The 56,443-nt window shown below is 68.9% G+C and carries 54 protein-coding genes, 2 tRNA genes and 2 pseudogenes (2 of these 58 cut by a window edge); 36 read left to right on the top strand and 22 right to left on the bottom strand.

Annotated elements, in window-relative coordinates; translation table 11 throughout:
- The 3 genes and pseudogenes from ACFY2X_RS11380 to ACFY2X_RS11390 form a co-directional block, all read right to left on the bottom strand.
- On the bottom strand, positions 1-63 hold the 5' portion of the coding sequence (locus ACFY2X_RS11380) for a DUF3598 family protein (protein WP_389935968.1). It extends 390 nt beyond the left edge of the window; only the first 63 of its 453 coding nucleotides appear in the window; the start codon lies at positions 61-63; its stop codon lies beyond the left edge, outside the window.
- Positions 64-226: 163 nt separating this feature from the next.
- Positions 227-460: pseudogene (locus tag ACFY2X_RS11385) on the bottom strand (VIT1/CCC1 transporter family protein); the annotation flags it as partial.
- A gap of 510 nt (positions 461-970) precedes the next feature.
- Entirely contained in the window at positions 971-1,486 is a 516-nt protein-coding gene (locus ACFY2X_RS11390; protein WP_389935971.1) for a hypothetical protein, read from the bottom strand.
- Between the two features lie 270 nt (positions 1,487-1,756).
- On the opposite strand from ACFY2X_RS11390, the gene ACFY2X_RS11395 reads away from it, so the two are divergent.
- Both ACFY2X_RS11395 and ACFY2X_RS11400 read left to right on the top strand, forming a co-directional pair.
- Positions 1,757-2,089, top strand: a complete 333-nt coding sequence (locus tag ACFY2X_RS11395) for a hypothetical protein (protein WP_389935974.1) — start codon at positions 1,757-1,759, stop codon at positions 2,087-2,089.
- A gap of 329 nt (positions 2,090-2,418) precedes the next feature.
- Positions 2,419-2,754, top strand: coding sequence for a hypothetical protein (locus tag ACFY2X_RS11400; RefSeq protein ID WP_389935976.1), 336 nt, complete (start codon positions 2,419-2,421; stop codon positions 2,752-2,754).
- 195 nt (positions 2,755-2,949) lie between these two features.
- Here the strand turns inward: ACFY2X_RS11400 and ACFY2X_RS11405 are convergent, their stop codons facing one another.
- On the bottom strand, positions 2,950-3,402 hold the full coding sequence (locus tag ACFY2X_RS11405) for an NUDIX hydrolase (RefSeq protein ID WP_389935979.1): 453 nt from the start codon (positions 3,400-3,402) through the stop codon (positions 2,950-2,952).
- A 72-nt stretch (positions 3,403-3,474) separates the two neighbouring features.
- Here ACFY2X_RS11405 and ACFY2X_RS11410 point away from each other — a divergent pair, with 72 nt between their 5' ends.
- From ACFY2X_RS11410 to ACFY2X_RS11460, 11 genes are all read left to right on the top strand, one after another.
- Positions 3,475-4,260 carry a GntR family transcriptional regulator gene (locus tag ACFY2X_RS11410; protein WP_389935982.1) on the top strand — a complete coding sequence of 262 codons (786 nt, stop codon included), beginning with the start codon at positions 3,475-3,477 and terminating at the stop codon, positions 4,258-4,260.
- A 292-nt stretch (positions 4,261-4,552) separates the two neighbouring features.
- On the top strand, positions 4,553-4,870 hold the full coding sequence (locus tag ACFY2X_RS11415; RefSeq protein ID WP_389935984.1) for a hypothetical protein: 318 nt from the start codon (positions 4,553-4,555) through the stop codon (positions 4,868-4,870).
- An 8-nt stretch (positions 4,871-4,878) separates the two neighbouring features.
- A complete protein-coding gene (locus ACFY2X_RS11420) occupies positions 4,879-5,166 on the top strand; it encodes a hypothetical protein (RefSeq protein ID WP_389935986.1) in 288 nt (95 codons plus the stop codon).
- 36 nt (positions 5,167-5,202) lie between these two features.
- Positions 5,203-6,057 carry a GntR family transcriptional regulator gene (locus ACFY2X_RS11425; protein WP_389935988.1) on the top strand — a complete coding sequence of 285 codons (855 nt, stop codon included), beginning with the start codon at positions 5,203-5,205 and terminating at the stop codon, positions 6,055-6,057.
- 112 nt (positions 6,058-6,169) lie between these two features.
- Entirely contained in the window at positions 6,170-6,598 is a 429-nt protein-coding gene (locus ACFY2X_RS11430; protein WP_389935992.1) for a plasmid replication, integration and excision activator, read from the top strand.
- Entirely contained in the window at positions 6,595-6,915 is a 321-nt protein-coding gene (locus ACFY2X_RS11435) for a hypothetical protein (protein ID WP_389935995.1), read from the top strand. Before ACFY2X_RS11430 ends, ACFY2X_RS11435 begins: the two co-directional genes overlap by 4 nt.
- An 85-nt stretch (positions 6,916-7,000) precedes the next feature.
- Entirely contained in the window at positions 7,001-8,446 is a 1,446-nt protein-coding gene (locus ACFY2X_RS11440; protein ID WP_389935998.1) for an FtsK/SpoIIIE domain-containing protein, read from the top strand.
- Positions 8,446-8,640 carry a hypothetical protein gene (locus ACFY2X_RS11445; protein WP_389936001.1) on the top strand — a complete coding sequence of 65 codons (195 nt, stop codon included), beginning with the start codon at positions 8,446-8,448 and terminating at the stop codon, positions 8,638-8,640. The genes ACFY2X_RS11440 and ACFY2X_RS11445 overlap by 1 nt, the downstream gene beginning before the upstream one ends.
- The gene (locus ACFY2X_RS11450) at positions 8,637-10,367 is read left to right on the top strand and encodes a replication initiator (protein ID WP_389936004.1); all 1,731 of its coding nucleotides are present in this window, start codon (positions 8,637-8,639) and stop codon (positions 10,365-10,367) included. Before ACFY2X_RS11445 ends, ACFY2X_RS11450 begins: the two co-directional genes overlap by 4 nt.
- A complete protein-coding gene (locus tag ACFY2X_RS11455; protein WP_389936007.1) occupies positions 10,364-10,555 on the top strand; it encodes a helix-turn-helix transcriptional regulator in 192 nt (63 codons plus the stop codon). The genes ACFY2X_RS11450 and ACFY2X_RS11455 overlap by 4 nt, the downstream gene beginning before the upstream one ends.
- Complete coding sequence (locus ACFY2X_RS11460) at positions 10,552-11,934, top strand: tyrosine-type recombinase/integrase (RefSeq protein WP_389936010.1); 1,383 nt, start codon at positions 10,552-10,554, stop codon at positions 11,932-11,934. The genes ACFY2X_RS11455 and ACFY2X_RS11460 overlap by 4 nt, the downstream gene beginning before the upstream one ends.
- A gap of 258 nt (positions 11,935-12,192) precedes the next feature.
- On the opposite strand, the gene ACFY2X_RS11465 is transcribed toward ACFY2X_RS11460, so the two are convergent.
- The 7 genes from ACFY2X_RS11465 to ACFY2X_RS11495 all read right to left on the bottom strand — a co-directional run bounded on the left by ACFY2X_RS11465 (position 12,193) and on the right by ACFY2X_RS11495 (position 18,712).
- Positions 12,193-12,269 (bottom strand) — tRNA-Ile (locus ACFY2X_RS11465).
- Positions 12,270-12,348: 79 nt separating this feature from the next.
- Positions 12,349-13,266, bottom strand: coding sequence for a sulfotransferase (locus tag ACFY2X_RS11470; RefSeq protein WP_389936012.1), 918 nt, complete (start codon positions 13,264-13,266; stop codon positions 12,349-12,351).
- Positions 13,263-14,558 carry a lipopolysaccharide biosynthesis protein gene (locus ACFY2X_RS11475; protein WP_389936015.1) on the bottom strand — a complete coding sequence of 432 codons (1,296 nt, stop codon included), beginning with the start codon at positions 14,556-14,558 and terminating at the stop codon, positions 13,263-13,265. The genes ACFY2X_RS11470 and ACFY2X_RS11475 overlap by 4 nt, the downstream gene beginning before the upstream one ends.
- A 40-nt stretch (positions 14,559-14,598) precedes the next feature.
- Positions 14,599-15,453 (bottom strand): sulfotransferase family protein, encoded by an 855-nt coding sequence (locus ACFY2X_RS11480; RefSeq protein ID WP_389936018.1) that lies wholly within the window; start codon positions 15,451-15,453, stop codon positions 14,599-14,601.
- Complete coding sequence (locus tag ACFY2X_RS11485) at positions 15,450-16,349, bottom strand: hypothetical protein (protein WP_389936021.1); 900 nt, start codon at positions 16,347-16,349, stop codon at positions 15,450-15,452. Before ACFY2X_RS11485 ends, ACFY2X_RS11480 begins: the two co-directional genes overlap by 4 nt.
- Positions 16,346-17,638 (bottom strand): hypothetical protein, encoded by a 1,293-nt coding sequence (locus ACFY2X_RS11490; RefSeq protein ID WP_389936023.1) that lies wholly within the window; start codon positions 17,636-17,638, stop codon positions 16,346-16,348. Before ACFY2X_RS11490 ends, ACFY2X_RS11485 begins: the two co-directional genes overlap by 4 nt.
- A gap of 30 nt (positions 17,639-17,668) precedes the next feature.
- Positions 17,669-18,712, bottom strand: coding sequence for a YveK family protein (locus ACFY2X_RS11495; RefSeq protein WP_389936026.1), 1,044 nt, complete (start codon positions 18,710-18,712; stop codon positions 17,669-17,671).
- Between the two features lie 380 nt (positions 18,713-19,092).
- On the opposite strand from ACFY2X_RS11495, the gene ACFY2X_RS11500 reads away from it, so the two are divergent.
- Positions 19,093-20,106 (top strand): glycoside hydrolase family 26 protein, encoded by a 1,014-nt coding sequence (locus tag ACFY2X_RS11500; protein WP_389936029.1) that lies wholly within the window; start codon positions 19,093-19,095, stop codon positions 20,104-20,106.
- Here the strand turns inward: ACFY2X_RS11500 and ACFY2X_RS11505 are convergent.
- The 3 genes from ACFY2X_RS11505 to ACFY2X_RS11515 all read right to left on the bottom strand — a co-directional run bounded on the left by ACFY2X_RS11505 (position 19,990) and on the right by ACFY2X_RS11515 (position 23,025).
- Complete coding sequence (locus ACFY2X_RS11505; protein ID WP_389936032.1) at positions 19,990-20,991, bottom strand: sulfite exporter TauE/SafE family protein; 1,002 nt, start codon at positions 20,989-20,991, stop codon at positions 19,990-19,992. The genes ACFY2X_RS11500 and ACFY2X_RS11505 overlap by 117 nt on opposite strands.
- A complete protein-coding gene (cysC, locus tag ACFY2X_RS11510; protein ID WP_389936034.1) occupies positions 20,988-22,217 on the bottom strand; it encodes an adenylyl-sulfate kinase in 1,230 nt (409 codons plus the stop codon). The genes ACFY2X_RS11505 and cysC overlap by 4 nt, the downstream gene beginning before the upstream one ends.
- Positions 22,218-22,296: 79 nt before the next feature.
- Positions 22,297-23,025: a class I SAM-dependent methyltransferase gene (locus tag ACFY2X_RS11515; RefSeq protein ID WP_389936036.1), complete on the bottom strand. Its 729-nt coding sequence runs from the start codon at positions 23,023-23,025 to the stop codon at positions 22,297-22,299.
- 157 nt (positions 23,026-23,182) lie between these two features.
- Between ACFY2X_RS11515 and mfd the strand changes: the two genes are divergently transcribed.
- The 3 genes from mfd to ACFY2X_RS11530 are packed head-to-tail and all read left to right on the top strand — an operon-like array spanning position 23,183 to position 28,348.
- A complete protein-coding gene (gene mfd / locus ACFY2X_RS11520) occupies positions 23,183-26,716 on the top strand; it encodes a transcription-repair coupling factor (protein ID WP_389936039.1) in 3,534 nt (1,177 codons plus the stop codon).
- A gap of 26 nt (positions 26,717-26,742) precedes the next feature.
- On the top strand, positions 26,743-27,363 hold the full coding sequence (locus tag ACFY2X_RS11525) for a SurA N-terminal domain-containing protein (protein ID WP_389936042.1): 621 nt from the start codon (positions 26,743-26,745) through the stop codon (positions 27,361-27,363).
- Between the two features lie 10 nt (positions 27,364-27,373).
- A complete protein-coding gene (locus tag ACFY2X_RS11530; RefSeq protein WP_389936044.1) occupies positions 27,374-28,348 on the top strand; it encodes a MazG family protein in 975 nt (324 codons plus the stop codon).
- Positions 28,349-28,428: 80 nt separating this feature from the next.
- On the opposite strand, the gene ACFY2X_RS11535 is transcribed toward ACFY2X_RS11530, so the two are convergent.
- Positions 28,429-29,175, bottom strand: coding sequence for a methyltransferase domain-containing protein (locus ACFY2X_RS11535; protein WP_389936047.1), 747 nt, complete (start codon positions 29,173-29,175; stop codon positions 28,429-28,431).
- 144 nt (positions 29,176-29,319) lie between these two features.
- Here ACFY2X_RS11535 and eno point away from each other — a divergent pair, with 144 nt between their 5' ends.
- The 11 genes from eno (at position 29,320) to ACFY2X_RS11590 (ending at position 39,038) form a co-directional block, all read left to right on the top strand.
- Positions 29,320-30,597, top strand: a complete 1,278-nt coding sequence (eno, locus tag ACFY2X_RS11540; protein ID WP_389936050.1) for a phosphopyruvate hydratase — start codon at positions 29,320-29,322, stop codon at positions 30,595-30,597.
- Positions 30,598-30,674: 77 nt separating this feature from the next.
- The gene (locus tag ACFY2X_RS11545; RefSeq protein WP_389936053.1) at positions 30,675-31,085 is read left to right on the top strand and encodes a septum formation initiator family protein; all 411 of its coding nucleotides are present in this window, start codon (positions 30,675-30,677) and stop codon (positions 31,083-31,085) included.
- Positions 31,086-31,140: 55 nt separating this feature from the next.
- On the top strand, positions 31,141-31,767 hold the full coding sequence (locus ACFY2X_RS11550) for a DUF501 domain-containing protein (RefSeq protein WP_389936056.1): 627 nt from the start codon (positions 31,141-31,143) through the stop codon (positions 31,765-31,767).
- A complete protein-coding gene (locus tag ACFY2X_RS11555) occupies positions 31,764-32,726 on the top strand; it encodes an exopolyphosphatase (RefSeq protein ID WP_389936059.1) in 963 nt (320 codons plus the stop codon). Before ACFY2X_RS11550 ends, ACFY2X_RS11555 begins: the two co-directional genes overlap by 4 nt.
- 227 nt (positions 32,727-32,953) lie before the next feature.
- The gene (locus tag ACFY2X_RS11560) at positions 32,954-34,276 is read left to right on the top strand and encodes a hypothetical protein (protein ID WP_389936062.1); all 1,323 of its coding nucleotides are present in this window, start codon (positions 32,954-32,956) and stop codon (positions 34,274-34,276) included.
- Between the two features lie 157 nt (positions 34,277-34,433).
- The gene (locus ACFY2X_RS11565; protein ID WP_389936065.1) at positions 34,434-35,231 is read left to right on the top strand and encodes a uracil-DNA glycosylase; all 798 of its coding nucleotides are present in this window, start codon (positions 34,434-34,436) and stop codon (positions 35,229-35,231) included.
- Between the two features lie 170 nt (positions 35,232-35,401).
- Positions 35,402-36,718, top strand: a complete 1,317-nt coding sequence (locus ACFY2X_RS11570) for an NAD(P)/FAD-dependent oxidoreductase (RefSeq protein WP_389936067.1) — start codon at positions 35,402-35,404, stop codon at positions 36,716-36,718.
- Positions 36,719-36,903: 185 nt separating this feature from the next.
- Positions 36,904-36,976: transfer RNA gene (locus tag ACFY2X_RS11575), tRNA-Leu, on the top strand.
- A gap of 385 nt (positions 36,977-37,361) precedes the next feature.
- Complete coding sequence (locus ACFY2X_RS11580; protein WP_389936070.1) at positions 37,362-38,141, top strand: Bax inhibitor-1/YccA family protein; 780 nt, start codon at positions 37,362-37,364, stop codon at positions 38,139-38,141.
- A gap of 187 nt (positions 38,142-38,328) precedes the next feature.
- The gene (locus tag ACFY2X_RS11585) at positions 38,329-38,556 is read left to right on the top strand and encodes a DUF4287 domain-containing protein (RefSeq protein ID WP_389936827.1); all 228 of its coding nucleotides are present in this window, start codon (positions 38,329-38,331) and stop codon (positions 38,554-38,556) included.
- A 71-nt stretch (positions 38,557-38,627) separates the two neighbouring features.
- Complete coding sequence (locus tag ACFY2X_RS11590) at positions 38,628-39,038, top strand: PPOX class F420-dependent oxidoreductase (protein WP_389936073.1); 411 nt, start codon at positions 38,628-38,630, stop codon at positions 39,036-39,038.
- Here the strand turns inward: ACFY2X_RS11590 and ACFY2X_RS11595 are convergent, their stop codons facing one another.
- The 3 genes from ACFY2X_RS11595 to ACFY2X_RS11605 all read right to left on the bottom strand — a co-directional run bounded on the left by ACFY2X_RS11595 (position 39,039) and on the right by ACFY2X_RS11605 (position 42,777).
- Positions 39,039-40,259 (bottom strand): acetyl-CoA C-acetyltransferase, encoded by a 1,221-nt coding sequence (locus ACFY2X_RS11595; protein ID WP_389936076.1) that lies wholly within the window; start codon positions 40,257-40,259, stop codon positions 39,039-39,041. It lies immediately after the preceding gene.
- Between the two features lie 140 nt (positions 40,260-40,399).
- Positions 40,400-41,749, bottom strand: a complete 1,350-nt coding sequence (locus ACFY2X_RS11600; protein WP_389936078.1) for a PQQ-binding-like beta-propeller repeat protein — start codon at positions 41,747-41,749, stop codon at positions 40,400-40,402.
- 53 nt (positions 41,750-41,802) lie between these two features.
- The gene (locus ACFY2X_RS11605) at positions 41,803-42,777 is read right to left on the bottom strand and encodes an SGNH/GDSL hydrolase family protein (protein WP_389936081.1); all 975 of its coding nucleotides are present in this window, start codon (positions 42,775-42,777) and stop codon (positions 41,803-41,805) included.
- Between the two features lie 135 nt (positions 42,778-42,912).
- Here ACFY2X_RS11605 and ACFY2X_RS11610 point away from each other — a divergent pair, with 135 nt between their 5' ends.
- From ACFY2X_RS11610 to tnpB, 3 genes and pseudogenes are all read left to right on the top strand, one after another.
- Complete coding sequence (locus ACFY2X_RS11610) at positions 42,913-44,280, top strand: cystathionine beta-synthase (RefSeq protein WP_389936084.1); 1,368 nt, start codon at positions 42,913-42,915, stop codon at positions 44,278-44,280.
- A gap of 205 nt (positions 44,281-44,485) precedes the next feature.
- Positions 44,486-44,749, top strand: a pseudogene (locus ACFY2X_RS11615) (recombinase family protein); the annotation flags it as partial.
- A 31-nt stretch (positions 44,750-44,780) separates the two neighbouring features.
- Entirely contained in the window at positions 44,781-46,082 is a 1,302-nt protein-coding gene (tnpB, locus tag ACFY2X_RS11620; protein ID WP_389936087.1) for an IS607 family element RNA-guided endonuclease TnpB, read from the top strand.
- A gap of 73 nt (positions 46,083-46,155) precedes the next feature.
- Here tnpB and ACFY2X_RS11625 read toward each other — a convergent pair whose 3' ends face one another.
- Complete coding sequence (locus tag ACFY2X_RS11625) at positions 46,156-47,400, bottom strand: sensor histidine kinase (RefSeq protein ID WP_389936090.1); 1,245 nt, start codon at positions 47,398-47,400, stop codon at positions 46,156-46,158.
- A gap of 137 nt (positions 47,401-47,537) precedes the next feature.
- Between ACFY2X_RS11625 and ACFY2X_RS11630 the strand changes: the two genes are divergently transcribed.
- On the top strand, positions 47,538-47,750 hold the full coding sequence (locus tag ACFY2X_RS11630) for a hypothetical protein (RefSeq protein ID WP_389936093.1): 213 nt from the start codon (positions 47,538-47,540) through the stop codon (positions 47,748-47,750).
- Between the two features lie 308 nt (positions 47,751-48,058).
- Complete coding sequence (locus ACFY2X_RS11635; protein WP_389936096.1) at positions 48,059-49,198, top strand: cystathionine gamma-synthase; 1,140 nt, start codon at positions 48,059-48,061, stop codon at positions 49,196-49,198.
- A gap of 111 nt (positions 49,199-49,309) precedes the next feature.
- On the opposite strand, the gene ACFY2X_RS11640 is transcribed toward ACFY2X_RS11635, so the two are convergent.
- Complete coding sequence (locus tag ACFY2X_RS11640) at positions 49,310-49,738, bottom strand: hypothetical protein (protein WP_389936099.1); 429 nt, start codon at positions 49,736-49,738, stop codon at positions 49,310-49,312.
- Between the two features lie 583 nt (positions 49,739-50,321).
- Between ACFY2X_RS11640 and ACFY2X_RS11645 the strand changes: the two genes are divergently transcribed.
- Entirely contained in the window at positions 50,322-50,732 is a 411-nt protein-coding gene (locus ACFY2X_RS11645; protein WP_389936830.1) for a DUF6292 family protein, read from the top strand.
- A gap of 129 nt (positions 50,733-50,861) precedes the next feature.
- Here ACFY2X_RS11645 and ACFY2X_RS11650 read toward each other — a convergent pair whose 3' ends face one another.
- The gene (locus ACFY2X_RS11650) at positions 50,862-52,808 is read right to left on the bottom strand and encodes a hypothetical protein (protein WP_389936102.1); all 1,947 of its coding nucleotides are present in this window, start codon (positions 52,806-52,808) and stop codon (positions 50,862-50,864) included.
- A 9-nt stretch (positions 52,809-52,817) separates the two neighbouring features.
- On the bottom strand, positions 52,818-54,215 hold the full coding sequence (locus ACFY2X_RS11655) for a sigma 54-interacting transcriptional regulator (protein ID WP_389936105.1): 1,398 nt from the start codon (positions 54,213-54,215) through the stop codon (positions 52,818-52,820).
- A gap of 191 nt (positions 54,216-54,406) precedes the next feature.
- Between ACFY2X_RS11655 and ACFY2X_RS11660 the strand changes: the two genes are divergently transcribed.
- Together ACFY2X_RS11660 and ACFY2X_RS11665 are read left to right on the top strand one after the other, a co-directional pair.
- A complete protein-coding gene (locus ACFY2X_RS11660) occupies positions 54,407-55,552 on the top strand; it encodes an FIST N-terminal domain-containing protein (RefSeq protein WP_389936108.1) in 1,146 nt (381 codons plus the stop codon).
- Between the two features lie 15 nt (positions 55,553-55,567).
- On the top strand, positions 55,568-56,443 hold the 5' portion of the coding sequence (locus tag ACFY2X_RS11665) for an ROK family protein (protein ID WP_389936111.1). Its footprint extends 171 nt past the window's final position; 876 of the gene's 1,047 nt are visible here — the first part of the coding sequence; its start codon is at positions 55,568-55,570; its stop codon lies off the right edge, out of view.

Raw genomic sequence — 56,443 nt, forward strand, 5'->3', positions numbered from 1 at the left:
GTAGGTGCCTTCCCACTCGCCTTCGTGTCGGGCGAGCAGCGGCATCTCTTCCCTGATTCCCATGGGTTGCTGTTCCTCTCAGGTGAGCCCGGCTCCCACCAGGCTTCCGATTCCGAAGGTGGTTGCGGCGGCGAGCCCGCCGAGCGCCAGTTGGCGCAGAGCGCCGGCCCACCAGGGGCGCGGTGAGCCGGGCGACGATGCCTCCAGCGACAAGCAGTCCGAAGACGCTGACAACGGCCGCCACGAGCAGGCCCGAGGTGCCGAAGATGAACGGTAGCACCGGGATGATCACACCGGCGGCGAAGGCGGTGAAGGAGGAGAGGGCCACCACGTACGGGGAGGGGAGATCGTCAGGGTCGACGCCCAGCTCTTCGCGGACGTGGACCCGCCACGCGAGTTCCGGCTGCGCGCTGATCTGCGCCGTGGCCTTCTCGGCCGTCTCCGCGTCCAGGCCGTCCATCGCGGTTCCTGGTCAAGCGTGGTAGGGCGGGCGGGACTTGAACCCGCGACCGACGGATTATGAGTGGACGGCCTCTTTTGGCCTCTGCGGTGCTCTCACCTGGCACTTTGGTCGGTGTGTCGTCCGGGGCTCATGAAGGCAATCCGCGTATGTTCCGGATCTTGAGATCCGACGCTTTGTGAGGGCTCTCGGCAATCGGGCTTGGTCCGGCACCGTCAGAGTATCCCTCTTGTCGCTATGAGACCCGGTGAGCCGGTGCTGAGGGACGAAGCACCGGATCGTCGATCGCCCCCAACCACTGCATGTCATCAGCCACTTACAGGCGATCGTGATACAGGACTACACGACTGACACCCTGCTTGCAAATCGGTCCGATCTCGGACCGTACAGGCCGTGAGCTGGGCGGAAGGCTTCCCACGAGTGACCATGACTGCCCCCTGTTGACCGCCCTTAATGGCCCGCTAATGGCCCGACGGGCAGCCTGGCCGATCTGCTCGACGACCGTCCCGGTCAGGCACACGACCAGCAGTAGAGCTGCTGACCATGCTCCTTCGCACGACGGGACAACCCAACAAGACCCTCCGCTACGGACATCAGATACTCCATGTCAACCGAGCTGAAGTGCGAGAACTCCTCGATCTTCGCCCAGCGCTCCACCAGTCTCGGCAGGCGTGCATCGTCCGCGTCGGCGAGCAGATCACGCACATTCACCGACAGCTCTTCGATACCCACGCTGCTGAGGTAAGGCGAGTCCTCCGGCAGGGCGTCCCACTCCTCATCAGTCTGCGGCACCGGGTCGGGATACAAGGGGTACAGGCGCACTGTGGCGACCAGCTCTGTGGACAGGTCGACATCAGCGATGAGCGCCACCAGCTTGTTCAAGGTCCCCCACGTGTCAATCCACTTGGTTTCCACCACGTCGAACCCGGAAACCCCATGGGGTTCTTCGATCGCACGCGAGGCTTCCGGCCGGACGAGTGCCGCCTCACGATCGGTAGCGCGGTAGTACTCAAAGAAGAGACCCATGTGAACAATCCTGGTCAGGTAGCGAGGGGTAAGACTGACATCAAGATGACGGACAAGCCAGGAGATGCGGCAAGACTACGGAAGATCGATTGATCTTACTTGGCAGGCAACTCGCACTATCAGCTTGGGAAGTCTCTATCGCGCCTGGCCGCTGAGCTGGTGAAACGCTGACCTGCGAGGGAGGGTTCCAATTACCCGTGGTTCCCCGTGAGTCTCCCTTGATCACTCTTCTGACGGGCACGCAACGGGCACGGCTGAGAGGCTATGGGCATGAGCGAGATCGTCAGGCAAGTGCCGTTTCCCTTCAGCGGTGGGAGGTTCCCGTCCGAACTTGGGGCCGTTGTGCAACGTACGGTCGTCGACGGGGAGCTTCCGGCACTCATTGTGATCCACGATGATGACGGCGATTGGCTGATCGGAGATGACGTGACCGATGCGAGCGACCCCGCGGCCTCAGTCATCAGCCATGTTCGCCACCTGGTGGACCGTGATCCCAGCATCGAGGAGACCGCCGGTCTGTCCTGTGGCTACGCGGCTCGAAGGTCGTCGCGATCGGCTCCATGGGCGATCGAGAAGTGGAGTTACGTGGATGAGGACGCCTAGCAGTTCGTGAGGTGACTCCCTGCCTGTTGCCGCCGGTTATCGCGTGGCCGCTTGTGCGAGCTCGGTGGGCCGGGGTTGAGGAACGAAACCCCGGACCGTCGATCGCCCCCAACCCCTACGGAGATCAGCCACCGCCGGGCGATCGTGAGGGCAGCAGTCCAACGGGCCAGGGCTGGAGATCTCCTTCCTGGAGTGCGATCATCGGCTCATGACACTGATCAGAAAGGGCCATGCCGCGTAGGCGCCCCTCCGAGGTCCGCGCACGCCGGTTGAGGTGCGGAACCCACAGGGCCTCGATTCATCAGGTCCCCGGTCTCACCGCTCGGCCTATGGCTGCGGTGATCGCCCTGGAACACACCCTCCTGGAGCCAGGTGAGGTGGCCGTGAGGCTACTGGCCTGGACACGGGAGGTCGTCCCCGGCACCAGCACCCGGCTCTTACCCACGTGCTCGTGTCCTGGGTGTTCGTGGGAGGACGATCCGCGCGGGGAGCTCGAACGGGTGCTCGTCGCCTTGCCGCGCTGGGCCAGGCCGTATCTCTACAGCCTGGTGCTCCCCATCGACAGAAGCTTTCTCGCCAGGACGACATCGGACCTTCGTGCCTCGCCTGACTGGCCGTGGTGGCGGCAACGGCGACGTCCGTACTTCGGGGACGACCCGGGCTGACCTGGCGGCGGTGCGGCCCAGGTGCGGCGGCTGAGGGGTTGGTACGGCGGGCGGGTGGTGCGGTGGGCGGCCCGTGGTCCCGCCGCCGGCCGAGACCGGCGCCCACGCCGCACGCTCGGGCGGCGTTCGGGCGACGGGCCGTGCGGCGGCGCGCCGCGCCGCCGCCTTGATACCCATGAGAACAATTCGGCAAGGTCACTCGTGGAGTTGTGACGTCCCGAGTAGGCGAACGCCGTCGTGGCTGCGGATGGCCGGTGCCTGGTCTTGGTGCATGGCGTCGAGGACACGGATGGCGAATGCCTCGGATGCGAGTTCCTGGACCTCGTCTGCGGTGACCCAGCGGAAGGCTCGGGCCTCGTCGGTCTCGGTGAGGTGGCCACCGATGACTTTGCAGCGGAAGACCAGGGCGACGATGCTGCGGGTCATGTTCTTGTAGACGCCGGTCAGGGTGACGGGCTCGACGGTCAAGCCGGTCTCTTCGTGGATCTCCCGGAGCAGGCCGCTGGTGATGTCCTCGTCGCGCTCCAGGACTCCGCCAGGTGCTTCCCAGTGGCCGTTGTCTCGGCGCTGGGTGAGGAGGGCCCGGCCCTGGTCGTCGATGATCACGCCTGCCACGCTGACGGAGTGCTGCGTGTTGTGGTGATCCATCGGATGTCCTCCGGGGCTGCTGATCGCTATTCTCGGACTGCGGTACATGTATGTACGAGTTGAGGAGTGGTCGTGGCCGAGCTGCCGTTGCCGGATCTGGACCCGACCAGCGACCGGGCCGTCTTCCGGCAGATCGCCGATCACATCAGGCATGCGATCGAGCAGGGCATTCTCGCCGAAGGTGACAAGGTGCCCTCAGAAGCTCAGCTCATGCAACATTACGGCGTCGCGCGGATGACCATTCGCAACGCGCTTCAGGTCCTGCAGGGTGAGGGGCTGACCGTCGCTGAACACGGGCGCGGCGTCTTTGTCCGTTCCCATCCTCCGGTCCGCCGGTTGGCTTCTGACCGGTTCGCTCGTCGCCATCGCGAGGAGGGCAAGGCCGCGTTCATCGCGGAGACCGAAGGAGCGGGCGGGAAACCAACCGTCGACTCCATCAAAATCACTGAAGAGCGGCCGTCAGCGGACGTGGTCGAGAGGCTCGGGATCACCCCAGAAGATCGCGTGATTGCCCGGTCGCGTCGATATCTGATCAACGGCCAGCCGGTGGAGACGGCCGTGTCGTACATCCCAGCGGAGATCGCTCGGGACACGCGGATCGCGCAGCCGGACAGTGGTCCGGGAGGGATCTATGCCCGGCTGGAGGAGTTGGGCTACCGGCTGGATCACTTTGTGGAGGAGATCCGTTCTCGGATGCCGCTCCGCGACGAGGTGCGGGCGCTCAAGCTTGCTCCGGGTGTTCCGGTGTTTCACCTGGTCCGGACGGCTTACGCCGTCGATGGTCGCGCCGTGGAGGTGTGCGACACGGTGATGTCCAGCGATGCCTACGTGCTCTCGTACGAGCTTCCCGCCCGATAACGCTTGACGAACTCCTCTAGAGGAGTCATAAAGGAGTTGCACTCAAACTCCTATAGACGAGCAGACGTCTGTAGGGGTTGTCTCTGGTGCTGTGGAGATTGCCGGATTCGAAGGGGCGAAGCCTTATGGCCGACCTGTGTGTGTCCTGTGAGGGACGGGGGTGGAAGTACGTCAGCCCTCGGCGCGGATTGATTGCCGGCCCCGGGGAGACTGCTCCTTCTCTCCGCGTGCGCGACGACTGCTCCACGTGCCAGGGATCTCGTGTCCTGGAAACTTCGCGAGGGCGTGCATCGTGAGCGAAGGGCCGATGGTGTCCAGGAGTGTTTCGCCGCTGGATATGGCCGAGTCCCTACAAGCCGAACTTCGGCGTGGAGGGATCTCCGCCGACGTTCACGACGGGTACGGCCTGGCGCTGGTGTCGGTCTGGGTCGGGCTGGTCGTGTGGTGTGACGGTGATCGGTTCTGGTGGCGTACCGGCTGGGACGATCGGCGCAGGCGCTTCACCTATGCCTGGCATCCGGCAATGGACCCGGCTCGCGCCGCTCGCCGGGTCGCGTTCCGGTACGGAGACCTCCGCAGGAAGAGCTCGTCGTCCGTGTCGAACGCCTAGGCTGCGCCGTGATTCCGCCCGACGAGTGCCTGAGTCCGCATCTCGGAGTGGCGCAGCGCGATCATGTGCGGCTGGTCTGGTGGCGCTTCTACCAGACGTTTGAGCGGGTGCGGGTGATGGAGTGGACCTGTGCCTGCCGGAGCACGGTGTACGAGCTGTGCGAGGGCGGCGGGCGAGCGTTCATCCGGCGCATCGTTCAACTCGAAAACGATCATCAGGTCCATGAGACCCATCGGTGGTCGATCGCTGAAGCTCGGGCGAACTGGACGAACCTGTTGTCCGGGAAGGCCCGGTAGAACGAGTGTGGCGGTGCGGTCGATGGGGCCGACAGGATGGAGGGGGTCTCCAGGGGCCCGCACCGCCACACTCTCCCCGCTGATTTTGATCAGCTATGCAAGTCGAGCATCCACGTCTATGCTGACGACAAGTCGAGTAGTTGGGTTGTTGTCATGTCCGTATCTGATGAAGAGTACGCTCCTCCGAAGTATGCGCAGATCGTCACCGCGATCCGGCGCAAGATCGCGGATGGCACCTACCCTCCCGGTTCGCAGCTGCCTTCCGAAACCCAGCTCGTTCGCGAGTTCGCGGTCAGCCGTCCTACGGTCGTCCGAGCACTTCAGGTGTTGCAGCTTCGAGGGATCATCGACCGCGAGCACGGCAAGGGTTCCTATGTGAAGACTCCGCCGCCCAGCTCTGAGGGTGACTCCTCTCGGCCGGGCCGGGCCGTACTCGATCGAGTGGAAGCCAGTGAGGGCGGAGCGGTCATCGCGGCGGGAGCGCGACCTGCACCAGGGAATGTGGCGGCGATGCTAGCCCTGCCCGAGGGGGCGCCGGTCGTGATGCGCCGCGTTCTGCTCAGTGAGGCCGACGAGCCGTGCGAGCTGGTCACCTTCTGGTGTCCGATCGAGCTGGCCGAAGGAACCGACCTTGGCCGCCAGACACCGCTGACCGTAAGCGCTCGTCAGCACCTGCAAGGAGTCAAGGGCCTGCGGCTGGATCATGTCGTGGAACGGCTGGCCGCTCGTCACCCCTTGCTCGAAGAGGCCAAGGTGCTGGGACTGGGCAAGTCGGCCGCGGTGCTGGGTGTGATGGCGCGCGTCTTCGATGCCTCGGGCCGTCCTGTGCTGGTCATCGACATCGCGCTTCCGGGTGCGTTGCACGAGCTGGAAGACGCCTACACGCTGTGATGTGACCTAAGTCACATCAAATCTCGGAAACTCGTATTGTCGAGTGCTCGTTTCCTGGGTAGCTTCGAACTCGACAATACGAGTTAGCGACAGTACGACAGGAGAACAAGCCATGGCTATCCAAGGCCCCATTGCGATCGGCTTCGACCAGGTCTTCCCGCACGGCTGCTATGTCGTCGGCGAGGTCGAGCCGGTCAAGGACTTCGACGCCTCCACCAACGGCCGGTTCGTCCAGGCCCGCGACAAGACCGCCGGAGAGCCGGTGTGGCAGATCGCGGTCATGGACGCCGACCCGACCGTGAAGGCCGCGCAGAAGACCGTCGCCGTCAAGATCTTGTCGCCGGTTCAGCCGGTTCCCCCGGCATCGCTGCCGGACTCGCCGTTCGTGCCGGTGGAGTTCGACGGCATGACCGCCACGCCCTACGTCGGCCAGAACACCGGCCGTCTGGCCTGGTCGATCCGGGCGCGGGCGATGCGTGCTCCCCGCGCCGCTGCGGCCCCGGCCAAGCAGGCTCCGGCCGGTAAGGAGGTGGCGGCATGAACGAGTACCGGCCCTACACCCACGCCTCGGCGTCGATCGATGAGAACGGCACCCGGCTCAGCGTCTCGTTCAACACCCCGGACGTGTCGGTCAAGGTGCTGGGGGCTCAGCGCGAGCGGCCATTTCTGAGCCTGTCCACCGCTGAGGCATGGGTGTCGATTTCCACCACGGGCGGCGGGCCGGTCACCGAGCGGGACGTGACCCTCGCCCGGGAGATCTTCAATGCTGCCGCGCGCTACCTGGCCGACTGTGAACGCCTCCACGCGGCACAGGCGATCACCCCGGCACTTCCCGGCCTCGACGAAAACGCGGCCTGACATGAAGCGGGGCCGCTGGAACTGGCATTCCGGCGGCCCCTCGGTTCTCCCTGGACAGCACATCGAGGAAGAGGACTCAAGTCTAATGTTCAAAAAACTGCCCGGCGACGAGGCGCAACACCTCGTCTCCACCACCCCCGACACGGCCGTGGTGTTCCGCCCGGCTGTCGTCCGTACCCCGGCGATCGTGACCCTCGTCATCTTCGTATGGCGCCTGCTGGCCGGTGTCGTCCGGCTGCTATGGCGTCACCCGGTCGCCTCGGTTGTCGTCGCCGTTCCCTGCGCGCTCGGCTGGCTGTACGGCTGGCAGTGGGGCGTTGCCCTGGTCGCCCTGGTCCTGCTCGGCCTCACCGTCTGGGGCCTGGTCGATCGACCCTCATTCCTTCGCCTGGTGGGCTGGCGGCTGCTGGCCTGGTGGCGGCTGGTGTGGGTCTACCGGCGTCACTGGCAATCGGTGATGATCGTCTCTGGACTGAGTCGGAAGGTCCATGGCCGCGACTACCTGCCCCATCTGATCAAGGTCACCTGCACCTCGTGGGCCGACCTGGTCACGGTGAAGATGCTCAAGGGCCAAGCGGTCACCGACTGGTCCGACCGGATCGAACACCTCGCGCACGGGTTCGGCGCGACCTTGTGCCGGGTGACGGTCGCCCGGTCGGGCCGCCTGCTGCTGACCTTCCCCCGGCGTGACCCACTGGCCACTCCGCTGCCCGCTGTCCCGATCCCTCCGGCCGCCTCGGTCGGGCCGGTCGAGATCGGCAAGCGCGAGGACGGCACCCCGTGGAGGCTCAAGGTCCACGGCACCCACGTTCTCGTGGCGGGCGCGACAGGTGCGGGCAAGGGCTCGGTCATCTGGTCGGCAGTCCGGGGCCTGCTGCCCGCCAAGCGGGCGCGTCTGGTCGAGATCTGGGCGCTGGATCCCAAGCTCATGGAGCTGTCCTTCGGCCGGGACCTGTTCGACCGGTACGCCGCTGATCCGGCCCACTGCGCCGATCTGTTAGAGGCGGCGGTGAAGGTGATGCAGGAGCGGGCGGGCCGGTTCGCCGGAGTCCAGCGCAACCACACTCCCACCGTGGATGACCCGTTCATCCTGATCATCGTTGATGAGATCGCGTTCCTGACCGCCTACCAGAACGACAAGGGGCTCAAGCTGCGCATCTCGGCCGCCCTGGCGACCCTGACCACGCAGGGGCGGGCGGTCGGCGTCGGCGTCCTGGCCGCGCTTCAGGATCCGCGCAAGGACGTGCTCAGTATCCGCAACCTGTTCCCCGACAAGATCGCGCTCCGATTGGACGAGTCGGAACAGGTGGACATGGTCCTCGGCGACGGGACCCGGGATCGGGGCGCACTGGCCGACCTGATCTCCCCTGACCCGGAGCAGGGCGCGGGTATCGCCTACACCCGACTGGAGACCTCACCCGACCCGATCCGGGCCCGGGCCGGCTACGTCTCCGATGCCGATATCCGCGCCATGGTGGCCGCGTTCGCCGCTGACACCCTGCCCCTGTCGTTCACGGAGGAGATGGCCTGATGCGGATCATCATCCACGGCACCGCCGACCAGATCGAGGGCCTGCCGTTCCGCCGCCTGCAAACCGTCGACGGCTCTGATCTCGCCGAAATGGTCGTGATCGTCGATCTGAACTCTGCCCGACTCCGCAAAGCCCCCTACAGCGACGCCTACCGGCTGTGCGCCGACGTGCTCGACCGAAAGGAGGCCATGTGACCGACACCGCCCACCCGTCCACCCCCTCAACTCCTACCTCTCCGAACGGCGCCGATCGCACGCTTCCCCGCCTGGTGCGCGACACCCTGCCCCTGGCCCTGGACGTCGCGATCGAGGTCGCCAAGCACAACGGGGTATGCATCCGCCCCATCGAGCTCAAGCGCCTGGACACCCACACCGGCACGATCGAGCCGTTCGACATCCCCTGCGGCACCACCAGCGAAGCCAAATGCCCACCGTGTGCTCAGCGCAACAAGCAGCTCCGCAAGGCCCAGTGCCGGGAAGGCTGGCACCTGGAGACCGAACCCGTCGCCGAACCCCACCCGGCCACCGAGGACCAGAAGTGGCTGATCGAGTTCCGCGCCGACGTCCAGGCCAAGCGCGATCAAGCCGAACGCGACGGCGAGGACACCGCCGACTGGGACGAGGCCATCGCGGGCATCGACACGGAGATCAACGCCGCCGGGATGCGCGGCAATGTCCTGGGCGGGCGAACGGCCCCGAAGCGCTCCCGATCCACCCGGCGCCGCCAGGACGCCCCGGACCTGCCCAAGCGCGCACGGCAGAACACCACCCTCGGGCGGACCTTCACCGCTCCCGACGGGAAGGTCTACCGGCCCTCGCTGTTCGTCACGCTCACCCTGCCGTCCTACGGGCGCGTCCGGAACGGTGCGCCGGTCGATCCCACGACCTACGACTACGCGCGGGCGGCTCGCGACGCGCTGCACTTCTCCAAGCTGGTGGACCGCTTCGTGCAGAACCTGCGCCGGGTGGCGGGCTATGACGTGCAGTACTTCGCCACCGTCGAACCGCAGAAGCGGTTTGCCCCGCACCTGCATATGGCGATCCGCGGGACCCTGCCCCGCGCCGAGATCAAGCAGATCGCCGCTGCCACCTACCACCAGGTGTGGTGGCCTGCGGTCGACAAGGTGACGTTCGATGGCGAACACCTGCCGGTGTGGGCCGAGCGGGCCGACCGCGTCGAGCCGTACTTGGACGGGCAAACCGGCGACTACCTTGACCCGGCCACCGGCGAACTCCTGCCCACCTGGGACCAGGCGCTCGACCAACTCGACCAAGACGACGAGGCCGAACCGCTGCACGTGGTCCGCTTCGGCGATCAGGTCGACGTGCAGGGCATCCTCGCCGGGACCCCGAATGCTCACAAGCGGATCGGCTACCTGACCAAGTACCTCACCAAGAACCTGGGCGACACCCTCGACCCCGAGGACCCCGCCACCGATGACGCCGCTCGCCGGGACCACGCCGCCCGGATGGTCGAGGCGCTGCGCTACGAACCCTGCTCGCCCACCTGCCCGAACTGGCTGCGGTACGGCGTGCAGCCTAAGGGCGCCAAGCCGGGTATGACGCCGGGCCAGTGCCGGGGCAAGGCGCACAAGGCCGAACACCTCGGCTACGCCGGACGCCGCGTCCTGGTCTCTCGTAAGTGGTCCAACAAGACCCTGCGCGAGCACAAACAGGACCGCCGTGCCTGGGTCCTCGACATGCTCGGCCTACCCGACGACACCACCACCGACCCACACCGCTACATCTGGCGCCCGGTCTCTGCCAAGGACCCGACCCGTACCCCGCTCGCCCTGCGGCTGATGCGCGGTGTGGCCAACCGGCACCGAACCCGCGCCCGGCTCGATGAACTGCGGGCCAGAGCGGAAGGCAGACCCGTCCCAGATCTTTTGGCAACTCCGGCTCTGGGGGAGGCGGCGTGAAGAAGAAAGACGAGCTGATGACCATTCCCGAGATCCTCGACGAGTTGCGCGATGTCTCGGAACGCACCCTCTATCGCTGGCGCGAGATCGGCAAGTTCCCCACCGGTATCCGGCTGCCCAACGGCAAGATCCGGCTCTACCGGAGCGAGTTCGAAGCCTGGCTAGAAACCCTCCGGGAGGCGGCGTGAAAACCTCGTACAAGGTCAAGTTCTGGGAGATTCGCACCAACACCAAATCCCAGGGCGCTGGTAAGAAACCTCGTATCGTCTCCCACACCGTTCGCTGGACCGTGGGCAATCGTGAGAAGTCTCAGACCTTCAAGACCAAAGGGCTTGCTGAGAGCTTCCTGTCGGATCTGCGGCAGAAGGCCAAGAACGGTGAGGCGTTCGGCCTGGAAAGTGGTCTCCCGCTTTCGATGATCGAGGTCAAGGACGCGCGCACTTGGTACTCCCTCGCCGTCGCCTACGTCCAAGCTTGGTGGCCTCACGCAGCGGCTAAGACCCGTGAGGGCATGACTGAGACTCTGGCTTGCGTCACGCCGGTTTTGGTCAACGATCTGCCCGATCGCCCGGACGACGAGGACATCAGACGGACACTGCTCGATTACTCCTTCCTCCCTGAGGACCGCCGCCCGGCTCCCACACCGAAAGTCCGTCAGGTCCTTCGGTGGCTGGAGGCGGCCTCCCTGCCCCTCAACTCGCTGGAGGACCCCAAACACGCACGCGCGGGTCTGGAGGCCATCTCCCTGCGACTGGACGGCAAGGCGGCAGCGGCCTCGACCTACCGGCGCAAGCGGGCGGTGTTCCATCACGTCCTGGAGTACGCCGTCGAGCTGGGAGAGCTTTCGGCAAATCCGATGCACAGGGTGAAGTTCCGCAAGGTCAAGGCCAACGGTGAGATCGATCGTCGGTCGGTGATCAATCCCGAACAGGCTCGTGAGCTGCTGGTCGCCGTGACCTACGCGGGTCGTAGTCGTGGCCCGATGATGGCGGCCATGTTCGCCTGCATGTATTTCGCCGCCCTTCGCCCGGCTGAGGCGTCCGGCCTGCGTAAGGCGAACTGTCATCTCCCCAAAACCGGATGGGGCACCCTGACTCTGGAGACGACCCGGCCGGAGAGCAAAAAGCGCTACACCGACTCGGGGGAGTCCAACGACGAGAGAGGACTCAAGCACCGGGATGAGAAGGCGACGCGGGTGGTTCCGATCCCTCCGGAACTGGTAGCCATTCTGCGCGACCACATCGACAGGTACGGCGTCGCCGAAGACGGGCGGCTGTTTCGGACAGGGACGGGCCAGACCTTCTCCGGCTCTGCGGTCTCCATGGTCTGGAAGCAAGCACGTTCCTACGCCTTCACTCCCGACCAGGTCGCCTCACCTTTGGCGCAGCGGCCGTACGACCTGCGGCATGCGGCGGTCTCCCTCTGGCTGAATGCCGGGGTTCACGCGCCGGAGGTGGCACAACGAGCCGGGCACGGGGTGGATGTGCTCCTCAAGGTCTATGCCAAGTGCATCGACGGTCAGCACGAGATAGCCAACAAGCGGATCTTGGAAGCTCTCGCCGCGTGAGATCCCTGACGGCAAGACAGAACAAAGGACCCCGGGTAACCCTCGGGGTCCTTTGTCGTGGTGGCTCCGGCGCCCCCGGAATCGTTCCGGAAGCCTCCGGAACGTCCGTGGTGACCTGGGCAAACGTTGGTGATCCCATTCCGCGTATATTCCGGGACCACTGGCAGACACCTGCGTCTGGCTGCATCCAGCTGCATGTGCCAGTCAAGATCGATAGCGGCAAAAGGCCAGTTCAGGGCCTAAGTTCCTGGTCAAGCGTGGTAGGGCGGGCGGGACTTGAACCCGCGACCGACGGATTATGAGTCCGCTGCTCTGACCGGCTGAGCTACCACCCCGTGTGAATGTTCTAGATTCGATCATACGAGGACCGGGAGGTAGAAGGAGCAGAGACATGTCACCTTTCGGTGTTCCGACTCAGTACTCCGAGACGCCCTGGGAGGCGAGCTCTCTGACGCGGTCGATCTCTTCCGGGCTCAGCCGGCCGGCCGCCGTGGTCAGGGCCTGGCGGGAGTTCATGGGCCGGTAGGCCGTGCGGGACAGGCCGTTCCAGGTGAAGCCGCCGGTCTCGGCGGCGGGTGCCGTGCAGGCGCGGGAGATGCGTTCCTCGGCGCGGGCGGACCAGGTCAGGCCCGACCATTCGTACAGGCGGCGAAATCCCGGTGCCGGGTCGGTGGCCAGGTCCTCGTAGCCGACCAACATGATCCCGGAATGCCGGGCGGCCAGGTCGGTGGCGATGGTCCGGCCCGCCCGCCACAGGGCGACGGCCTTGGCGACCCGGTCCTGGCAGCCCACCAGCGGGCGAAGCGCGGAAAGGTGCGGGTGGTCCCGGATCAGCAACGGCTGTTCGAGCAGTTCGTGGAAGTAGATCGTCCAGCCGAGCCGCTGCCAGCTGCCGACGAACGACACGACGTCGCGGAGCAGGATGATCACCCGGCAGCCCAGCCGTTCGGCGAACCAACCGGCGGAGAACAGCGCGAACGGGTCGTCCAGCAGCGCCCGGCGGCCGGTGAGCCTTCCGAACGTGAACGCCGCGCCGTACCGGACCATCCTCGCCAGGTCGTACGGCGAGCGGTTGCGGCGCAGCTCGGCCAGGAACCGATAGCGCAGCGCGACGGTGTCGGTGAAGGCGGGCAGCCAGATCTCTTCGTTGTCCGGGCAGATGTATTGGAAGCGATGGGTGACGGGGGCGTTGAGCACGCCGGGGCACTGCCCGGGCGGGTGTTGGGGGTTCAGCGGTTCGTTGACGTAGACGAGTTCGCCGCTCGCCGCGAGCATCTTGCCCACCCAGCTCGTACCGCTCCGGGGCAGCCCGGTCACCAGCACGGGCGTCATCGCGCCCGCCATGATCGCAGGGCGGCCAGGCTGTGGACGCCGAAGGGACGCAGGCCGTACCGGCGGTGGATCCGCCACAGCGGAAGCAGGTTCTTGACCAGCGTGCCCCCGGCCCAGCCGAGGGCGGCGCCGAGCGCGCCGTGGGAGGGGATGAGCAGCATGTCCAGCGCCACGGTCACCGCGATGGCGGCGATCAGGTTGGCCAGGCTGGAGCGGGTGTGCCCGGCGGCGGTGAGCACCACGTCGACCATGCCGCAGGCGGTGGCGAGCATCATGGTCGCGGCCAGTACGAGCGCCACCGGAACTCCGGAGGCGTAGCCGTCGCCGAACAGCCCGAGCAACCATGGCGCGAGCGTGGCGTAACCCAGCCAGACGGGCCAGGTCACCAGGACCAGCCACATGGTGGCCGACTGGTAGAGCTCGCGGGCCCGTGGCACGTCGTCAGCGGTGAGGGCGTCGATCAGCTTCGGCTGCACGGCCTGGGTCAGGCCCTGGTTGGCGAGCTGACCCACGATCTTGAACCGGGTGGCGGCGGTGTAGACCGCGGCCTCGACCGGCCCGGCGAGCACCGCCACGATCACGATGTCGATCCGCTGGAACACCGCCTGGATCGCGGCGGCCAGCGACCGGGGCCAGGTGTAGCGCCACAGGTCGTGCGCGGTGCCGGGCAGGTAGGGCGCGTACGGCAGCCGCCGGCGCAGCCAGCGCGCGGCCAGCAGCAGGACCGGCAGGGACGGCAGGGCCCAGGCCGCCGCGAGCAGAGGCACGGACCTCGCGCCGGACAGCACCACGGTCGCGACGCCGGCGAGCTGGGCGATCGGCTGGAGCACGCCGCTCAGCAGCACGGTCGGCCGCATCACGCCGAACCCGCGTGTCGCGGCCACCATGATGTCCGCGCACACCACCACCGGAAGCGCCACCGCCAGCACCCGGAACGCGGGGTCGGGCGTGCTGAGGCCGATCACCGCTCCGGTGACCAGCGAGAGCGTCACGACCGGGACGAGCGCCGCACGGACGTAGCCGGAGGTGCAGCGATAGCCGAACGGCCGTGATCGGGCGATGAAGTAGATCAGACCGTTTCCGGCGTCCAGCCGCAGGATTCCGGCGATCATCAGGTACAGCGCCGTCGTGGCGAAGAAGGCGCCCGCCGTCTCCGGGTTCGTCCCCCGGGTGACCAGCACGACCGTCGCGAACTGCGCGGTGGCTCCGACTCCGGCCCCGGCCAGTCCGGCCAGCCCGCCTCGGGCCACTCCCTTCAGCCTGGGCAGGCGGGCGGGGATCAACGTCGCCACGATGGGGCCGTCCTGTTCTGGCCGGGCGGGCCGGTGAGGATCAGCGTCGCCATGACGGTTCCGCGCCGAGCCACGGGGTCAGCAAGGCGTCGGACTCCTCGAAGCGGCCGGCCAGCTCGCGGCGGAGCGACTCGGGCATCGGCGCGGGCCGGGGCCGGGCGTTGTGCCGTTCGAACAGCGGATCGCCGATGTGCGGCAGCCCGAGGAACTCCAGCACCCGGTCGTAGACGATCTCCGGCTCGGTGAAGAACCGCCCGCTGTCCAGGACGAGCACCCGCTCCCGGCCGACGAGGGGCTCCAGCCGGGCCAGCTGCTCGATGTAGCGTCCCCGGGCCAGATAGGCGTGGTGGCGGTGGGAGTGGCTCGCCGAGTACGGCGAGGCGCACAGGTCGTCCGCCGCCCCCGCCAGCCGCTCCTCCTCCAGTTCCAGGGCACGGGTGAAGCCCTCGGTCTCGAAGCCCCGGGCCAGCTCGTGGGCATAGGCGGAGAAGGCGCGTTCGACGGGGTCGCGGACCAGCACGATCAGCTTCACTCCGGGCAGGTCCCAGGCGATCCGGGAGCAGGCCAGCGGGTGGAACAGGTAGTAGGGCGAGGATTCGAAGGCCTGGGGGCGGCAGCCGTACCGGCGTGCCAGCCGGGAGGCCTTGGACTGCAGCGGGAAATGCGCCCGATACCAGGACAGGCCCCGGTTGTAGGCCATGTCGAAGTAGTGCACGCCCTTGTGGAGCACGGGTTTGAGGATCAGCGGATGCTGGGACAGCGCCCGGTAGAGCGAGGTGGTGCCGGAACGCTGCGCCCCGACGATCAGGAAGGAGGGCAGCATCCGGCTCCCGGCGGTGATGCGTCCGGTGGCCCGCGACACGACGTGGACGGAGTGCTTCAGCCTCGGCTTCAAATGAGGGTCTCCTGGGAGTCGACGACGGGGGTGAGCCAGCGCTCGGGCGGGCCCAGGGGGGAGTGGCCGTCGGCCGCGTGCCGGTCCGCCAGCGTGATCAGGTAGCGGATCGCGGTCAGCCTGGCCTCCGAGGCCGACAGTCCGAACGGGGCCAGGGTCGGCAGGGCCTGCGCCAGGCAGGCCCGGGCCGCGGTGGGTGGATCCATCCGGCGCAGGGCGCGCTGGAAGAAGTGGTGGACGGCGTCGAAGCCGAGCGGCACCCCGGTGGCGAACCGCTCCCAGTCCCACACCAGCAGCCGCCCGTCCGCCCCGGGGGCGACGTTCCACGGGGAGAAGTCGCCGTGCCAGGCGAATCCACGGTCGCCGACGCGGCTGATCTCGTTGATCGCGGCGGTGAGCAGGTCCTGGGGGGCCGGGCCTCGCCGTACCGGCAGCGGGGTCAGCGCGAGCACGGACAGGCCGCGCCAGGACCCGTGGTGCAGCACGGCCGGCGGGGTGACGGTCTTCAGCGGCATGCCGGCGAGCAGATCGAGCGTCCGTGCCTCGTTCGCGACGAGCTCGCGGACCCGGTCGGTGTCGCCGATCTTCACGAAGGCGGCCAGTCCGTCCGGGGCGTGGGCCTCCAGGATCGGCTTGCGGTTGGCCCGAAGGGCCGGGCGGACGTGCAGCACGACCCGGATCGGGGCGCTCAGCGCCTCGCTCAGGTAGGTCTCGATCGTGTCTTCCCCGGCAGGGACCATGATCTTCCCGCCGGGGTGCCACCACGCGCGGGGGGCGAGCCTGCGGGGGATCAGGGGGTGGGGAAGCAGGCTGTACGGCCGGGCCTCGCCGGGACCGGGGAACAGCAGGCCGATCGTCTCGCCGAGGTAGCGCAGCCTGACGCGGGCGTCGTTCATGTGGCCCTGCTCGCCATCGAGTTCCTCCAGAGCAGCGCGAATGAGATGAGATACAGGCTGAGCGGCGTGACCAGCCCGTCGTAGACGAACATGTAGAGCAGGGTGAGGATCATCACCAGGACACCGGCCATGCCGATCGGGCTCCGGTCGTGCCAGTGGCGGCGGACGGCTCCGGCGAAGAAGGCCACGTAGAGCCCGGCCCCGACGAACCCCTGCGTGATCATCAGGTGCCAGAGCTGGCCGTCGCTGCCCAGCGGCGGATGGCCGCAGGTGACGCACCAATCGGTCTTGCCGGTGGTGATCGTGCGATGGCTGCCCGTCGCGTTGCGGGTGTTGCCGTAGCCGATGATCGGCGACGTGCCCGCAGCGGCGATGGTCGACGTCACGGTGAAGGCACGGATGTCGTTGCTGTGCGGGTTGTCCAGCCGCTGGGCCACCATCGCCTGCAGGGGGCTGAGGAAGAACGCCAGGGCCCCGCAGGCGATGGCGGAGCAGGCCACAAGGCGGGCCCGCGCGCCCAGCCGCAGGACCAGGTAGGCGGCGGCGATGCCCAGGCCGATCCAGAGCCCGCGGTTGAGCGAGTAGACGATCGGGACGGTGGCCAGGGCGAGCAGCGGGACCGCGGCAAGGCGTTTACGCGGCCCGCCGTACACCCACCAGCCGACCACGAACCAGATGAGCAGCACCGAGACGTTGCTGCCCCAGGCGTTGGCCCACTCGAACGGGGCTTCGGGCCGGGGGGAGGCGTGCCCCAGGACCTTCTGCACCTGGGCGGTGGTGGGATGGATCAGGTTGTGAACGAAGGGGTTGCCGCTGACCCAGCCGGGCAGGACCCGCTCGACCGGTGAGGTGAAGTCGGCGTGCGGGGCGAACACGCCCAGCAGGCCGCCCGCGACGGTCGTGACGAACAGGGCGCCGAGCATGCGCACCAACGTGAGCTGCGGCAGCTCCTGCTCGGTCAGGTTGCCCAGGTAGAGCACCATGATCATCAGTGAGACGTAGAGGAACAGGCGCATCAGGTAGCCGATCAGCCGTCCGGCGCCGAACTCGCCGTAGGTGTTCGGCGGCATCTCGTCGAGCATGAGCGCGCTGACCAGGTAGCCCGCCAGCAGCAGCAGCCAGAGCCCGAACCCGCGCGGCACCCTGATCGGCCGCCGTCGCAGCAGGACCAGCGCCATCGGCACGGCCAGGACGATCACCGACAGCCCGCCGAAGCCCAGCGCCCACCACAGCGGATACGCCACCAGGAACGCGGCGATCGGCCAGGCCGCCCGGTGCAGACCCCTCACGACGGCAGACTCCTCATGACGGCAGACCTCTCACGACGACAGGGCCGTCTCGCCGGTCGCGGGCCGCTGCGCCGGCGCGGTGGCGACGACCGCGCCGAGCACGGGGACGCTCCGCTCGTTCAGATGCCGTACGGCCTGCGCCACGTCGCGCGAGGAGGTGCCCGGCAGGGGGACCAGCAGCACCGCGCCCCCGGAGCCCGTGAGATCGTCGATCTCCTCGCCGCTGACGATGTCGAGGCCGGTCAGGCGCTTGACGTCGGCGCTGTCGTGGAGCCTGGTGCCGAGGCGGTCGCGCAGCCAGGCGAGACCGATTCCGGCGAGCAGGCCCGCCATGAAGCCGCTGCCGAGGTAGAGGGGAGGGCTGGGGGAGCTGGGCTCGGACGGCGCGATCGCGTCACTGATCACGGATCCGGGGGTGACGACGATGGTCTTGAGCGTGTCGTATTTGATGGTGAGGTTGTAGACCTGGCGGCTCAGCACGTTCTGCCGCTGCAGGGCGATGGTCCGCTCCGCCGTCCCCTTCGCCAGTCCGGGCAGCGTGGCCGCCACCGAGCCCAGGCTCGCGTTGACCTGTTTCAACTTGGCCAGGAGCGTTTTCAGCTGGGCCTCCAGCGCCTGCGTGGACGACTCGCTCCGGTGGGCCAGGTAGGCCTGCGCGTAGGCGCTGGCTCCGGCGGCGGCGGTGTTCGGGTCGGTGGCGGTGTAGGAGATCTCCAGGACCGAGGTGTTGGGCGGCACGGAGACCTCGACGGGTCCGGGGGTGCTCTTGAGCGCGGCCTGGACCTTTTTCGCGACCACCGCGGACTGGGCGATCTGGGCTTCGGTGTCGAGGTTGAGCGACTCGCGCTGCCGGTTGGTGACCTGGTTGGTCTGCTCGGGAAGGCCTGTCGCCGACACCAGCACCTGGGCGGAGGCGGTGTAGGCGAGCGGGGCGGCCCGGAGCAGTGCGACGCCGCCGCCGATTCCGAGGGCGAGGAAGAACAGGATGATCGGCCACCTGCGGCGGAGGAAGGACCCGTAGTCCGCCAGGTCTCCGCCGGGGAGGTGGGTGGGGGCGCCCGGCGACAGGCTCATTCGTTGCTGTCCCTCTCGACGGAGCCGACGCTTTCAGAACCCTAGGAACTATAGGTCGGATTTCCAATTTCCCGATCCAATACACAAGATTTTCTTCGGGTTGATCCTGCTAATCACGACAAGATAACTGGTGCTTATCCGATATTTCCTGCATCTCGTCAGGCGGGCCCGGCACGGGCCGGCAAAGTCCGTGACGCGGCACGTCCGTGAGGTGGGATGGTGTGAACCGGGAAAGTCAAGAAACGTACAGGCGGAGTATCTGCGAGGAGCCGATGCATCGGATAAATGGTGATTTAGGGGTAATTTTGCGGAAGGTCATAATCGGCTGCGCGCTTCTCACCTTGACGCTGGGATCGAGCGCGTGCGGCCGTGTCCCCACGGTGACGGAGAAACCCGGGGAGTCGCCGGAGCGTGCCGCGGCCCGCGTCAACGGACTGCTGGGCATTGACGCGTCGGTGCCCGGCTGCGAGGTCACCGCCAAGCTCATCCCCTCGTGCGGGGCGTGGTGGGGGATCGCACCGGAGATCTTCACCGGCAGGCGTCCCGGGCGGGCGCTGGAGCGGGTCGAGAGACGCATGGGCCGCCCGGCCCACATCATGCACGTCTACCACCGAGGTCCGGAGCTCTTCCCGACCGCGGAGGAGCAGAGGATCGCGCGCGACCCCCACGGGCGCAGGCTGCTGCTGGTCAACTGGAAGCCGTCCTTCGACCGCACCTGGGCGGAGATCGCCGGGGGTGCGCTGGACCAGCGGATCGACCGGCTGGCCGACCACATCCTGAAGAGCTTCCCCGAGAGGTTCTTCCTGACCGTGCACCACGAGCCGGAGAACGACGTGCGGGAGGACCCCGGCTCGGGGATGACCGCCGAGGACTACGCCGCGATGTTCCGGCACGTGGTGCTGCGCCTGCGCCAGAGGGGTGTGAAGAACGCGATCACGGTCATGACCTACATGGGCGCGCCCAACTGGGCGGCCAAGCCGTGGTTCGAGAAGCTCTACCCGGGTGACGACGTGGTCGACTGGGTGGCCATGGACCCCTATGTCGACGACAGGGTCCGTACCTTCGACGGGCTGGTCAACAAGACCCGCGAGGAGTTCGCCGGGTGGCCCGGGTTCTACCGCTGGATGCAGTGGCGCTTCCCGGCCAAGCCCATCATGGTCGCCGAGTGGGGCGTGTTCGAGCGCCATGACCAGCCGTGGTTCAAGGAGTCCTACTTCTCCGCCGTGCGTCAGGAGATGCGGTTCTATCCGCAGATCAAGGCGCTCGTCTACTTCGACTCACCGCGCGCTCCGCGGGGGGACACCCGCTTCGACACCACTCCCGGCGGTCTGAAGGCCTTCGGGGCTCTCGCCCGCGACCCCTACCTCAGTGCGAGCGCGGTTCCCGAGAAGTGACCATCCGGCGGCCCCCGCGACCACGGCGCCGCCCAGGATCCAGAGCGTGGTCGTGTTGCCCGCGCCGAGGAGCTTCAGCGCCGAGGCCAGCAGCACCACCGCGAGCAGCGCCCGGATGACTCCGCCGGGAGCCCAGGCCGAGATCCGCGCGCCCAGGTAGACGCCGGGGATCGAGCCGGCCAGCAGCGAGGTGGTGACGGCCAGCTGGAAGTCTCCGAACAGCAGGTGGCCGAGGGCGGCCGAGGCGACCAGGGGGACGGCCTGAACCAGGTCGGTGCCGACGAGTTGGTTCGCCTTCAGCGCCGGATAGAGCGCGAGCAGCGCCACGATGATCAGAGAACCGGAGCCCACGGACGACACGCCGACGACCAAGCCGCCGATCGTACCGACCAGTAAGGTCGGGATTGGGCGCACGACGATCTCGCCGAGGTCCGCCAAAGCCGTGCCCTTGCGGTCTCCACGGACTCCACGGACTCCACGGACTCCGCGGTCGTCGCGTCGCGCGAGCCACGCCTTGGCGACCAGCCCGGCGACGGCCAGCAGCAGCGCGACGCCCAGGGCGTATTTGACCGCCTGCTGGACCCGCTCGCCGTCCCCGAACGCCCGGACCACGAAAACCCCGCAGAAGGCCGCGGGCACCGATCCCGCGCACAGCCAGGCGACCAGCCGCAGGTTGACCGTGCCCCGCCGCAGATGGACGACCCCGCCCACCGGCTTCATCACGGCCGAGGCGACGAGGTCGCTGGAGACGGCCGCGAGGGGTGGCACGTTGAAGAACAGCATCATCATCGGTGTCATCAGCGCGCCGCCGCCCATACCGGTCAGCCCGACGACGATGGCGACGAAGAACGACCCGGCGGCGAGGGTGAGGTCGATGTCGATCAACGGATCCAGCCTCCCTGGATCAGGGGATTCAGCACCTGGTGCACCGCCTGATCAACGCTGATCGCGGTGGTGTCGATGACCAGATCGGCGTCTTCTGGCTCTTCGTAGGGGTCGGAGATGCCGGTGAACTCGGGAATGAGCCCGGCCCGGGCCTTGGCGTAGAGGCCCTTGCGGTCGCGGCGCTCGCACTCTTCGAGGGGGGTCGCCACGTGGACCAGCAGGAAGTCGGCGCCGACGGCCTCGACCATCGCGCGGACCTCGTCGCGGGTGGCGGCGTAGGGCGCGATGGGCGCGCAGATCGCCAGCCCGCCATGCCTGGCGGCCTCGGCGGCGACGAAGCCGATCCGGCGGATGTTGAGGTCGCGGTCGTTCTTGGAGAAGCTCAGCCCGGCCGACAGCAGGTGGCGCACCACGTCGCCGTCGAGGTAGGTGATCGTACGGCTGCCGCGCTCCAGCAGCGCGTCTCGCAGCCCTCGGGCGACGGTGGACTTGCCGGAGCCCGACAGGCCCGTGAAGAAGATCACGAGTCCTCGGCGGTGCGGCGGCCCGGGAAGCGTCACGGGCTCGGGCCCTGCCAGATGCTCGGTCGCGCCGTAGGCCTCGGCCACGTGCTCGCGCAACTCCAGATCGATGGCGGACTCCTCGCGGGGCGCGAGCGGCACCACGGCCACGAGCGTGCCCTCGGGCAGCCGGTCGCGGGCCTTGAGCGCGGAGCGGACCACCGCCGGGCCGCCCTCGCCGAACGCCAGCGGCAGCAGGAGGATCGTCGCGTCCAGCTCCTCGGCGGTCGCCCTGACCTCCTCCAGGTTGTCCAGCGGTCCGCGCATGGTGACGGCCAGCACCTGCCGGCCGGCCAGCTCCTTGCGGACCTCCGCGGGAGTGAGGCGGAGCCGGGCGAACGGCCCGTGCTCGGGCGCGTCCAGCGCCTCGACCGGGCCGGCGACGAAACCGTCCTCCCGGCCGGTGACGGTCAGCACGGCCAGCGCGGCGCCCTCGGGGTCGCGAAGCGTGATCAGGTCGCCCGGGGCGGCCGGATGGTCGTCGGGCAGGGTGAAGGAGACGGGCGCGGGCCAGGGCGTGCCGTCGATCAGGGTGCCGTGCTCGTCCACGGAGTGCGCCTCGGCGGAACTCATGAAGCCGGTCAGCGGCTGAAAGGCACCGGAGAGCAGCAGCTCCAGATCGGCCAGCTCGCGGGTGTCGGGGGTCCACTCGAAAGGCGCCGTCATCTGCTCCACAATCCCGATCGACTTAGTCGGATTTCGTCAGCTTACCTACTCCGGTCGCCCCGCACCAGCCGGGTGTCTCTCAGAGCAGCCGGGCGAAATGGCTGTGGGGCTTGCGGATCACCATGATGATCTCATCGTGCGCGGCGGACCGCCGTCCTCTCGTGAAGGTCTCCACCAACGAGCAGGCGAGGCGGGCCAGCTTGCCCATCGGCCCGCTCAGCGCCGGTCCGCTCGTCGCGGAGGCGTCGTCGGTCACCATCAGCCCGCGCGTCAGGCAGAAGGAGTGCATCCCCTCGCGCGAGGTGATCTCCCCGTAGAAGGGCGGCAGGGGGCCCACGGCGTCCACCGGGGCGCACCTGTGCCACAGCGCCTCCCGCAGCGCCGGGGGGATCAGCCGGTCGCACGTGCCGTAGGCGGAGGCCCGGTCGCGCATCCGCAGCAGCAGCAACCCGCCCGGCCGCAGCCCGGTGAGCAGCCGGTCGAGCACCAGCTCGGGGTGCTCGATGCGTTCCAGCAGGAACGACACGTAGACGACGTCGAACGACCGCGGCGACACCGGAACCGCCCGTAGATCGCCCAGCGTCCAGGAGTCCAGGTCTTTCCGGGAGGACGTGCTCGTCCGCAGCGCCGGCGAGTCCTCGTCGATCCCGGTGACCCGCGCGTCCATCCGCTCCAAGTTCAGCGGATCGGGCCACCCGCACCCGGCGATCAGGACGTCCAGCCGCCGCCCTGATTGGCCCGCGTATTGCTCTCGAATGCGCTGGCTGAATATGTCGTCCACAACGACGACCGACTTTACCTCTGCCATGTAACCAAGAGTAGTCAACTCCTCACGATTCGTCGCGCATTTCCCCCTCTCTTCTCCCTACGGATGATGGTCGCCAGGGAAGTAGCCTTGGACTACCCCCGTGTCCTCGTGGCCGGGGGCCTGTCGTGTTGCCGTCGTGGGGCTGTGGGCGAATCTGATGAGCCTTTCCGGACTGCTGGACCTTGTCGCTGGGGAGCCGAAGCTGGCCTCCGCTCTTCAGGACGTGCGCGGGGGTGACTCCTCCGACGTGTCACTGATCGCGCCACCGGCGCTGCGGCCGTTCGCACTGGCCGCGCTGGCCAGGGAGGGGGCCAAGGAGGGCAGGCGGACCGTGCTCGCGGTGACCGCCACCGGACGCGAGGCCGAGGATCTCGCCGCGGCGCTCACCAGCCTCCTGGACGAGAACACGGTCGCCGTCTTCCCCGCATGGGAGACGCTGCCGCACGAACGGCTGTCGCCGCGCAGCGACACGGTGGGCCAGCGGCTCGCCGTACTGCGGAGGCTGGCCCACCCGGTGGAGGGCGACGCCGCCGCCGGGCCGCTGCACGTGATCGTCGCGCCGGTTCGCGCGGTGCTCCAGCCGATCGTGCGGGGCCTGGGCGACCTCCAGCCGGTACGGCTGCGCTCGGGAGACGACGCCGACCTCGAAAGCGTCGTCCACAGGCTGGTGGAGAACGGCTACAACCGGGTCGACATGGTGGAGAGGCGCGGGGAGGTGGCCGTCAGGGGCGGCCTGCTGGACGTCTTCCCGCCGACCGAGGAACACCCGCTGCGGCTGGAGTTCTGGGGCGACAGCGTCGAGGAGATCCGCTGGTTCAAGGTCGCCGACCAGCGCTCGCTGGAGGTGGCGGAGGAGGGGCTGTTCGCCGCGCCCTGCCGGGAGCTGCTGCTGACGGAGGAGGTCAGGGAGAAGGCGCGGGAGCTGGCCGGGCGGCACCCCGCGCTGGCCGAGATCCTGGACCAGCTGGCCGAGGGCGTCCCGATGGAGGGCATGGAGGCGTTCGCGCCGGTGCTCGCCGGGGAGCTGGACCTGCTGATCGACCACCTGCCGGCTCAGGCCGCGGTGTTCGTGTGCGACCCCGAGCGCATCCGCGGCCGCGCCGATGAGCTGGTCCGGACCAGCCAGGAGTTCCTGGAGGCCTCCTGGATCAACGCGGCGGCCGGGGGAGAGGCGCCGATCGACCTGGGGGCGGCGGCGTTCCGCACGCTGGAGGAGATCCGCGACCACGCGCGCGAGCTCGGCCAGCCCTGGTGGTCGATCGCGCCGTTCGGCGGCGACGACCTCGGCGACGGACTGGTCCTGGGCGCGCGCGAGGTGGAGGCCTATCGTGGCGACACCCAGCGGGCGCTGGGAGACATCAAGGGCTGGCTGGACGAGGACAGGGTCGTCGTGCTGCTCAGCGAGGGCCACGGCCCGGCGGAGCGGATGGTCGAGCTGCTCAGGGGCGTGGACCTGCCCGCCCGGCTGGAGCAGGGCCTCGACGGGGAGCTGGACCGGAGGGTCGTCCACGTCACCACGGGCCTGATCGAGCACGGCTTCGTCAGCTCCGCCCTGGCCGTGCTGACCCACCTGGACCTGGTCGGGCAGAAGGCGTCCACCAAGGACATGCGGCGGCTGCCCTCCAGGCGGCGGAACATGGTCGACCCGTTGCAGCTCAGGGTCGGCGACCACGTGGTGCACGAGCAGCACGGCGTGGGCCGCTACGTCGAGATGGTGCAGCGGACGGTGCAGGGCGCCACCCGCGAATACCTGGTCATCGAGTACGCCAAGGGCGACCGGCTCTACGTGCCGACCGACCAGCTCGACGAGGTCACCCGCTACGTCGGCGGCGAGTCGCCCACGCTCAACCGGATGGGCGGCGCCGACTGGGCCAAGACCAAGACCAAGGCGAAGAAGGCGGTCAAGGAGATCGCCGGGGAGCTGATCCGGCTCTACTCCGCCCGGATGGCCTCGCCGGGGCACGCGTTCGGGCCCGACACGCCGTGGCAGCGGGAGATGGAGGACGCCTTCCCCTACGCCGAGACCGGCGACCAGCTGGAGGCCATCGACGAGGTCAAGCGCGACATGGAGCGCGGTGTCCCGATGGACCGGCTGATCTGCGGCGACGTCGGCTACGGCAAGACCGAGATCGCGGTGCGGGCGGCGTTCAAGGCCGTGCAGGACGGCAAGCAGGTGGCGGTGCTGGTGCCGACCACGCTGCTGGTCCAGCAGCACCTGTCCACCTTCACCGAGCGGTTCTCCGGGTTCCCCCTGAACGTGCGGCCGATCTCGCGGTTCCAGACCGAGAGCGAGGTCAAGGAGGCCGCGCGGGGTCTCATCGAGGGCTCCGTGGACGTGGTGATCGGCACGCACCGGCTCTTCTCGCCGGAGATCAGGTTCAAGGATCTCGGCCTGATCATCATCGACGAGGAGCAGCGGTTCGGCGTCGAGCACAAGGAGGCCATGAAGCACCTGCGGACGCAGGTCGACGTGCTGGCCATGTCGGCCACGCCGATTCCGCGCACGCTGGAGATGGGCATCACCGGTATCCGGGAGATGTCCACGATCCTCACCCCGCCGGAGGAGCGGCACCCGATCCTCACCTTCGTCGGCCCCTACGACGAGAAGCAGATCGGCGCCGCGATCCGGCGGGAGCTGATGCGCGACGGCCAGATCTTCTTCGTCCACAACCGTGTTTCGAGCATCAACAAGGTCGCGGCCATGCTGCGCGAGCTGGTGCCCGAGGCCAGGATCGCCGTCGCGCACGGCCAGATGAACGAGCACCAGCTGGAAAAGATCATGGTGGGCTTCTGGGAGCGCGAGTTCGACCTGCTCGTCTGCACCACGATCGTCGAGTCCGGCCTCGACGTGCCCAACGCCAACACGCTGATCGTGGACCGGGCCGACAACTACGGGCTGTCCCAGCTTCACCAGCTCCGCGGGCGGGTCGGCCGGGGCCGCGAGCGCGGCTACGCCTACTTCCTGTACCCGCCGGAGAAGCCGCTCACCGAGACCGCCCACGAGCGCCTGGCCACGATCTCCCAGCACACGGAGATGGGCGCGGGCATGTACGTCGCGATGAAGGACCTGGAGCTGCGCGGCGCGGGCAACATCCTGGGCGCCGAGCAGTCGGGCTTCATCGCGGGCGTCGGCTTCGACCTCTACGTGCGCCTGATGACCGACGCCGTGCGGGAGCAGAAGGCCAAGCTGTCGGGTGTCCTTGTCGACGAGGAGGAACGGCCGGAGGTCAAGGTCGAGCTGCCGATCAACGCGCACGTCCCGCACGACTACGTGACCTCCGAGCGGTTGCGCCTGGAGGCCTACAAGCGGATCGCCGCGGTCGCCTCCGACGCCGACGTCGCCGCGGTGCGCGACGAGCTCGTCGACCGGTACGGCAGGCCGCCCCAGCCGGTCGACAACCTGCTGGAGGTGGCCCGTTTCCGGATCCGCGCCCGCGCGGCCGGGCTGACCGACGTCGCCCTGCAGGGCCAGCACATCAAGTTCGCCCCGGTGACGCTCAAGGACTCCCAGCAGGTCAGGCTCCAGCGGCTGTACCCGAAGGCGCTGCTGAAGCAGGCGACCGGTACGTTGCTGGTGCCCGTGCCCAAGACCAAGCCGCTCGGCGGTCAGCCGCTGCGTGACCTGGACCTCCTCAAGTGGTGTGGCGACCTGGTCGAGGCGATGTTCCTCGAGAACAGGCCGGTAAAATAAACGCGTTTGTCGTGAAGGGATCGCATGTGAAGTCGACTCGAGTGCGCGTCATCCTGGCAGTCGCCGCCGCGGGTGCCGCGCTGACCGCCTGTTCTCCGGCGCAGGCCGGCGCCGCCGCCATCGTCGGCGGAGATCGGATCAGCTCCAGCGAGCTGGATCGGAACGTGCAGGAGTACCAGAACGCGCTGGGCAGGGCCAACGTCTCCCCGTCGCAGCTGCAGTTCCCCGGAACCATCCCGCAGGTCGTGCTCTACCAGCTCGCCTCCGCCAAGCAGTACACGATGCTGGGCGAGAGCAAGGGCGTCGCGGTCACCGACGCGGAGATCGACCAGGTGATCACCGGCGCGGGCGGTCAGGCCCAGTACGAACAGCAGCTGCTCCAGGAAGCCGTGGCGCCCTCGCAGGCGCGTGACTTCACCCGGGGCAAGCTGATGCTCACCAAGCTCATGGCCAAGTACGGCGGCGGCAGCGACGAGGCGGCCCTGCGGCGCGGCCAGCCGCAGGTGGTCAAGGAGCTGCAGAACGTGAAGATCACCTGGAACCCGCGCTACGGCGAGCTCAACGCGCAGCGGAGCCAGCAGATGCCGATGCTCTTCGTCGACAGCAACCGTTTCGGGGCGAATCCCGCCGGCGCGCAGCAGCAGTAATCTCGGTGGCATGGCCCTGATCGTCGTCACCACCTCGCCCCGGGTCGCACCGGGGCTGCTCAGCCGTCGCGCGTGGCAGGTCCTTGAGGAGGGCCCGGTGCGCACCGGGTCGGCCGATCATCCGCACCTGCCCTACCTCGCCGACGCCGGGATCGCGGTCGAGGTCGTGACGCCGGATCCCGCCGCTCTGGTCCGGGAGAGCCAGACCGGGACCGTCGTGTGGCTGGAGGCCGACGAGGCGCTGATGCGTTCCATCGGATATGCCGCGGTGGCTCTTGAGGAGCCGCCGGTGATCGAGGTCGTGCCGGGCTCGTACGACTTGCCGGGAGCCCGGCTGCTCGACCTGGTCGCGGTGATGGACCGGCTCAGGGTGAACTGCCCGTGGGACGCCAAGCAGACCCACGAGTCGCTGGTGCCGTACCTCCTGGAGGAGGCCTACGAGGTCCTGGAGACCATCGAGGAGGGCGACTACGCGGCCCTGCGCGAGGAGCTGGGCGACCTGCTCCTCCAGGTGGCCTTCCACGCGCGCGTCGCCCGCGACCGTCCCGACGGTTTCGACATCGACGACGTGGCCGACGGGATCGTCTCCAAGCTGGTCCGCCGCCACCCGCACGTGTTCGCCGACACCCGGGTCGAGGGCGCCGAGGAGGTCAGCGACAACTGGGAGACCATCAAGGCGGCCGAGCGCGCGGCCAAGAACGGCGGCGACTCGGGTTCGGTCCTGGACGGTGTCCCGATGGGCCAGCCCGCGCTCTCCCTCGCCGCCCAGCTGCTCAGGCGCGCCGAGCGCGCCGGGGCTCCCGCCCTCTTCCCCGAGCCGTCCGCCGACGACCTCGGGGCGCGGCTCCTGGATCTCGTACGGCAGGCGCACGAGGCCGGTCTCGACCCGGAGGCCGAGCTACGTGCCGCCGCCCGTGCCTATCGCGACCGGGTCCGCGACTGGGAGTCGTCGGGCGGCGGGACGTCGTCCGGACGGCCGCGGTAGGCGGAGGGATCCACGGAACAGGCTCGAGGCGGAGGGACCCACGGAACAGGCCCGAGGCGGAGAGGCCCACGCGGCAGGTCTCAGGCCAGGCGGCCGCTCACGAACTGCGTGAGCCCGTAGGTCCTGTGACGCAGCCCGGAGAAGCCGAGCCGGGTCAGGGCGTCGGTGACCTCGTGGTCGCCGAACATGCGGACCCCCGAGGCGACGCCGACCACGTCGTTGACGGGGCCGATCAGCGGCAGCCGCCGAGTCGTCATGATGGCGATCCGGCCACCGGGCCTGAGCGCCCGTGCCATCCCCGCGAGGGCCTCCACGGGCCGGTCGAACAGGTAGAGCGCCGCGAGGCAGCTCACCGCGTCGAAGCTCGCGGGCCGGAAGGGCAGGTTCACGGCGTCTCCGCGCACGTAGCCGACGTTTCCCGCCTCGGTGTCCTGGACCGCGCGGGTGAGCATCGTCGCCGAGGCGTCGATGCCCACGGCCAGCCCGTCGTCGCCGATCGACTGGGCCAGGGCCCGTGTCACGTTGCCGGGGCCGCAGGCCACGTCCAGCACGTGGTCGCCGGGTCCGAGCTCCAGCATTCGCCGGACCAGGGCCATCTCCTGCCCCGTGCTCGGCCCGAGGGGGCCTTTCATCGCCCCGATCAGCGCGGGTCGCCAGAACCGCTCGTAGATTCTCGGCAGGAGCCCCGAGTGCATGAGCCGCTGGGCTATCGACTCGTCGATGGGTTCCTCGCCGAGCAGGTCCAGATATCCGTGCTCGGAGGAGCACTCCGCCAGAGCCGGGTCCAGCAGTTCGCGGATCCGGTCGAGCGCCGTGAGATCGCTCATACCCCGATTGGATCACATGCCCCCGCCGGGGGGCGTACGGCGGTCGCCGTACCGGCAAGTCGGAGGGGATGGCGGTCGCCGTACCGGCACGTAGGTCTCGATAGGCTTCTGAGGCAAACTGTCCTGCGACTTTAGGAGCGCTTCGTGGCTTCCATCGAGGGCGTCACCGCCCGCGAGATCCTTGACTCCAGGGGCAACCCGACGGTCGAGGTCGACATCCTGCTGGACGACGGCAGCGAGGGTCGCGCCGCGGTTCCGAGCGGCGCGTCCACTGGCCAGTTCGAGGCCGTGGAGCTGCGTGATGGCGATGAGCGCTACGGCGGCAAGGGTGTCGAGAAGGCCGTTCTCGGTGTGACCGACGAGATCGCCGACGAGATCATCGGTTTTGACGCGACCGAGCAGCGCAGCATCGACCAGGTCATGATCGACCTGGACGGCACGCCGAACAAGGCACGCCTGGGGGCCAACGCCATCCTGGGCGTCTCCCTGGCCGTGGCCAAGGCCGCAGCCGAGAGCGCCGAGCTGCCGTTGTTCCGCTACCTCGGCGGGCCGAACGCGCACCTGCTGCCCGTCCCGATGATGAACATCCTCAACGGTGGCGCGCACGCCGACACCAACGTGGACATCCAGGAGTTCATGATCGCGCCGATCGGCGCCGAGACCTTCCGCGAGGCCGTGCGCATGGGGACCGAGGTCTACCACGCGCTCAAGGCCGTGCTGAAGGAGAAGGGCTACGCCACCGGCCTGGGCGACGAGGGTGGCTTCGCCCCGAACCTGCCGTCCAACCGCGACGCGCTGGACCTGATCCTGATCGCCATCGAGAGGGCCGGCTACGTGCCGGGCCAGGACATCGCGCTGGCGCTCGACGTGGCCGCGTCGGAGTTCCACAAGGACGGCGTCTACACCATCGACGGCAAGGGCCTGTCCGCCACCGAGCTGATCGCCTTCTACGAGGACCTGGTCGCCAGCTACCCGCTGGTCTCCATCGAGGACCCGCTGAACGAGGACGACTGGGAGGGCTGGAAGGCCATCACCGAGGCCCTCGGTGACAAGGTCCAGCTCGTCGGTGACGACCTGTTCGTGACCAACCCCGAGCGCCTGGCCCGCGGCATCGCCGAGGGCACCGCGAACGCGCTGCTGGTCAAGGTCAACCAGATCGGCACCCTGACCGAGACTCTCGACGCGGTCGACCTGGCTCACCGCAACGGCTACCGCTGCATGATGAGCCACCGTTCCGGGGAGACCGAGGACACCACGATCGCCGACCTCGCCGTGGCCACCAACTGCGGTCAGATCAAGACCGGCGCTCCGGCCCGTTCCGACCGCGTGGCCAAGTACAACCAGCTGCTGCGCATCGAGGAGCTCCTGGACGACGCCGCCCGCTACGCGGGTCGCGCGGCGTTCCCGCGCTTCCGGCGGTAGTTTCGCCCTGCGGCTTGCGCCCGATTTGATCGGGCGCAAGCCTTCCGGCGGTGAAAGCGGAGACGGAGGAGGGGCGCATGGCGAAACGGCCACAGTTGACGGGACGGGCAGCGGTCCTCGCGGTCGTGGTGTGCGCGATCGCCATGAGCCTCGCCTACCCCATCAGGGAGTACGTCGCGCAGCGCCGCCAGATCGTCCAGCTCGAACAGCAGAAGGCCCGGGAGCTCGCGGCGATCAGGGCCCTGGAGGAGGAGCGCAGCCGGCTCCAGGACCCGGGCTACATCAAGCGGCAGGCCAGGGAGCGGCTTTTCTACTGCGACCCCGGGCAGAAGTGCTACGTCGTCATGAACGACCAGCCCCCACAGGGCAAGAAGGGCACGGCGGGGGAGAAGAAGGCCGCCAGGCCGCCGTGGTACCAGACGCTCTGGGAGTCGGTCGAGGCCGCCGACACGGGGAAGGGAACGAAGGCGGCGGAGGCCAAGGGATAGGGGGTGTCCTCCAAACCCCTATAGCCTGGATGTCGTCTTTCAGGGGGTGTCACCAATGGTGGATGATCGCGACGTGGCGGCGGTGGAGCGGCAGCTCGGCCGGACGCCGCGTGGCCTGCGGGCGGTGGCGCACCGCTGCCCGTGCGGGCTGCCCGACGTGGTGGAGACCGCGCCGCGGCTGCCCGACGGGTCGCCGTTCCCGACGTTGTTCTACCTGACCTGCCCGAAGGCCGCCTCGGCCATCGGCAGGCTTGAGACCTCCGGGATGATGCGGGCCATGCAGGCCAGGCTCGCCGAAGATCCCGGCCTCGCCCGGGCCTACCAGGCGGCCCACGACGACTACATCGCGCGCCGCGACAAGGCCGCCGCCGAGGAGGGCCTGGAGCCGCTTCCCAGAGACATGCAGAGCACCGGCGGCATGCCGACCAGGGTCAAGTGCCTGCACGCCCTGGTCGGGCACGAGCTCGCGGCGCCGGGGAGCAACCCCTTCGGGCGCGAGGCTCTGGACGCGCTCGGTGAGTGGTGGGCCGACGGGCCGTGCTGCTCCGCCCCGCCTCCGGCGGGCCTCGCCACGGACACCGAGTCTGAGGGAGGCCGCACCACGGCTCCCGAGGGGAGCCGCACCGTGGCTCCCGAGCCCGAGGCGGGCTTCACCGCGAACCCCGAAGAGGAGACCAGTTGACCCGCGTCGCCGCCATCGACTGTGGCACCAACTCCGTCCGCCTGCTCATCGCGGACATCAACGCTGACACCCTGACCGACGTCGAGCGGCGCATGGAGATCGTCCGGCTGGGCCAGGGCGTGGACGAGACCGGCAGGCTGGCTCCGGAGGCGCTGGAGCGCACCTTCACCGCGATGCGCGGTTACGCCAAGCTCATCGACCAGCACGGGGCCTCCGCGGTCCGCGTGGTGGCCACCAGTGCCACCAGGGACGCCGCCAACCGGCAGGAGTTCGTGGACGGCGTGCGGGAGATCTTCGGGGTGGAGCCCGAAGTCGTCACGGGCGCCGAGGAGGCGGAGCTGTCGTTCGCCGGAGCCACCCGTGACCTGGTACGGCTCTCACCCGAAACCGGCCTGCCGACCCCCGACGGCACCCGCCCGCCGTACCTCGTGGTCGACATCGGGGGCGGGTCCACCGAGTTCGTGATCGGCTCGACGCACGTGGAGGCCGCGCTGTCGGTGGACATCGGCTGCGTCCGGCTGACCGAGCGGCACCTGCGCGGTGTGGGCGCCCCGTTGCCCGCCGAGGTGGTCGAGGCCGTGGTCGCCGACATCGACGATGCGCTCGACAGGGTTTCCGGGGAGATTCCGGTGGAGCGGGCGCTGACATTGGTCGGTCTCGCGGGGTCCGTTACAACCGTCGCGGGAATAGCGCTTGAGCTGCCCGAATATGACCCGGATAAAATTCATCACTCGCGAATTCCGGCAAATCGGGCATATTCCGTTTCTGGGCGCCTGCTGGAGATGACCCACGACGAGCGGGCCGCGATTCCCGTCATGCACCCCGGCCGCGTCGACGTCATCGGGGCGGGGGCGTTGATCCTGGCCCGGATCCTGGAGCGGTATGGCTTCACCGAGGTGGTTGTGAGCGAACACGACATCCTTGATGGGATTGCGTGGTCAGTGTCTGAAATTTCATGAGATCTGGACAATATCCTCGTTCATGGGGTATTGAGAGATCGTTCTGTTTTATGGTTAGGTAAAGAAGCTTTAGCGAGGCTTTGCCGTGGGGCCCGGCACAGCTGGTGTCGGGGCGGCAACCGTCTCCGGGGCGAACTTTTGTTCCTAACGAAACGGAGCATCCCCTCATGTCCGGACTAGCACGAAAGCTAGCCGCGGTAGGAGCCAGCGCGGCCATGCTGGCGACTATGGCGGCAGGACTGTTGGCCACGCCCGCAGCCGCGGCCAGCGGATCCACCAAGGCAGGGACGGCGGCCACGTCGACCCTCACCAAGTCGAGGCCCGCGGTCTCGGTCAGCGGAACCAAGGCATCCCCGTCCAACTCTGACGAGTGCCCCACCCGGGTGACCTTCTCCTCGAAGATCAAGGTGAAGGCCGTCAGCAGCAAGACCAAGGTCGCCTACCGCTGGCTGCGCGGGAATGGAAGCAAGAGCAAGGTCAAGACGTTCATCCTCAAGGGCAAGGGCGTCAAGAGCGTCACCGTGAGGGAGTCGTCCACCTTCGACGGCGACATCCGGGGATGGCAGGCGGTGCAGGTTCTGTCGCCGCGCAAGGCCACCTCCGGCAAGGGCTACTTCAAGGTCTCCTGCGGTGGCGACACTGACGGTGACAAGGAAGTCGTCAACACCGACAGCGTCGGCGCCCGGATCTGGGTTGACGAGGGTAACTGCGAGGCCACCCTGGTCGGTCGCATCACCTCTTCCAGCCCGCGCTGGGTGCGCTACCAGTGGGTCGTCAACGGCCGTGTCATCGACCGTGACTCCGCTTACGTGAACGACTCCCGCCGGGTCTACCACGTGATCAGGCCGCACGACGACTTCAGGGGTTGGGCGGAGCTGGAGATCCTCGGCCCGGTCGAGACCACCTCCAACCGCGCCTACTTCAAGATCTGGTGCAGCGACTCGACGAACGTCTCGGCCTCCGTCGACGCTCCGAGCCCCTACCAGGGCGACTGCCCCGTCACCCGCACCTTCACCGGCACCATCAGCATCTCCGGTGGTCAGGGCTACGTGAGGTACCGCTGGATCCGTAACGGCGTCGCGGGCGGCCTGGAGAGCGTCTACTTCGGCGGCCACGGCTACCAGAGCCGCACCGTGACCGACTCCTGGACCGCCTCGGCGTCCGGGAGCAGCACGCGCGCGATCAGGATCGAGGGTGGCCCGACCAGCGGCACCGTCGAGGGCAAGGTCTCCTGCCAGTCCGCTCCCCCGGTGAAGGCCTGGATCGAGAACGCGTCGGTCAAGCAGACCGCTGCCACCTGCCCGACCGCCTCGGTCACCGGCACCGGCAGCATCTACGCCACCGGCGCCACCAAGGTCAGCTACGTCTGGACCCTCAACGGTTCCGTCGTGAAGACCGGTGAGCTCGACTTCGCCTCCTCCGGCAGCAAGTCCGTCTCCTTCACCAGCGCGTCGGACGGCTTCAAGGCCGGCACCGCCAAGCTGGCGATCGTCGGCGCGGGCTCGCAGTCCGTGGACTACGACGCGGTCTGCGTCAAGGCCGACGCCTGACGCCGAGGCTCACCTGAGTCTCACCTGAAGTAGAACAAGCGGCGCCCGCATCCAGCGGGTGCCGCTTTTTCGTTTCTCGTCCCAGGCGTTTCTCGTCCCAGGTGTTCCGGGCGGCTTTCGGTCGATGGACCTCACCTGGTCGGGCACCATCGAGGGCATGACCTACGTTCCTCCCGGTTCGGGCTGGCCGGACGACCCCGCCGGGCCCGACACCCCCGTCGCCCACGACCCCGCCGAGGTGAAGGAGCTCGCGGGCGCGAGCCGTACCCTCGCCGAACTCACGGCCAGGCAGTCGGTCTGCCGGGCCTGTCCGCGCCTGGTCGAGTGGCGTGAGGAGGTCGCGACGGTCAAGCGGAGGGCGTTCGCGGAGGAGACCTACTGGGGACGGCCCATCGCCGGGTGGGGTGCGGACAAGCCGGAGATTCTCATCGTGGGGCTGGCTCCGGCGGCGCACGGAGGCAACCGCACCGGCCGCATCTTCACCGGAGACCGCAGCGGAGACTGGCTGTTCGCCTCGCTTCACCGGACGGGCCTGGCATCACAGGAGACCAGCGTCCGGGCGGGTGACGGGCAGCGGCTCATCGGCGCGCGCATGGTGGCCGCCGTCCGGTGCGCCCCACCGGTCAACAAGCCCGAGCCGTCGGAGCGGGCGGCCTGCTTTCCGTGGCTGGCCAGGGAGATCGCGCTGGTCGCCGACAGCGTGCGGGTGGTGGTCGCGCTGGGAGGCTTCGCCTGGCAGGCGGTCTGGCCCGCGCTGAAGGACGCCGGATACGTGCTGCCGCGTCCGAGACCGCCGTTCGGGCACGGCGCCGAGGTGGCGATCTCCCACGGAGGAACTCCGGCCTATCTTCTCGGGTGCTACCACCCGAGCCAGCAGAACACTTTTACCGGCCGGGTGACCACCGAGATGCTTGACCAGCTCTTCACCAGGGCAAACGCACTTCGTGGCTTGTGAACTCGATCACAAGGGGAATATTTACCGATCTTCGCATCGAAAGAGAGGGTGAATCTCCCGATTCAGTAAAATACTTCGGTAATTACCCATAGGAGAGATGGTATGGCCGGATGGGTGGGCGTATGCTTGTGAAAGCTTTCACAAAGCCTGAACCTAAGGATGGCGTCGAAGTGAACCGCAACCCCAAGCACATCGTGGTCGTTGGTGGGGGCTACGTCGGTCTCTACACCGTGCTGCGGCTGCAGCACACGCTCCGCAAGGAACTGCGTGACGGCAGCGTTAGCATCACTGTCCTCTCTCCCGAATCCCACATGACCTACCAGCCCTTCCTGCCCGAGGCGGCGGCGGGGAACCTCTCGCCCCGGCACGTGGTCGTTCCCCTGCGCCGGGTGCTGAAGAAGGCGACGATCCTCAACGGCAAGGTCACCAAGGTCAACCACGCGGCCAAGACGGTCACTTTCGAGCCCAACGTCGGCACCCCGCACGAGATCAGCTATGACATCGTGGTCATGGCCGCCGGTTCGATCTCCCGGACGCTTCCCATCCCGGGCCTGGCCGACGCGGCCATCGGCTTCAAGACGGTCGGCGAGGCGATCGCGCTGCGCAACCGGGTCCTCGAACTCCTCGACCGGGCCGAGTCCGACGACGACGAGACTCTGCGCCGCAGGGCGCTGACGTTCGTCGTGGTGGGCGGCGGCTTCGCGGGTGTCGAGGCGCTCGCCGAGCTGGAGGACATGGCGGTCGACGCGATCCGCTACTACCGCAACGTCTCCCGTAAGGACATGCGCTGGGTCCTCGTCGAGGCGACCGACCGCATCCTTCCCGAGGTCGGCCCCGAGATGGGCAAGTGGACCGTCGAGCAGCTCCGCGAGCGTGGCATCGAGGTCAAGCTGAACACCCGCCTGGACTCCTGCGTGGGTGGCCTGGTCAAGCTCTCCGACGGCGAGGAATTCGAGTCGGCCACCATCGTGTGGACCGCGGGTGTGAAGCCCAGCCCGGTCGTCAACGCGGGTGACCTGCCCCTGGACGAGCGCGGCCGGATCAAGACGACCACCCGCCTGACCGTGGCCGGTGTCGAGGACGCCTTCTCGGCGGGGGACGTGGCCGGGGTGCCCGACGTGACCAATCCGGGTCAGTACTGCGCGCCCAACGCCCAGCATGCCGTCCGGCAGGCCAAGGTCCTGGCCGACAACATCACCCGTCAGCTCCACGGGCAGGAACTGGTCGAATACCGGCACAAGTATGTCGGCTCGGTCGCCGGTCTGGGCCTTCACAAGGGTGTCGCCAACGTCTACGGGGTCAAGCTCCGCGGGCTGGCCGCGTGGTTCATGCACCGCACCTACCACCTGTCGCGGGTGCCCACCCTCAACCGCAAGGTCCGCGTGATGGCCGACTGGACTTTGGCGCTGTTCTTCAAGCGGGAGACCGTCTCGCTCGGAGAGATCGAGGCGCCGCGCGCGGAGTTCCGCCAGGCGGCGACGACCTGAGCACCCGCCGGAGGCCGCGCGCCGTTCCCGGCGGCGCGCGGTCCGGCCGTCCGCACCCGGTCCGGCCGTACGGCCAGGCGGCCTGGCCCGGCCCCTGAGATCCGGCCGGGAGGTCGCTATCTCGTGTGACGCTTGATACGAAGTTGTGCTCCTCGGACGAGTGGTCCGTTACGTATGATTGCGGCGTCCCCGTAGCCCAATGGCAGAGGCAAACCCCTTAAAAGGGTTCGAGTGAGGGTTCGAGTCCCTCCGGGGGCACTCGTTCCGATCTGCATGATCAGCCCGTGACCAGCGAAAACGCGGTCACGGGCCGATTGTTTTGTTCGCTGTCCGCCGGCGCGGATCGCCCGGCGTCCGGCCCGGCCGGACGCCGGGCGCGGACGCATGAGGCGGAAGGGAGAGCGGGCGGGTTCTCCTGGGGGAGACCTGGCGGGTTCTCCCGGGGCGACGCTCGTGTGGGAAGATCGAACAGCGGGTAGTGATGCCGGTGGGAAAGCCGGGGAACCTCGCGAGAAAGCCGTTCGTTGGACCCTTCGGCGGTAGCCGTACGACTGTCTGACCCAGACATGGATATCAACACGATACGGCCGTGTGACAACCGATCTAATACGCTGATCGCGTAGGTCGCAGCGTGGAGGCAGCGATGGAGAGCAAGAACCCCGTATTCAGTCGGCAGCCCAACGGCTATCAGCAGGCCTGGGGATCGCCGACCCCTGAACAGCTTCAGGGCATGTACGACCGGCCGGCGTACGCACCCCCCGCACAGCGGACGATGACGATCGACGACGTGGTCGTGCGCGGGTTCATCACGCTGGGCACACTGGTCGTCTCCGCCGCGGTGGCCTGGGCGCTCAACCTCGGCCCGGCGGCCTTGTTCGTCGGCGTGATCACCGGCCTCGTGCTCGGCCTGATCATCTCGTTCAAGCAGAGCACCAACCCGGTGCTGATCCTCGGCTACTCGGTCGCCTACGGCGTGGCCGTGGGTGTGGCCAGCCACGTCTACAACGACCTGTATCACGGCATCGTCTTCCAGGCCGTGGTCGGCACGGCGCTCGCCTTCGGCGCCATGCTGGCGGTGTACTCCTTGCGCATCATCCGGGTCACTCCGAAGTTCACCAAGTTCGTCATCGCGGCGGGCCTGGGGCTGATGGGCCTCATGCTCGTCAACCTGGTCGCGAGCTTCTTCATCGCGGACGGCATCGGCATCCGCTCCGGCGGTGCGCTGGCCTACGTGTTCAGCGTCGCGGCGATCCTGGTGGGCTGCTTCTTCCTGCTGCTCGACTTCGACTCGGTCGAGCAGGGCGTGCGGGCCGGTGCCCCGGAGAAATACTCCTGGCTGATGGCCTTCGGCCTGACGGTCACGCTGGTCTGGATCTACCTGGAGATCCTGCGCCTGCTGAGCTACTTCACGAGTAACGACTAGCAACACGCGGAAAACCCCTGCCGGAGTCGCTCCGGCAGGGGTTTTTCCTTGTGCGGGGCGGGCATGCGGGTTACGAAAAGCAGCCAATGCTTGACGAAGCATGGCAAATGACCAGCTAGTGAGGGCTTGCTATCTGGGAGCTCGTGATGCACTGTCAAGCAAAGGAGCCCTATCCGTGGAGGTGCCCATGTCGTTGAACCACTCACCGGAGACGCAGGACAAGTTGATCGCAAGGGTCCCGGATGTCACGGGACGCGCACTCCCAGAGTGGTTCCGAGCTATCGACAACGGCCCGTCCTTCCTGCGCTGTGAGGAGCGGGCCAACTGGCTCGCCCAGGAGCACGGGCTGACCCACGGCTACGCCGCCGCCATCGTGCACGAGCACGAGCGTCACCGCCGCAGCCGTCACCTGTAAGTCCTCTATCTTCGTAAGGCCCGCATCCCCGCCGGTGGTGCGGGCTTCGCGTGCGCGAGCATGATAGAGACATGGATCTTGACAAGGCACGCGACTTCATCCGCGACAACCACCGCGCGGTCATGCTCACCTGGCACGCCGACGGGCGGCCGCAGATGTCCCCGGTCACCGTGGGGCTGGACGGCGAAGGGCACGCGATCGTCAGCACCAGGGAGACCGCCGCGAAGGTTCGCAACCTCCGCAGGAATCCCCAGGTGGCGCTCTGCGTGACGACGGACGCCTTCTTCGGCTCCTGGATCCAGATCGAGGGGACCGCCGAGATCGTCCCGCTGCCCGAGGCGATGGAGCTCCTGGTGAACTACTACCGCGACATCTCCGGCGAGCATCCCGACTGGGACGACTACCGGGCGGCCATGGAGCGGGACCGGCGGGTGATCCTGAGGATCGAGATCACCCGCGCAGGTCCCGACGTCCACGGCTGATCAGCTGAGGCGCTCCAGGACCATGGCCATGCCCTGGCCGCCACCCACGCACATGGTCTCCAGGCCGATCGACTTGTCGTGGAACCGGAGGCTGTTGATCAGGGTGGAGGTGATCCGGGCACCGGTCATGCCGAACGGGTGGCCCACCGCGATGGCGCCGCCGTTGACGTTGAGCCGGTCGATGTCGATGCCGAGGTCCCGGTAGGACGGGATGACCTGGGCGGCGAAGGCCTCGTTGATCTCGACGAGGTCCACGTCGCCGATGGACATGCCCGCCCGGGCCAGGGCCTGCTTGGAGGCACCGACCGGGCCCAGGCCCATGATCTCGGGAGACAGGCCCGTCACGCCGGTGGAGACGATCCGGGCGAGGGGGGTGATGCCCAGCTCGGCGGCCTTGGTGTCGCTCATCACGATCACCGCGGCGGCGCCGTCGTTCAACGGGCAGCAGTTTCCGGCGGTCACCGTGCCGTCAGGGCGGAAGGACGGCTTGAGCTGGGAGACCACCTCGTAGGTGGTGCCCGCGCGGGGACCGTCGTCCTTGCTGACCACGGTCCCGTCGGGCAGGGTCACCGGCGTGATGTCCGTCTCCCAGAAACCGTTGGCGATCGCCTTCTCGGCCAGGTTCTGGGACCGGACGCCGAACTCGTCCTGATCCTGGCGGGACACGCCCTTCAGCCCGGCGAGGTTCTCCGCGGTCTGGCCCATGGCGATGTAGATGTCGGGCACCGCGCCGTCCTCGCGCGGGTCGTGCCAGACCCCGCCACCGCCCTCGGCGGCCTTGGCCGTACGGCCGCGGGCGTCGTCGAACACCGGGTTCTGCGTGTCGGGCAGCGAGTCGGAGTTGCCCTTGGCGAAGCGGGAGACGCACTCCACGCCCGCCGAGATGAACACGTCGCCCTCGCCCGCCTTGATCGCGTGCAGAGCCATCCGGGTGGTCTGCAGGGAGGAGGAGCAGTAGCGGGTGACGGTGGTGCCGGGCACGTTGTCCAGCCCGAGCAGCGTGGCGACCACGCGGCCCATGTTGAATCCCTGCTCGCCGCCCGGCAGGCCGCAGCCCAGCATCAGGTCGTCGATGGTGGTCGGGTCGAGTTGGGGGACCTTGGCCAGCGCGGCCTTGATCATCTGTACGGTCAGGTCATCGGGACGGATGTCCTTGAGGGACCCCTTGAAGGCGCGTCCGATCGGCGAGCGCGCGGTTGCGACGATGACTGCCTCGGGCATGTGGCTCTCCTGGGTTTGTTAGTCGCTCCTGTGCGGAGGTTACCGCGCGGTAGGCCAGAAGCCACGACCCGGGGCGGGATGAAACAGAACTTTGTACGGCACGCGCAAGGGCCCCGCCCTGAGGCGGGGCCCGGCGCGGCTCAGCCGTACATGCCGGGCGTGGTGCCGGCGCCGTCCTTGATCCCGTGCAGTCCGCCCTTCTCGTCACGCCATATCCGCCAGCCGTTCTGGCTGCCGGTGAACCACGTGGGCGGGGCGGTGGAGCCGGCCGCCTTCTTGCCGCTGGCCAGGTCGAACTCGCACAGCGAGGCCACCGAGTAGAAGCCCGCGTTCTGGTCCTTGAGCGCGAGCGGCTTGGGGTCGGTGGCGCAGAAGGACCAGCCGCGCTCGTCCTTGAGTTCGGCGCTCTGGCCGGTGGCCAGGTCGAAGACGCTGCCGGGCTTGTCGTGCCTGAGGAAGCCGAGCTTGTCCATCCGGTCGGGGAAGGCCAGCCACCAGCCCGCGCCGGGGACCTGGGCCGCGGGGATCTGGCCGAGGACCCGGCCGCTCTCGGCGTCCAGCCGGGCGAAGCCGCCGTACTGGCCCTGCTGGTCGACCGGGCGGACCACCGGCGCGAAGCCGGGGCTGCCGCTGGGATAGACCCGCACCACCGAGGGGCGGATCCAGTTGACCGTTCCGTCGGCGAGCTTGACGGAGAACAGGCCGAAGGAGGAGACCTTCTTCGTCGTGGGGTTGGTGTAGGGGGCGACGTATCCGATGAGGTTGTCGGCCGTCGCGCCGAACGACCAGCCGCCCGACATGTCCACCCCGGCGCCGAGCGGCTGCTCGACGGGCAGCTGCCAGACGACCTTGCCGCTCTTCAGGTCACGCGCCTCAAGGACGGGGTGTTGGGCGAGGCGGAGCAGCACCACGCGGGAGGCGTCGGACCACTCGACCTCGGCGATGCCGGGGAGCTTCCACATCGTCCTGCCCGTGAGCGGATCCAGCACGACGACCCGGGCCTTGGAGAGCGCCGTGTGCTCCGACACGCAAACGAAGGCCCCGCACCGTTGCGGCCCGAACGTCGAGTGCAGCGGCCGGGTCCACTTCTGGGCCCCGCTCTTCGCGTCGACGGCGGCGAGCGTGGCGTTCCACCGGCCCTGCCTGGCGGGATCGATCGCCACCGCGACGGCCTGGCCCTGGGCGGTCTCGACGATCGCGGGCGGCGGAATCCCCATCCCCGGCAGGCGGCCCGCCATGGTCGCGGGGCGGGCCCACAGCTTCTTGCCCGAGGCGAGGTCGACGGCCACCGTCTCCAGCGTGCCGTCGGGCCTCATGGAGGTCGTCGCGGCGACGCCACCGGCGGCGACGGTGCGGCTGACCGCGTTCACCTCGGTGGTGTGCCAGATGGGGTAGGCCGGTGTGGCCGCTTCACTGCCGGAACAGCCGGCCAAGGCCAGGACTCCGGCGAGCACCAGAGCCGGTTTCGCGTGGGGCCGGATCACGGGCATTCCACTCCAATGGGGGCGAGGCGCCACGACTTCGCCGCGGAGAGTAACCGTGCTCAGGCGTCGTCGGGCAGAGCCCAGGTCCTCCGGCGGAGCATCGTCACCCACCGTCCGTGGGGTCCGGTTGCTCGGCCGGCGACGCGGGTCGCGGAGACTTCGGCGCCGGGTTCCTCCGCGGCCATAGCCGCCGCAAGGTAAATCGACTCGGTGCGCTGAGGTCGCGGTTCGGGCCACAGTCCCAACGCACTGCATACAGAAGGTAGCACTGCGTACGCAACCTGTAGATAACCTTGGGCAGATGGATGGAAACGATCTGGTCCGAATAGCTCACCCGGGTTTGTATCGAATTCCGGCCCCAGCATGTCTGCGAAGGCCACCGTCCGCCCGCCCGCCTCGACCACGGCGACCGTCTGCGCCGCGGCGAGCTGACGGCTCCAGCGCCGGGTCACCCAGCGCAGCGGCTGCGCGATCGGCCGGATCGTGCCCAGGTCGGGGCAGGTGCCCACGACCACCTCGGCGCCCGCCTCACGAAGCCGCCGCACCGCTTTCTGCAGGTGCCGTACGGCCCGTGCCGGCATCGTCTGCGTGGTGACGTCGTTGGCGCCGATGAAGATGATCGCGATCTCGGGTAAGGCCCCGAGGGCCAGGTCCACCTGCTCTCCGAGCTCGGCGGAGGCCGCCCCCGACTTGCCGGCCACGGTCAGCCGTACCGGCCGCTCGGCGATGACGGACAGGCCCGAGGCGATCAGGACGGCCGGGGTGTCGGCCGGGTCCGTGGTGCCCAGTCCCACCGAGGTGGAGTCGCCCAGCATGACCATCCGGATCGGTTCACCCTCGAAGTCACCGTAGACTCCATCCGACGGCGGCCCTTCCATGCCGTGCGGGCGGCCGACGATGCGGCGAGCCAGGACACCCTCGGCGAGCAGAAGTCCGTAGGCGGCCGCGCCGAGCGCGGTGAGGCCTCCTCCGCCCACGGCCGCGGCGGCGGCGATGCGGCGGGCGGCTCGTGCGGCCCCGGGTGTCCAGGTCACGTGGCGTTGCTCCCTTGATACGGCGCGGCGGTAGCGTTGCCTTGAAAGCTAGCCGAGTCCCGCCCACCCCCAGGGGACCACGGCGTTCAACACAACAAGCTGACAGAGCTTTGGTATTTCGAGGTGATCATCCCGGTGCGCGTACATGACTCGCTTGTCGAGCTGATGGGCAACACTCCGCTTGTCCGGCTACACAAGGTGACGGCGGGGCTGCCGGCCCAGGTGCTCGCCAAGGTGGAATATTTCAACCCCGGCGGTTCGGTGAAGGACCGGATCGCGGTGCGCATGATCGACGCCGCGGAGCAGTCGGGCGCCCTGCGTCCCGGGGGCACGATCGTGGAGCCCACGTCGGGCAACACGGGTGTGGGCCTGGCCATCGTGGCTCAGCAGCGCGGCTACAAGTGCCTGTTCGTGGTGCCCGACAAGGTGGCCCAGGACAAGATCGCGGTGCTCCGCGCCTACGGGGCCGAGGTCGTGGTCTGCCCGACGGCCGTCTCTCCCGACCACCCGAACTCCTACTACTCCGTCTCGGACCGGCTGGCCAGGGAGACGCCGAACGCCTGGAAGCCGGACCAGTACTCCAACCCCAACAACCCCGAAAGCCACTACTACTCCACCGGCCCGGAGATCTGGGAGCAGACCGAAGGGCGGATCACCCACTTCGTGGCGGGCGTCGGCACGGGCGGCACGATCAGCGGCACCGGACGCTACCTCAAGGAGGTCTCCGGCGGTCGCGTGAAGATCATCGGTGCCGACCCGGAGGGCTCGGTCTACTCCGGCGGCACCGGGCGGCCGTACCTGGTCGAGGGCGTCGGCGAGGACATCTGGCCGGCCACCTACGACACCACGATCTGTGACGAGATCATCGCCGTCTCCGACAAGGACTCCTTCGGCATGACCCGCCGCCTGGCCCGCGAGGAGGCGCTGCTGGTGGGCGGCTCCTGCGGCATGGCGACGGTCGCGGCGCTGCGCGTGGCCAAGCAGGCCGGTCCGGACGACGTGGTCGTGGTCCTGCTGCCGGACAGCGGCCGGGGCTACCTGTCGAAGATCTTCAACGACGAGTGGATGGCCGACTACGGCTTCCTGACCACCTCCACCGACGAGGGACTGGTCAGGGACGTGCTGCTCCGCAAGGGTTCCAGCCTGCCGGAGTTCGTGCACACCCACCCGCACGAGTCGGTGGACACCGCCATCGCCATCATGCGGGAGTACGGCGTGTCGCAGCTCCCGGTGATGAAGGAGGAGCCGCCGGTCATGGCCGCCGAGGTGGTCGGCTCGATCGTGGAGCGCGACCTGCTCGACGCCCTCTACCGGGGCCGGGTACGGCCGACCGACCCGCTGGCCGAGCACATGTCCCAGCCGCTGCCGATGATCGGCGCGGGTGAGCCGGTCTCCATCGCGGTCGACGCGCTGGAGAAGGCCGATGCCGCGGTCGTCCTCGACGACGGCAAGCCCGTCGGGCTGCTCACCCGCCAGGACCTGCTGGCGTTCCTCGTCAACTAACCGGAGCCACCGGGCGTGACCGGCCGGAGCCATCGGGCGCCCGGGCTGTGGACGGCCCGCCCCTCAGGGCGGGCCGTCCTTCGGTGCGGGGAGAGGACCCTTGGTCGGAGGGGCCCAGAGGGGCGGAGAAGAACCCGGTCAGAGGGGTCGGGAACTGTTCACTAAAACATGAGCGAACGTGAGCGAACGCATGTTTAATCGGTGCGTGAAGCTTGCCGAGTGGGCGCGGTCGCAGGGCATTCACCCGCAGATCGCTTACCGGTGGTTCCGGGAAGGCAAAATGCCTGTCCCGGCCCGCCGTCTGCCCACCGGCACGATCGTCGTGGACGGTCCGGCCGCCGGGAGCCCAGGCGGGGCCGCGCTGTACGCGCGGGTGTCTTCCCACGATCAGCGCGCCGACCTGGACCGGCAGATAGCCCGCCTGACCTGTTTCGCCACCGGTGCCGGACTGGCCGTGGTGGCGTCGGTCACCGCCGCCAAGCCGCTGATCGCCAGACCTCGTGAAGGTCGTTCGGGCGTACCGGTACGCCCTTGACCCCACGCTCGCGCAGGAGGGCGCGCTGGCGTCGCACTGCGGTGCGGCGCGGTTCGCCTTCAACTGGGGGCTTGCCCTGGTCAAGGCCGCCCTGGACCAGCGGGAGGCGGAAAAGACCTACGGCATCGGCAGGGAACTGCTGACCGAGGCGCCCTGGTCGCTGCCCGCGCTGCGCCGGGCGTGGAACACCGCCAAGGGCGCGGTCGCGCCCTGGTGGGCGGACAACTCGAAAGAGGCCTACAGCAGCGGCCTGGACGGCCTGGCCCGGGCACTGAAGAACTGGGCCGCCTCCCGCAGGGGCGAGCGAAAAGGCAAACCTGTGGGGTTTCCCCGGTTCAAGGCCAAGCACCGCACCATCCTGTCGTGCCGGTTCACCACCGGTGTCATCCGCCTGGAGACCGACCGCCGCCACGTCACGCTGCCCCGGCTGGGCACCATCCGCACCGCCGAATCCACCCGCAAGCTCGCCCGGCACCTGGAACGCGGCACGGGGCGGATCCTGTCGGCCACCATCCGGCACCAGGGCGGCCGGTGGTTCGTCGCGTTCACCTGCGCAATCGACCGGGCCGACCGCGCCCCGGCCCGGCCGGATGCCGTGGTCGGGGTGGATCTCGGGGTCACGGCGCTGGCGGTGCTGTCCACCGGCGAGACGATCGACAACCCCAAGCACCACCGGGCGGCGCTGCGCAAGCTGCGCAGACTGAACAGGGAACTGGCCCGCCGCCAGGGCCCCCGCACCCCGAGCGGGGGCCGGCGCGAGGCGTCGGCCCGCTGGCGCACGACCAAGGCGGCACTCGGTAAGGCGCACGCGCGGGTGGCCGGCCGGCGGCGCGACGGCCTGCACCAGCTCACCAGTCGGCTGGCCGCCGCCTACGGCACGGTCGTGGTCGAAGACCTCCACGTGGCCGGGATGCTGGCCAACCGCCGCCTGGCCCGCGCCGTCGCCGATGCCGGCATGGCCGAGGTGCGGCGGCAGCTCGCCTACAAGACCACCTGGAGGGGCGGGCGGCTTGTTGTGGCCGACCGCTGGTTCGCCTCCAGTAAGACGTGCTCGGCATGTGGCGCGGTGAAAGCCAAGCTCGCCCTGTCGGAACGCACCTACGCGTGTATCGCCTGCGGTCTGGTCCTGGACCGGGATGTCAACGCCGCACGCAACCTGGCCGCGCTCGCGGCCCGGTATGAGCACGACGTCGCCCAGAGTTGCGGGGAGACGGAAAACGCCCGTGGAGCCGGTGTAAGACCCACCCGGGTGGGCTGTCGGCAGTGAAGCGGGAACCCCGGGAAACCGGGGAACGCCGTGGCCACAAGGCCACGGCTGCCTGACCTGTGCTCACATGTGATCACACTTCAGGTAACGGGAACTCCGCCAGCACCTCCCAGGCTCCACCAGGGGTGGGACCGGCGGTGAGGCGGCCGCCGAGCGCCTCGACGCGCTCGGCCATGCCCACCAGGCCGAACCCGCCCCCCAGATGGGCGAACCTGGCGTCGGAGGCCGAGCCGTAGTTGCGCACGCGCAGCCTCACCGTGCCCGTCGCGGCCCGGCCACGCGGGTCCTGCCTGCCGCCGGAGCCCGCCCTGCCGCCCGCGCCCCTCCTGCCGGGCCCCGCCTGCCCGTCCGAGCCGTCGCTCAGCTTCAGGTCGGCCTCCACCCACCCGGTGCCCGGGGCGTGCCTTCGGACGTTGGTGAGAGACTCCTGAAGGACCCGGTGAAGGGTGGTCATCACCTCCGGAGGCAGGGTGTCGTCGGTGATGCCCGGGCCGATGTCGAAGGCGACCGTGGGGCCGCCGGCGGAGAAGCGCTCCACCATCGTGCGCATGTCCACGAGCCTCGTGCCGGGAGACCGGGCGGCCTCGTCCTCGGCCCGGAGCACGCTGACCAGGCGGCGCATCGAGGTCAGCGCGTCCGTTCCGGCGGTGGCGATCGCCTCCAGCGAGGGGACCACGGTCTCCGGCTTCTGCTCGGCGACGACCTTGGCCGCCTGCGCCTGGACGACGATCCCGGTGATGTGATGGGCGACCAGGTCGTGCAGTTCCCTGGCGAGTTCCAGGCGCTCGGCCCGCCGTACCGAGTTCACCGCCTCCTTGCGGCGCTCCAGCTGGAAGCGGAGGTAGGCGCCGATCCCCGCGGCGGTGGACCAGCCGATGAAGAGGAGGAAACCGACCGCCAGGGACGTGTTGGTGCTGTTCAGACGTCCCGCCGTGGCCTCCAGCACGATCATCGACGTCACGGAGAACAGCGCGGCCCGCCTGATGGGCTCGATCTGGCGCAGCCCGCCGATGGTGAGGATCAGCAGCGACCCGATCTCGGCCAGGCTCGGTGTTCCGTTGTTGTCGGTGAGCCCGATGATCAGGGTGCACGTGAACGACAGCGCCAGGAGGGTGGTGAACGTCGCGATCCGCCGGGAATGGCGCAGCATCACGGCCACGATGCCGGTGGCACCGCACAGCAGGTTCAGCCACACCGTCCACTGGTCGCTCTCCGCCGCCGCCACGAGGTCGATCAGGAGCAGCAACACCAGCCAGCCGACCAGCGCGATCTCACTGAGCCGCTTTATCCAGTAGACGACGCGATGTGTTTCTCCCACGGCCAATGAGCCTAAGCCCATAGTTGACAGGCCATATCAGCCTTTTGACTGAGCGGCCGGGCGAGGAACTGGTCCTTCAGCGGAGGCGAGACACGGGGTCCCCGGCCGATGCTTGATGTGTCGAAGGGGAGAGAGAAATGACCGTGATCGGGATCGTGCTGCTGGCTGTCGGACTTGTGGTCGTGGTGGCTCTGGCGCTCGCCGACCCCGTCCTGCTGTCGCGCATCAACGGGGAGTTCGCCGAGGGCGGCAGCGGCCGTCACGTCCAGACCTCTCCGGCGGAGGCCGCCGGAGAGGTCGTGCGGCTGCGGGTGCGCCGGGTGGAGAGCCGCGAGCCGCAGGCCGCGTAGGGCGTACGGTGCCTGCCCGGAAGGAATCCGCGAGGCCGTACGGCGCCTGCCCGGAAGGGGGTGGGACCACGACGGCCGGGGCGCCGCCGGGGGTTCCAGGATCACGGCGGACGGGACGTTGCCGAGGGTTTCGGGATCATGTCGGCCGGGACCGCCGGGGGTGCGGGATCGCGACGGACGGGGGCGTTGCCGGGAATTCCGATCGGCTCGTGGTTCACGAAGGGGGCGAACCACGGGCCGATCGGCGTTCCGGCGGCGTGTCATAGCGTCATGGCGCCAATGTCGTTTTTGCGAGTAGCGTTGGCCGCATGACCGAAGGATTCGAGACACTGGCCATTCACGCAGGTCAGGAACCCGACCCCTACACCGGGGCCGTTGTTCCGCCGATCTATGCGGTGTCCACATATAAGCAGGACGGCGTGGGGGGACTGCGCGCCGGATACGAGTACAGCCGATCGGCCAACCCGACGAGGACGGCGCTGGAAGAGGCGATCGCCGCCGTCGAGGGCGGCACCCGGGGCCTGGCCTTCGCCTCGGGCCTGGCCGCCGAGGACACCATCCTCCGTACGGTCTGCAAGCCGGATGACCACGTCATCATCCCGAACGACGCCTACGGCGGCACCTACCGGCTGTTCTCGAAGGTGCACCAGCCTTGGAACCTGCACTACGACCCGGTGCCGCTCGGCAACCTGAGCGCGGTGGCGGCCGCCATGACGCAGAAGACCAAGCTCGTCTGGGTGGAGACGCCGACCAACCCGCTGCTCGGCATCGCCGACATCGCGGCCCTGGCCGAGCTCGCGCACGAGAACGGCGCGTTGCTGGTGGTGGACAACACCTTCGCCTCGCCGTACCTTCAGCAGCCGCTGGCGCTGGGTGCGGACATCGTGGTCCACTCCACCACCAAGTATGTGGGCGGCCACTCCGACGTGGTCGGCGGTGCGATCGTCACGCGCGACGCCGAGCTGGGCCAGCGTCTCGCCTTCAACCAGAACGCGATGGGCGCGGTGGCCGGGCCCTTCGACGCGTGGCTGACGCTGCGGGGTCTCAAGACGCTCGCGGTGCGGATGGAGCGCCACTGCGACAACGCCGAGCGGGTGGTGGACCTGCTGCTCGCCCACCCGAAGGTGACCTCGGTGCTGTACCCGGGCCTGCCCGAGCACCCCGGCCACGAGATCGCGGCCAAGCAGATGAGGCGTTTCGGGGGCATGATCTCCTTCCGGGTCGCCGGAGGGGAGACCGAGGCGGTCGAGCTGTGCAACCGGACCAAGCTGTTCACCCTGGGCGAGTCGCTCGGCGGCGTGGAGTCGCTGATCGAGCACCCCGGCCGGATGACCCACGCCTCCGTGGCGGGATCGGTGCTGGAGGTCCCCGGTGACCTGGTCCGCCTGTCGGTCGGCATCGAGTCGATCGACGACCTGCTCGCGGACCTGAGCCGGGCACTGGGCTAGAACCCGGGCCGGATCCCGGCCCAGGGCGGGTTCCGGGCCGGGCCTGGGCGGGATCCGGGCCGGCTTCGAGCCGGGTTCGTCCCCCGCGGCAGGCGGAATCCGGGCCACAGGCTAAACGGGGTTGCCCCAGACCATCAGCGCCAGGATGACCAGCCAGATCAGGGCGACCACGCCGGAGAGCGCGGCGATCCGCCCGGTCTGCATCTTCGCGTCGCCGGCGTCCGGGTTCTCGTGGCTGAGGACCCGGATGGCGGTGACCTGATCCCGGTCCACGATGATCAGGAGCACCGCGGCGACGATGAAGAGCGTCATGGAGATCGACAGGTAGGGCTTGCCCAGGTATTCGCGGCCCAGCAACAGGCCGAACACGAACACGCCGACGGCCGCGAAGCCGTAGATCCGCGTGGTCTTGTGCAGGTAGCGCAGGACGTTGACGTCCCCGGCGCGGATGAACCTGGGCGTGGACATGGTGGCGGCGGTGACCGGTCCCAGCGCGAAGATCGCGAAGCCGATGTGCAGCCAGAGCAGCAGGTCTGTCATGCGCCAGACATTAGCCTTCGGTGATCTCATCTGGATATGACCCGCGCAGGTCTCGTCGGCCTCCGAGGCCTTCCGAATGATCGTTCGAGGTCCGCAGCGGGGCGGTGGGCGCGTGTTCCGGGGTTCGGCCGGGCCTTTCCCGGACGCCGCCGCCTTTCAGAGCGGGACCGGGTCAGGACGGGGCCGGGTCACTCCGCGTTGAAGACGTCCTGTCTGTCACCGGCGCGGGAGACGGAGCACACCTCGTAACAGACGCAGGCGATGAACACCAGCAGCAGAAGAATCGCCGCGGCCATCGGACCGCCTCACTTTCTCTCGTCGACGGCGAGTGCCATCGATGAGAGAGACCGATCTGCCGACGGAGGAGTTGTCAGATGAACATCACATTTTGGACAACCCATTTTCCGGCGGCTCGCGATGGTAGATCTTCGCATTTCGGCCATGAGCATCCCGGTTGAGTGAGTAGGATCACTGGCGGGCTCGTTCCCGTGTGACGGGGCCGTCGGCGGTCAGACCGCGGTCGTGCCGGGCGAGCGTTGATCCAGGTCGTGCACGACGGCACAAGGGAGTGCCCGCTGTGGGTATGAAACATGTCGAGCCGTACACCGAGGAGTGGCGACACCAGCCGGCCCTCTACGTGAGCTGCGTCGTCGAGGCGCTGGGCGCCGAGGCCGTCGACTGGTGGGAGGGTCCGTGCGACCCGCGCGCCGCCACGATCCTCCTGGCCGGTGGCGAAGCCCTGGTCTGGGACGAGGAGAGCGGCTGGCGCCGAGGCCGTTACATGTCCGGTGATCGCGATCACTGCACGACCCTCGCCGACGCCCGCTATCTCGGTGGCGGCCTGCTGCTCCGCCCCGAGCGCGTGCCCTCCGCCGTCGCCGACGCCCGGGCGGGCGTCGGCAACAGTACGGCCTGGCGGCCCTGCTACCGCTCCTACCGCCACTACCGTGACGGCTTCGACCTCGCGCTCAACGCCTACGTGACCTACGCCTGAGATCGGAGCTTCCGCGGGCAGGCCGTACGGTGCCCACCTGGCCCTGAGGGCCGGCGGAGCCGGGGGCGGCGTGCCCGGCGAAGTCCGGGAGCACGGCGCCACCCGGCCGTGAGACCGGCGGAGCCCGGATCAGCGTGTCCGGCGGGTCCGCAGGAAGTCGCTGACGACGTATTCGCCCAGGCGGTCGGCGCTGGAGGAGAACACCCGGCCGCCGTTGCGCCGGGCGACCTCGTTCACGAACTCTCTCAGGCGCTCGTCCTCGGCGAGCATGAACACGTTGAGCGTCGCCTTGCGCCGGGTCATCTTGTCCACTTCGGCGAGCGTCAGTTCGAGCGTCTCGTGCGTGGGCGGCCACTCGAAGGCGGCTGAGCCGTTGCGCCGCAGGTGAGCGGTCGGCTCGCCGTCGGTGACCACCAGCACGACCGGCTCGAAGTCCGGGTGACGGTCCAGATGACGGCCCGCGATCAGCAGGGCGTGGTGCAGGTTCGTGCCCTGGACCATGTCCCACTCCAGCCCGGCGAGTTCGTCGGGCTGCAGGACGCGGGCGTAGTTGGAGAAACCGATGATCTGCACGGAGTCTTGGGGAAACTTCGAGGAGACCAGCGCCTGCAAGGCCATCGCGGTCTGCTTGGCCGCCGCCCAGGTGCCGCGCAGAGCCATCGAGTAGGACAGGTCCACCAGCAGGCACACCGCCGCGGCCGTGCGCCTCTCGGTCTCGGCCACCTCGAAGTCGTCGACCGACAGGGTCACCGTCCCGGTGCTCCCGCCGCGCCGCACGCCGTTGATCACGGTGCGCACGACGTCGATGGGCTGCTCGTCGCCGAACCGCCAGGGCCGGGAGGAGCCGGTGAGCTCCCCGGCGGCGCCGGCGTCCACCTGGTCGTGGTCTCCGCGGCGCCCCGCGTCGAGGGAGGCGAAGACGCGGCGCAGGGCGGTCTCGCCGAGGCGCCGGACGGCCTTGGGGGTGAGCTCCAGCTTGCCGCGCTGACGGCGGAGGTAACCCTGCTGCTCCAGCTCGCGCTCGATCCGCTTGAGCGCCTCCAGGTCGTCGACGGCCGAGCGGCCGAGGGCGCGGCGGATCGCCGCCTCGTCGATGTCGTCCATCCGGGCGCCGGGGTAGTCCTGGCGGAGCGCGGCCTCCAGCTGGGTCAGGTCGGCGAGTTCGTCCAGGGCGGTCACCGCGTCGCCCATCGCCATGGGCTCCTCGCCGGTCAGCCGCTCGGGGGTGTTCCAGGCGAGGTCGGGACGGCGGGCGTAGAGGGACTCGCCCAGGCGGCGCATCTGCTCGGCCAGCCCGGCCTGCTCCAGCGTCTGGTTGATCAGCTCGCTGAGCTCCTCGCGCTGGCTGGGAGTGAGCGAGGCCAGCAGGCGCTGGGTGGCGGCGGCCCGCCGGGCGAGGGTGTCGACCAGCTCCTCCAGGTTCCGCGGCGACTCCGGGAACATGTCTCCATATTTCGACATGAACTCATCGAAATCTTCCTGGGTGTGCTCGCCTCGCGCGTCCCGTTCGAGCATGTCGTTCAGCTCGGACATCATCTGCTGGACCCGCTCCATGGCGGCGGGGTCAGGGTTGGCCAGAGCCTCCCGCATGCCGCGGAACTGGCTGTCGAGCACCTCCCTGCGCAGCAGGTCGCGCAGTTCCTCGAAGGTCTGCCGCGCGGCGGCCGAACGCCACTGGTAGTCGTTCAGCTCCCGGATCGCACTCGCGGTGTCCTCCGGGAGAGCGTCGAGCTCCGACTCGCGCAGGCGGGCGTCGTCGGACGGGTCGGGGAACAGCTCGGCCCGCTCCTGGCCGATCGCCTTGTCCAGCAGGGCCCTGGCCCGCTCCAGCGTTCCGTCGAGGCGGCCACGCTCACGCAGCTCGCGCCGGCGCCGCCGTACCTCACGGAGCAGCTCGTCCAGTCCCCGCCGGTCCTGCGCGCCGGGCAGGCCCCGCTTGAGCAGGTCACGCAGGGCGTGGCCGGGGTTGGAGCCGGACAGGATGTCGTCGCCCATCTGGTCGAGCGCAGAACGAACGTCGTACGGCGGGGCGAGCGGGTCGGGCCCGTCCCGGTATTCGCCATAGCGGTAGCTCATGCTGACACCTCAGGTGCGGTAGACCGCCGTGCCGTCCACCTCGTCTTTGGACAGGCGGCGAAGGAGGTAAAGCCCTTCGAGGGCGAACTCCAGCGCGGCCGCGGCGTGCCCGGGGGACTCGTCGCCGATGCCGAGCCGCGACATGATCTTGGCGAGGCCCGGCACCGGGCCGATCTCGCGCAACAGCTCGGCGGCGGAGATGAGGGGCCCGGACTCGACCTGGACCCCCTCGGAGAACTTCTCCAGCAGCGAGGACAGATCAAGGCCGCCGAGCGTGCCGCGGAACGTCTCGGCCATGGCCCGGCGGAGCAGGTGGGCGAGGACCTCGGTCTCCCGGCCCTCCTCGCTGACCTCGAACTCCACCTTGCCGCGCAGCGTGTGCACGATGCCCGGCAGGTCGGCGACCCGGGTCACCGCGCGCTCCTCGCCGGTCAGGGCGGCACGCCGTACGGCGGAGGCGGCGGCGGTCTCGGCCGCGGCGATGGAGAATCGGGCCGACACCCCGGACCGTGAGTCCACCGCGGTGGACTCACGGACAAGCCGGGTGAAACGGGCGATCACCTCGACCAGGTGGTCGGGCAGGTCGGCGCCCACCTGGTCGAGCGCGGCCTCCTGGCGGATGAGCGCGAGCTCGGCCTCGACCGAGAGCGGGTAGTGGGTGCGGATCTCGGCGCCGAAGCGGTCCTTCAGGGGGGTGATGATCCGGCCGCGGTTGGTGTAGTCCTCGGGGTTGGCGCTGGCGATCAGCAGGATGTCCAGCGGCAGGCGCAGGTTGTATCCCCGGACCTGGATGTCGCGCTCCTCCAGCACGTTGAGCAGCGACACCTGGATCCGCTCGGCGAGGTCGGGCAGCTCGTTGACGGAGAAGACACCTCGGTTGCTCCGCGGGACCAGGCCGTAGTGGACGGTCTCCGGGTCGCCGAGCGTGCGTCCCTCCGCGATCTTTATCGGGTCGATGTCGCCGATCAGGTCGCCCACGGAGGTGTCGGGCGTGGCGAGCTTCTCGCCATACCGATCGTCCCGGTGCCTCCAGGAGATCGGCAGCTCTTCTCCCATGTCGGTGGCCAGGCGGCGGCAGCGGACGCAGGAGGGCTCGTAGGGGTGGTCGTTGATCTCGCATCCGTCGACGATCGGAGTCCACTCGTCGAGCAGAGTGGCGACGGTGCGGATGAGCCGGGTCTTTCCCTGACCCCGCTCGCCGAGCAGGACGAGATCGTGCCCGGCGAGCAGAGCTCGCTCCAGATGGGGCAGGACGGTGTCGTCGAAGCCCACGATGCCCGGGAACCGCGGCTCTCCGGCCCGGAGGCGGGCGAGGAGGTTGTCACGGATCTCGGCCTTTACCGTGCGGTGGATATGACCGCTCGCGCGTAGCTCACGCAGAGTACGTGGCTCTGGGAATTGAGGCACGGGATCGAGCCTACGTCCCCGAAGCCGAAACCGGCACTCTTATCCCACTTTCGGATCTTGGTATTGCATGCCGGTCATCACGCGTGCTTGCTCTCGCAGTGGGGAGAATCGCTCCAAGACAAGGTTTCGGACAAGAAGGAGAGGCGAGGCGAGTGGCGCTGTTGACGAGCCGTTTCGCCGATGGTCTCGCTGTGGGATCTGACCTGGTCACCGCGGCCGAGACCGCGGTGCGCCGGGCCCTGTCCGGCCTTACCGGACCGGCTGACCTGATCTGTTTCTTCATCTGCGGCGACGATCCCGACGAGGTCTCCCGGGCCGGGCTGAGGGCGATGAACCTGGCCGGGGGCGCCTCGGTGATCGGGTGCAGCGCCACGGGAGTGATCGGCGACGGGCAGGGAATCGAGGTCACCCCCTCGGTGAGCGCCTGGGCGGCGAGCCTGAACGGGGCCAGGCTGACGACCTTCGCCCTGGACACCTTGCGAACCGAGGACCGCTTCGTCGTGGTCGGCCTGCCCGAGCGCGGTTCCGACGACCACGCGGCCATCCTGCTGGCCGACCCTTATAGCTTCCCCACCGATGGCTTCGTCGAGCGCTCCGGCGAAGTGCTGGGCGACCTTCCGCTGATCGGCGGCCTGGCCAACGCGCTTCAGGGGCGGGGCGCGGTGCGGCTGTTCGCCGACGGGAACGTCTACACCGAGGGCGCCGTCGGCGTGCTGCTCAGCGGTCCGGTCAAGGTCAGCACCGTGGTCAGCCAGGGCTGCCGCCCGATCGGCCCGACGATGGCCGTCACCGGCGCCGAGGACAACCTGCTTCTCGAACTCGCCGGCCAGCCCGCTCTCGCCCGGCTGGAGGAGATCGTCAGCGCCCTGGACGAGGACGACCGGGACCTCGTCGCCTCGGGGCTGCAGATCGGCGTCGCCATGGACGAATACGCCGAGCGGCACGAGCGCGGCGACTTCCTGATCCGTGGCGTGCTCGGGATCGACCCCGAGAGGGAGGCCGTGGCCATCGGGGACGTCCTTGAGATCGGCCGCACCGTCCGCTTCCAGGTCCGTGACGCGGCCACCGCCGACGAGGACCTCTACGAGCTGCTCGACGCGCACCGGGAGGAGTTCGGCACGGTGGACGGGGCGCTGCTGTTCTCCTGCAACGGCCGGGGCTCCGCCATGTTCGGCAGCGCCGACCACGACGCGATCGCGATCCGCGACACGCTCGGTCCCATCGGTGTGGCCGGATTCTTCGCGGCCGGAGAGGTCGGACCGGTCGGCGGGCAGAACCACGTGCACGGCTTCACCGCCTCTGTCCTGGTCTTTTCCTCCCAAACGAGCGCCGACTGACCCTATGATCATTAGGTGTCCGGATTGGTGCTCGCCGTCGACATAGGCGGCACGAAGTTCGCCGTGGCCCTGGTGGATCCCGAGGGAAGCGTGCGGTCGGCCCGCCGGGTGGCGACACCGCCGGGCGGTGACGCGCCGACCCTGTGGAAGACGCTCGACGAGCTGATCGACTCCGTACTGGCCGGCTCCGCGCCGGACACGTCCGTGGTCGACGGTGTGGGGATCGGCTGCGGCGGCCCGATGACCTGGCCTGACGGCGTGGTCTCGCCTCTGAACATGCCAGGGTGGCGCGACTTCCCGCTGCGGGCGAAGCTCGCCGGGCGATTCCCCGGGGTGCCGGTGCGCATCCACAACGATGCCGTCTGCCTGGCCGTCGCCGAGCACTGGCGGGGCGCGGGACGGGGCAGCGCCAACATGCTCGGCATGGTCGTGTCCACGGGCGTGGGCGGCGGTCTGATCCTGGGCGACCGGCTGATCGACGGCGGCAGCGGCAACGCCGGGCACATCGGGCACGTCGTGGTCGATCCCGAAGGGCCCGCCTGCGGCTGCGGCGGCCACGGCTGCCTGGAGGCCGTCGCCCGCGGCCCGGGCCTGGCCGCCTGGGCTGTGGAACAGGGCTGGAAACCGGGTGCCGCCGGGCCGCTCACGCCGTCCGGGAACGAGATCGGAGCCCCCGGCGACAGGGCTGTGCCGGGCGCCGGGGCCGTTCCGTCCACGCCGTCCTATGCGGAGGCGGCGGTGGCCAGCGGGCGGCGGCTCGCCCTGGACGCCCGGGCGGGCGACGAGATCGCCCTCGCCGCCATGAACCGCGCCGGGCGGGCCCTGGGCGTGGCCATCGCCTCGGCCACACACCTGTGCGACCTGGACGTCGTCACCATCGGCGGCGGACTC

Origin of the sequence: Streptosporangium sp. NPDC000396 (assembly GCF_042898655.1) — a bacterium.
Lineage (GTDB): Bacteria > Actinomycetota > Actinomycetes > Streptosporangiales > Streptosporangiaceae > Streptosporangium.

Excerpts from the sequence above, each read along its gene's own strand:
- ACFY2X_RS11390 (WP_389935971.1), bottom strand. The coding sequence starts at position 1,486 with ATGGGTCTCTTCTTTGAGTACTACCGCGCTACCGATCGTGAGGCGGCA.
- ACFY2X_RS11395 (WP_389935974.1), top strand. The coding sequence starts at position 1,757 with ATGAGCGAGATCGTCAGGCAAGTGCCGTTTCCCTTCAGCGGTGGGAGG.
- ACFY2X_RS11400 (WP_389935976.1), top strand. The coding sequence starts at position 2,419 with ATGGCTGCGGTGATCGCCCTGGAACACACCCTCCTGGAGCCAGGTGAG.
- ACFY2X_RS11405 (WP_389935979.1), bottom strand. The coding sequence starts at position 3,402 with ATGGATCACCACAACACGCAGCACTCCGTCAGCGTGGCAGGCGTGATC.
- ACFY2X_RS11425 (WP_389935988.1), top strand. The coding sequence starts at position 5,203 with ATGGAGGGGGTCTCCAGGGGCCCGCACCGCCACACTCTCCCCGCTGAT.
- ACFY2X_RS11430 (WP_389935992.1), top strand. The coding sequence starts at position 6,170 with ATGGCTATCCAAGGCCCCATTGCGATCGGCTTCGACCAGGTCTTCCCG.
- ACFY2X_RS11435 (WP_389935995.1), top strand. The coding sequence starts at position 6,595 with ATGAACGAGTACCGGCCCTACACCCACGCCTCGGCGTCGATCGATGAG.
- ACFY2X_RS11440 (WP_389935998.1), top strand. The coding sequence starts at position 7,001 with ATGTTCAAAAAACTGCCCGGCGACGAGGCGCAACACCTCGTCTCCACC.
- ACFY2X_RS11445 (WP_389936001.1), top strand. The coding sequence starts at position 8,446 with ATGCGGATCATCATCCACGGCACCGCCGACCAGATCGAGGGCCTGCCG.
- ACFY2X_RS11470 (WP_389936012.1), bottom strand. The coding sequence starts at position 13,266 with ATGACGCCCGTGCTGGTGACCGGGCTGCCCCGGAGCGGTACGAGCTGG.
- ACFY2X_RS11485 (WP_389936021.1), bottom strand. The coding sequence starts at position 16,349 with ATGAACGACGCCCGCGTCAGGCTGCGCTACCTCGGCGAGACGATCGGC.
- ACFY2X_RS11495 (WP_389936026.1), bottom strand. The coding sequence starts at position 18,712 with ATGAGCCTGTCGCCGGGCGCCCCCACCCACCTCCCCGGCGGAGACCTG.
- cysC (WP_389936034.1), bottom strand. The coding sequence starts at position 22,217 with ATGACGGCGCCTTTCGAGTGGACCCCCGACACCCGCGAGCTGGCCGAT.
- ACFY2X_RS11515 (WP_389936036.1), bottom strand. The coding sequence starts at position 23,025 with ATGGCAGAGGTAAAGTCGGTCGTCGTTGTGGACGACATATTCAGCCAG.
- mfd (WP_389936039.1), top strand. The coding sequence starts at position 23,183 with ATGAGCCTTTCCGGACTGCTGGACCTTGTCGCTGGGGAGCCGAAGCTG.
- ACFY2X_RS11530 (WP_389936044.1), top strand. The coding sequence starts at position 27,374 with ATGGCCCTGATCGTCGTCACCACCTCGCCCCGGGTCGCACCGGGGCTG.
- ACFY2X_RS11535 (WP_389936047.1), bottom strand. The coding sequence starts at position 29,175 with ATGAGCGATCTCACGGCGCTCGACCGGATCCGCGAACTGCTGGACCCG.
- ACFY2X_RS11545 (WP_389936053.1), top strand. The coding sequence starts at position 30,675 with ATGGCGAAACGGCCACAGTTGACGGGACGGGCAGCGGTCCTCGCGGTC.
- ACFY2X_RS11550 (WP_389936056.1), top strand. The coding sequence starts at position 31,141 with ATGGTGGATGATCGCGACGTGGCGGCGGTGGAGCGGCAGCTCGGCCGG.
- ACFY2X_RS11560 (WP_389936062.1), top strand. The coding sequence starts at position 32,954 with ATGGCGGCAGGACTGTTGGCCACGCCCGCAGCCGCGGCCAGCGGATCC.
- ACFY2X_RS11565 (WP_389936065.1), top strand. The coding sequence starts at position 34,434 with ATGACCTACGTTCCTCCCGGTTCGGGCTGGCCGGACGACCCCGCCGGG.
- ACFY2X_RS11580 (WP_389936070.1), top strand. The coding sequence starts at position 37,362 with ATGGAGAGCAAGAACCCCGTATTCAGTCGGCAGCCCAACGGCTATCAG.
- ACFY2X_RS11585 (WP_389936827.1), top strand. The coding sequence starts at position 38,329 with ATGTCGTTGAACCACTCACCGGAGACGCAGGACAAGTTGATCGCAAGG.
- ACFY2X_RS11590 (WP_389936073.1), top strand. The coding sequence starts at position 38,628 with ATGGATCTTGACAAGGCACGCGACTTCATCCGCGACAACCACCGCGCG.
- ACFY2X_RS11595 (WP_389936076.1), bottom strand. The coding sequence starts at position 40,259 with ATGCCCGAGGCAGTCATCGTCGCAACCGCGCGCTCGCCGATCGGACGC.
- ACFY2X_RS11600 (WP_389936078.1), bottom strand. The coding sequence starts at position 41,749 with ATGCCCGTGATCCGGCCCCACGCGAAACCGGCTCTGGTGCTCGCCGGA.
- ACFY2X_RS11630 (WP_389936093.1), top strand. The coding sequence starts at position 47,538 with ATGACCGTGATCGGGATCGTGCTGCTGGCTGTCGGACTTGTGGTCGTG.
- ACFY2X_RS11635 (WP_389936096.1), top strand. The coding sequence starts at position 48,059 with ATGACCGAAGGATTCGAGACACTGGCCATTCACGCAGGTCAGGAACCC.
- ACFY2X_RS11640 (WP_389936099.1), bottom strand. The coding sequence starts at position 49,738 with ATGACAGACCTGCTGCTCTGGCTGCACATCGGCTTCGCGATCTTCGCG.
- ACFY2X_RS11645 (WP_389936830.1), top strand. The coding sequence starts at position 50,322 with ATGAAACATGTCGAGCCGTACACCGAGGAGTGGCGACACCAGCCGGCC.
- ACFY2X_RS11650 (WP_389936102.1), bottom strand. The coding sequence starts at position 52,808 with ATGAGCTACCGCTATGGCGAATACCGGGACGGGCCCGACCCGCTCGCC.